Origin of the sequence: Dapis brunnea BLCC-M229 (assembly GCF_050015995.1) — a bacterium.
Classification (GTDB): domain Bacteria; phylum Cyanobacteriota; class Cyanobacteriia; order Cyanobacteriales; family Microcoleaceae; genus Trichodesmium.
This window is the reverse complement of the sequence record NZ_JBNHEP010000094.1, coordinates 1-57,671: the sequence shown is the minus strand read 5'-3', so window position 1 is coordinate 57,671 and position 57,671 is coordinate 1. Positions and strand designations below refer to the sequence as shown.

Genomic DNA, 57,671 nt, shown 5'->3' with positions numbered 1-57,671 from the left:
ATTTCAAACAATAGATATGTAACAAATAGTTTCATATTTAAACTTAAATACTATAACTTGTGCAAAATCTCTACAGGAGTTTGGGATAATACTTATATAATTTCTGAAGATGTCTATTTAGAAAAATTGCATTTGATTAACTTATGAAAATTTTAATTCTGGGTAGTGATGAAGATATTCATGCTGCTCACCTCAAACAATGTCTGACCGCAAAAGGAATAACAGTTGATTATTTAGATACTCGTTTATTTCCGACTAAATTAAAAATCTCTTGGCAACCTATTACTCATACAGGATGTTTAACATTTCCAGATGGCAGAAAATGGGATTTAGCAGATATAAATAAAATTTTTTGGCGGACTTTTTCTGGAGTAAATGTTCCTCAATTAAATGATTCATATCAGCAGACAATAGCAGTTAATGATGCAACTGGTTTGTTACGCTCTTTTATGCAGTCTCAACCAGAGAAATGGGTGAATGGTTGGGAAGCTTATGAATTTCATAAGGAGAAACCATTACAATTAAGTTTAGCGAAAAAAATAGGTGTAACTATTCCAGCTACATTAGTTACTAATGATGCTCAGGAAATTATCAATTTCTCTCAATCTTATCTGGATGTAATTTTTAAACCTGTTTATGGTGGTTCTCATACTCAGCTTTTAACGAAAGAACATCTAGAAATCAATCGAATGAATTTAGCTTTAAGTGTTTCTCCTGTAACTATCCAAGAATATATTCCCGGTACTAATATTCGTAGTTATGTTATTGGAGAAAAAGTTTATTCTGCTGAAATTCGGAGTAGTTCCTTAGATTTTAGGGAAGATAAACGAGCAAAATTAATCTATTTAGAAACACCAGAGGATATAAAAAGACAATGTTTAGCTATTACCAAAGCATTTGGTTTGAAATGGACTGGTATTGATTGGAGATTTAAACCTAATGGAGAATATATTTTTCTTGAGGCAAATTTTAGTCCGATGTTTCTTCATTTTGAAAGGGAAACAGCTTGTCCGATAACTGAGGACTTGATAGAGTTATTAACAAGTTAAAGTTAAGTCAGAATATTAGACATCTGGTGATAATAAAAAATCAAATCAATTATCATCAATTCTTTCCCCCTACTCCCTACTCCCTACTCCCTCTTTTCCGGAGAGGTCTATTTATTGTAAATATAACTGTTATATAGCAATCATATTTCAGGTGTAAGATTTTAGTGGTAATTAGGAGTCAGGAGTCGTAGGGGCGATTCGCGAATCGCCCTTACAGGAGTCAGAATATAAAAGGATTTTGATTTATCTTAGTCGTTCTTAAATTCTATCAAAATCATTCCTAATTGCTATATATAAACAAATTAATGTAACTATTTTCAAGGAGTTGGTAATGTCTGTACAATTATTGCGACGACTATTTACTGTAGACCAGTATTATTTACTGTAGACCAGTATTATAAAATGCTGGAAACAGGAGTATTAACAGAAAATGAACGAGTAGAACTAATCCGAGGAGAAATTGTCAAAATGTCCCCTATTGGTCTTCATCACGCAGCTTGTGTAGACCGTATTAACGAACTATTCTTTTGCGTTTAGCAAAAACTGTTACTGTGAGAATTCAAAATCCTGTGAGATTGAATGATAATTCTGAACCAGAACCAGACATCAGTTTGCTGCAACGACGGCAAGATTTTTATCAGACTCAACATCCTCAACCAGAAGATATATTTCTCCTCATAGAAGTGTCAGATATAGCGTTTCCCAAGCTAATGAGGTACAGTTGTTTTTCTTCTTTATTTATTCCTACGGAACCAGAATTACTACTCCCTACTTCCTATTCCCAGTTAAGTTTTCCCAGTTAAGTGTTCCCTAAAACCAGGGAATTTTGTATCTCACGCTTTTTGGGAATTGCTATACAACAGTTAAATATGACCAAGAAATAAAAATTCCCTTATATGCTGAGAATAATATTGTTGAAGTTTGGTTGGTGAATCTTCCTCAAAAATGTCTGGAAGTTTATCGACAACCTGCTGCGAATGGTTATGAGACTGTGCAGAGTCTTCAGCGCGGTGAAACTTTGACAATTCAAGCTTTGCCTAATGTAACTTTTACTGTTGATGAAATATTGGGAGATTAATACAAATTTTCAACATTAATTAACCAAATCCTTCTATTACAGAAGAGGTCATTATTAATTGTTAATTGTTAATTATTAATTTTTGTAATTGTAAGTATAATGGTAAGAATCAGATTTCTCAACTTCTGAAAAAGATGAAATTTTTACCAATAATCTTTGGTCTAATATTCCTAGCACTAACTCTGACAAATTGTTCTAGAGAATTATCATCAGAAAAAATTGCTTCTCGACTAGAACCGAGTATTGTCAAACTATCCTCTATAAATCAATCTGAAGATATAACTGTTTTTTTTGTATCTGGAGAAACTGATGTTTGTACTGTGCTAACCGCAGCTCATTTTCTCAAAAAAGACGACGAAAAAGTGTTACAAACTAACTTTGTTTGTATTACTTATCGGTAGTTTAATGCTACTTAATGTTATTGCTTCTGTATTTGTATTATTAATCTTATCAGTCATTTTGCATGATGCGAATAATCTGACGTTAGGTAATACTAAATCCGGTTTACACGAGAGCCTTATAATGAGGGTAAGGCAGAAGGCAGAAGGCAGAAGGGTTAGAGAGGAATTTCAAAAAGATACTTTTTATAACCGGATTTGGTATAATATCATGCTTTATCTATTAATATTCTCTGTAATTGTGAGTGTAATAATAATTTTTATAGAGATAAAACTCAGTCTCAAAGCAAATAAATTATATCGACAAGGGAATAAACTATTCAAACAAGAAACAGAGACATCGAAAATACAAACAATAGAAATTTTTGAACAAGCACTACGACTTTATCAAAAAACAAACTACCAAATATGGGCAGCCATAACTCTCAATAATATCGGTCTTGTCTACAATGCTTTAGAAGAAAAACAAACTGCACTAGATTACTTCAACCAATCCCTAGACTTGTTCAAAAAAATGCAAAGTGTTCCAGGGGAAGCTATGACTCTGAATAATATTGGTCTTGTCTACAATGCTTTAGAAAAAAAACAAACCGCACTAGATTACTTCAACCAATCTCTAGACTTATCCCAAAAAATTAAAGACCGACAGAGTGTTGCCAATACTCTTTATAATTTAGCAGTTCTAAAATACTACCAAGGTAAATTAAACGAAGCATTAACAAAAATCGAATCAGCTATCAAAATTATCGAAGAACTTAATACACAAATGATCGCTACGAACCTCCCTCCATCCTATTTCACTACAGTTCAAAAATACTATCAATTTTACATAGACTTATTAATTAAATTTCACAAACGAAACCCAAATCAAGACTATGATATTAAAGCTAATGAAGTAATCGAAAAGCTCAAAAATACACAGAGAAATTTAACCATAATTTATCCATAAGTAGATAGGTTTAAATAAACCTTAAGTAGAGCGTGATAAATTTTGTGCGTTATGTATCAAATTGTCAATTAGCTCAAAATTGAGGTATATCAGTATTTTGAGGCATTTTTTAGCTCAATATGTAACCTCTTTTTTTTAGCTTGCTCTACTTACTATTTAATCAAATGTTGATATAGTCAAAACCCTTGAAATTGCTTCCCTCCACTCCGTTCCAGTCACAATGACGTAGTTGTAAATTTTCTCACTTACCTACTTATCTCTAAGCTAATTTATTTCTGATTTTACAACTAAAAAAGCAAAGAAACCGGGTTTATTAAATACCCCACCATACTAACATTTACTTTCCATACACTCGGTTTCTCATAACGCTCCAAAGGAAGCAGATTTGATATCTAATATCTAGAGCTACACATTAAGGTTAAGACATTTCTAAATCCTGAAACCCCTTTTAAAGTATGCTTTTCCCTGTTCCCTATTCCCTAGCGCTATAACTTTAAAAATCCACCGTTAAAGGCGCCCTTGGAAAAGGAATCACATCTCGAATATTCCCCATTCCTGTCATAAACTGCACCACTCTTTCAAATCCCAAACCAAACCCGGCATGAGGCACAGTACCATACCTGCGTAAATCCAAATACCACCATAACTCCTCCTTATTCATCTCCTGTTCATCTATCCTTCTTTCCAAAATATCTAAACGTTCTTCCCTCTGGGCACCACCAATAATTTCTCCTACTTTCGGCACCAAAACATCCATTGCCCTAACCGTCTTACCATCATCATTCAACCGCATATAAAAAGCCTTAATTTTTGCTGGATAATCAGTTACAATGACAGGCTTTTTAAATAACTCCTCACATAAATAACGTTCATGTTCCGACTGTAAATCTAAACCCCACTCTACCGGATATTCAAACTTTTTATCCGTCTTTTCTAACAAAGAAACAGCCTCAGTGTAACTAATCCTTTCAAAATTATTATTAATAATCGTATCCGCTGTTTCCAAAACAGTTTTATCGATCCGTTTATTGAAAAATTCCATATCCTCTGGGCAACTTTCTAAAACAGATTTAAAAATATGTTTCAAAAATTCCTCCGCCAAATCCATATCCCCTTCCAAATCACAAAAAGCCATCTCCGGTTCAATCATCCAAAACTCAGCTAAATGTCGAGAAGTATTAGAATTTTCTGCTCGAAAAGTCGGACCAAACGTATACACATTACTAAAAGCAGTTGCCATAATTTCGGCTTCTAACTGCCCACTAACTGTTAGAAAAGCCGACTTTCCAAAAAAGTCTTGACTAAAATCAATATCTTGTTTTTCTGTGAGAGGAATTTTGTTTAAATCTAAGCTAGTAACAGTAAACATTTCCCCTGCACCTTCGCAGTCACTAGCAGTAATAATAGGAGTATGAATCCACAAAAAACCTCTTTCTTGAAAAAATTGATGTATGGCGGTCGCGCAAGCATTTCTGACTCGGAAAACAGCCCCATAAGTATTAGTGCGCGATCGCAAATGTGCAATAGTGCGAAGAAACTCAAAAGAGTGACGTTTTTTTTGCAAAGGATAAGTTTCAGGGTCAGCATCACCGTAAACAAGCATACTTTCCCCCCGCAGTTCAATTCTTTGCCCCTTTGCTGGCGACTCTACCAAAATACCAGTCACTTCTACTGAGGCACCTGTATTCATCTGCTGCAAACTTTCCTGATAATTTGGTAGATCGGGATTTAATACTACTTGCAAATTAGCTAAACATGAACCATCATTAACTTCAACAAAAGCAAATTCTTTTAATTCTCGCTTAGTGCGTACCCATCCTTGAATTGTCACTTTTTCATCAGGTTGACCGCTTCTTAATATTTCGGCAATTCGTTGCTTTGTCATTGATTTAATCCTGTCTATCAGACTTGCTATTTTGATTGATTTTTGGTATTATATCATGTCCGGTTGAATACTTATAAATAAACTACGGAGGAGTCAGGAGTCAGGAGTCAGGAGGGAAGAAAGAAGGAAGAAGGAATAAGGAATAAGAGAAAATTTTTTTATCACTAATTTACCGGACATGATATTATATAAAATTTAGCATAAACTATCAATCAAATAAAGTTTTTCTTTGTCAAGAAAAGCTCTAGAAATCGGCATTTTTTGCCATCCCTAGAGCTTCAGCCATATTCAAAAAAAACTAAAATTTTAAGTCGCCCAACTATCACTCTGTTTGAGTCTTAACAGCAGATTTGCTGGAGGTGGCAAGGTAAACACCTAACAAAATTACTGCAAAAGCGATCCAGTTCAACCAGCCTAGTTGTTCAGAGAAGATAATCCAAGCTAGAATAGCGGTTAAGACCGGATCTATGAGCAAGACCAGGGCGACCAAACTAGAGGGTAACTGCTTGAGACTATAAACTATAAGTACCTGAGAAGCAGTGGTGGCGGCTAGGAGAATCAGGAAAAACCAACCCATCCAAGAATAGGGAAAAATGCCATCGCCACCAATGAATATCAAAGGTAAAGTTAATACAATGCTAACTGCGTAGCGCCAAAGTAATATTATTATTGCCGTCAACTGAGTTCGCAGTTTTTCTGCAAGCATCAAGTAAACAGCATAAAAAACTGCCCCTAGCAAGGCAATGGCATCGCCTTGTAGGTAAAGCGCGTTGTATGAGAAATCCTTGGCTCCCAAGGCACAACTTCCGACTATCGCGATCGCCATCCCGATGCCAAATTTTAGATCGAAGCGCCTACCCCAAACTAGCCATTCTAAAAAACAAGTGAATAAAGGAGTCATACTAAAGGCAAGGGCTGAATTGGCAATTGAAGTTTGAGTTAAAGACCACGCCCAAAGTAGCATGGCAGTACCACCCATAATTCCCATTGCTAGCAACAGCCACAGCACTTGAGTTGTATATGCTGAATTTGCTTCAACTTCCTTGTCAGATTGTGGATATCCTGCTATTTGAAGTCCATTCCACAGCCCCACTATAGCAAGAGTAATCCAGAAGCGATGAAAGATTGCGGCATTTGGACTGACTTCGCTTTCGCTCAATCTAATTAGAATTGGGTTTAAGGCTTGGATAATTAAAGCTGCAAATAATGAAGCCATGGCAATCGCCACAGGTGTTCCCAAGGATTGCTGTTGCCAATATTTCAGTTGATTAGTCATATCATGTCCGCCTGAATACTTATACTTTGGTGAAAGGAAGGCTTTGAAAGGGGGGAGGCAGAAGAGTTTTTTTCAATTGTAAGAATTAGGCAAGAGGAGAAAAAGGCTGAAAAATATCCCATATACCTCCAATACTCGATTCCCCTCCTGGGAGGGGTTAGGGGTGGGTCTCTTCCTCCCTTACTCCCCTACTCCCCTACTCCCGATCATAGAACCCATTTGGGATCTATAAATATCTGTCTGTCAGAATTTCCAAAGCGCGGTCTGAACATCCCATTAACCATAAGTCTGACATCCCGGTTTTGTCTCCCAATAAAATTCGTCGTCGGCAGCGGAAGCTTTCCTCTTCTAAATAAGCTCCTAAAACAATTCGTTTGAGAGCAGGATTCCAAATTCCCGTTCTTCCGTGAAGAACTCGCCAGTTGTCAACCACCAATATCTCTCCTGGAGTCAGCAAAAATTCGGCATTATATTCAGGAGCTTGCAAAAGTTCTGAAAATCGGCGATAGGCTGCCAATAGGTCGTGAATCTTATCGTCAGAAACCACCAAAGGTACTCGCGTATTGTGATTGTACTTAATCTGATACACTTCTCCATTTTCATCCAAATTAATTACATGGTTGTGCCGATAAGCATCCCATTCGTACTTTCTAGCACTGGAATCATTCTCTGATAATTTCTCCTCAACTGAAAGCCGCCTACGACCTGCTGGTATATATTCCGTAGTTAGCAACTCGAAAAACCAGGGATTTTCTGTTTTGATTACCTCTGCCAGTTTAAAACCATCAACTACCGTAGAATATGCTTGGCGATCGCCATCTGGGTTCTCATAGAGGATACATTCCAGAAATTGCAGCCCAGTGGGAATGTCATAAGCAGTAACATCAGTATGATTTCTTAACCTTCCCACTTGATAGGAATGTTGGATACCCTGGGCTTTTATGTCGCCCCTATCCATCGTAAACACATTGCTGGGATGGTATCGTTGTCGCAGAGGTCCTACTCGTTCTACGATTGCCCGAAAGCTCTCTTCATCCTTGGGAGCATTGTCAATAATTGCCACCCCTAGTTCGACTATCTTATTCAGGAACAGCAATAACACCCCATCATCTTTCATCGCTTCATGGTAGTCAAAATGAGGCACTGACACTGACGAATCCCACAGTAGAGCTTGGCGTCGTTGTTTGAGTGCTGGTTCATTTTGACAGTGAACCCGTAGCCATGAAGCATCAAAAACGCTTTGATGCCCTGTTTGCTCCCCGCCCCAAACAATATCTAAATTACCTTCGCGATCGAGCTTAACCTCTTGGGGTGTTGGGTTTAAAGGAATTTTGAGCAAATCGTGCCCGCTGGTGATGCTCAAAGTATCTCGGTCAAAGAATTTAGGAGACCGACAGCTATCTAAAAGCCAAAGGTTATGGTAAAAACTTTCGTGGCCATCTTTCCAAGTAATGTTTACACCATTGTCAGTTGTTGCTACGGATTCAATCCGAAAAGCAGGTTTAAGTTGTTGCAATACTGTTGTCATCCTACTACCTCAATATTCTTAAAAGATATTCAACTAAAAATTAAACAATACGAATGACTAAATTAAGCCATAATCTATTTTTTTCAAGGATTCATGCGGTCTGCCAGAATTTCTAAAGCGCGGTCCGAACATCCCATTAACCACATATCTGGCATCCCACTTTTTTTCCCAAGCAAAATTCTCCGTCTGCTGCGGAATGTTTCTGGCTTCATATACGCCCCTAGTAAAATTCTTCGTAGCCCAGGATTATGAATAGCTGTCCGCCCGTGGAGCAATCGCCAGTTATCATTAACTAATACCTGTCCTGGTGCAATCAAAAATTCCGCACTATATTCCGGAGATTCAGCTAAGGCTGTAAATGCTTGGTAAGCGGCATATAAGTCTTGAATTTTATCATGGGAAATATTTAGTGGTACTCGATCGTTTTCATGGTAACGAATCTGATATACTACACCATTTTCATCCAAGTTAATGACGTGCTGCCTATGATACGTTTCCCATTGGTACTTCTTAGTATTCTTTTCACCAGGGGATACTTTTTCTTCTACACCAGCTACCCGCCTGCGACCGGTTGGCACATACTCTTGAGTCAGTAACTCGAAAAATTTTGGCTGCTGCGTCCTGAGAACTTCTGCTATTTTGAAGCCATCTACTAGGGTAGAATAAGCCTGTTTGTCATTGTCAGGGTTATCGTATTCAATACACCCCAGAAATTGCAGTCGGGGAGGAACGTTATAGGAAATATGATCTGTATGATTGTGCAAACGTTCCATATACTGATAAGCATGGTGAATATTTCCTGCCAGTTTGTTTGATGTATCTAGGGTAAATATGTGAGTAGGATGATATCGCTCTTGGATCGGCCCAACACGCTCTACTAGGAGCTGAAAACTTGCTTTATTTTTGGGAAAGTTGTCAATTATTGCTACTCCCAATTCTACCATTTTTTCCAACCAATCCAATAGTACCCACTCATCTTTCATCACCTCATGGTAATCGAAATGAGGGATTTCTAGTGATGAATCCCACAGCAAGGGTTTTCGTCCCTGTTTCAGGGCAGGGTCTTTTTGACAGTGAACTCGCAACCAGGATGGATTGTATACGCTGTGATGTCCTGCTTCTTCACCTCCCCAAATAATATCCAAATTTCCTTCGCCGTCAATTTTGACTGTTTGAGGGATTGGGTTTAGTGGCATTTTCAGAGGGTCGTGTCCTTCCCCTTCTCCACTATTAAGGCTCAATGTATCCGGCTGAAAACATTTTGGAGAGTGGCAAGTATCCCGCAGCCAGAGGTTGTGATAAAAGCTTTCGTGACCGTCTTTCCAAGTGACCTGCACCCCGTTATCGACGGTTGCAACTGATTCGATCCGAAAAGCACTTTTGAGTTGCTGAACTAGAGTTTTCATCTTAATTTATTGATTAATAGAGTTAGTTAAACTGCTTCAGGTTGACGTAGGGGAATTTTTAACCAAGTGTTGTGTTCTTTCAACAAAAGACAATCTATTGTAGCATAGATACTGCCTTGCTTTCGCTGATAAACTACTTCTTTTTCTGAAAGTGATAGAGGAGCTGTGTGCCATACTCCAGCGTGCATTGATATACCACAGCTACCATCTGAATAAAGAGCTACAAAATCTTCTGGCTTGACGTCTTCTTTAGGAGGAGCTACAAGAAATATACTCGGTTCACCATTTTTAGGCATCAAAGCTTCTCCTGCATCCAGATGCGCACTTAGCCAATTTAACAGAACATACTTGGACTGACTTTTTGGGTCAGACACTATCTTACCTGTTGCACCACCGCGAGCATTCTGATGACCAGCAGAAAAGACTGTCGAACCCCGCCAATAGACTTTGAACTCTTCTTCAAGAACAGCACCGTAACCTCCTACAGAAATAAGAGGTCGTTTACCTTGAGTCGGCCATCTGCACAAATCTATCTCCACATCTTCAAATGTGGTGAAGCAAACTCCCATTCCTTGAGCATTTTCTGAATTCAGTCTTTTTAAGGGAACCTGATAGTAGTTTGCCATTTTTGTTTTGTTTATTATTCCTCATTATTGACTATACTATAGAAATTGTCGCCTCAAAACTCTTGAGAGCGATTGGCTATTTTATTATATATAGCAATAGCCAGGGCGATTAGGACATAAACTGATGATGAATCTTAGACTAGGAAACACTGTTCCCAGTTAAGTGTTCCCTGTTCCCTGCTATAGCACTATGCAAATAGGCTAGGACACTTATAATACCAAATCCGATTATTAAAACCAAGTTATATTACCAGTCTGTAAAGACCTTGCATGCAAGGTCTCTACAGGGTTTTTGCCGTTTACTGAAAACTGTTTTTTTAAAACAGGATTTAGTATAAATGCTCAAACTCACTCAGAGATTATTTTTGACTGTCTTGAGTGTGTCTTACATTCTGTTGGCGAAGCCTTTCCGCAGGAAGTGGAGACCTCAGAATTACACACTCGATGCATGACTTTTGAGTTTTAACTTGCGTGTAGCGCTATATTTGTCTTGCTTTTAAAATTAGGCGATCGATAGCTCAATTCTCATTTAATCTTTCAAACCGTACGAACTAAACTGTAGAAAATCGTGACAGCTTAATATCTTGATATTGGATTAACCAATACTGGCTGTACGGCACAGCTCACTATTCCCTCGGCAGTAAATGCCTCTGGGAATTTCTTTAATAATTAGCCAAGTTGTACAAGTTTTTTGATTTAAAGGCTAACTCATCACACACCCGCCAAAAGTTATGTGTTCGGTTAATAATATGTCTGTCAACAAGTCGCATTCACCCACTATAATTAATTAGAGTTATTAGCTGTTTAATATTACAACACTTTTCTACAAATAGCAACTACTTTATACAATTTTCATTCAACAGTTAATCACCCTTACCATAACTGGAGAATTTGTCAGTTGTTTGCCGTTAGCCGTTTCATAGCCATTGTACTCTAACGTTCCGCCATTGGGAGTAAGAGTTTGGTAGAAAACTTCCTTAACTTGGTTATTTTTGTCAGCAAGCAACACTCGCGCTTGATGTCCCTCACGCATAACTTCAGCGCGATCGCAATGTTTGTTTGCCCAAATAATTAACACATCTCCAACTTCACACAATAGGGCACCACCCCCATTAGGACAAATTTCTCCTTTTCCTGCCTTTCCTGGCAATACATAAGTATTCCAGCGATTCCCATTCTCTATGTTAACAATTTCTACTTCTTCTAAAGGTAGAATTCCCACTTTTTCCAGAAGTTCTTGGTCAATGGTAATACTACCTACATAGTGGCGGTTGGCTTCTGTGACACGGACTTGATGTAGCTTGGCGTGCATCAGCTTTATGGTCCCCATTTTATTTTTTTTCTCCTCAATAATGTTAATAGAATCAATCGAAAACTATTCTTTTTGGAAGACTAAAACATACATAGGTTCAGTCTCAAAGATTGTCAATTCTTCTCGGTTGATTAATTGCCATGATAGTTCTTTGAGTACCTCATGGAAAGCTTTATTATCCTGATAATAGTCTACACGCACAGTCAGGACGAAATAGCCTCCTGATTTTAACAAAGAGTCTAAATTATGTAAAGCTTTTGGATCGGTATGACCAAAAGTAAAAACACCGACTGAGATAACAGCATCAAAGCTAAAAGGAGGAAAACAATTGAGTGGGACTTCTAAATTTTCTTGATATAAAGTCTTGTAAACTTGCTTTTTCCGAGCGATTTCTAGCATCTGCTCCGAGAAGTCAATGGCAGTCAGATTCCTATATCCCAGTTCTGCTAAAGCTTCTCCCACCATTCCTGTTCCCGCTCCCGCATCTAGAATACTTGCCTCTTGATTCGGCAGTATTTTGGCTAAGGTATGAGCTGACTTAATTGGACTGACACGATAAGGTCGATCTAATTCAGCATCATAGATACTTGACCAAGCATCGTATTTATCCTACAATTTCTGGGAGTCCTGAGTTTCGTATATCTAGGATAAGCGATCGCTAACTTTTTCACATAAGTAATAACCCCAACCTAATTGATCGGTTTGAATTGCCTCGCACATTTGATCGTAAGCTGCGCTCAGTTCTGGATATTGAGGTAAAGCCAACTGGGAAAGTAACCCATAACTCTTGTGCAAATGCTCCTTCAAATCTTTAGTTGCCAAAACCATAAACCCTAACTGGGCGAGGAAATCTTTATAGGAGTCCAAGCTAAATATTGGTTCAAATAGCAATCGATCGTAGACATATTTGCGGGCTATTTTGTTGATTTTCTGTGTAGGTGACACCAGGTCATCAAATATGAACGTACCTTTTTCCTCAAGTACACGATAAATTTCCCGTAAAGCTTGATGGCGATCGTGAACATGATACAATCAGGACTTACGCAAGGACACTATATATAGTGTCTACTAATTTAGGCGATCGCTTGGAAAATTATAGCGATCGCTTGAATCAAAAAATCATCATAACTTATATTAAAGAGGACACTAATATAGTTAATTTTCACGGGTTAAAAATGTTGCTAACTGTAAATAAAATTTGCCAAAATACTCTAATTATGAGAAAATAATATTAGTTAATTTGAGCTAGCTATATGAATTTTAACTATATTGATCCCATACCAATATTTACTCAATTCTCATACAAATTATACTATCACGCTCTTTAGCAAATCACCTAGAAAATATTAGCCATGACAGGATAAATCGTTATTTAAAAATTGAAAATTTTGATGACCAGGACTTATGGAGAAATGTTAAAGAAGAAATTGTAACTAATACAGAAGCTTATTTAATCTTTGATGATACAGTTCTCAACAAAGAACATAGTAATAAAATTGAGTTAGTTAGGAGACAGTACAGTGGTAATGAGCATAAAGTAGTTCGTGGTATAGGGATAGTAAATTGTATATATTTCAATCCCCAAATCGAACAATTTTGGCTAATAGATTATCGAATTTATGACCCAGATACCGATAAAAAGACCAAAATAGATCATGTAGAAGAAATGATTTTATGTCTGGTAAACCGGAAAAAAATACCATTTAAAACTGTGTTAATGGATAGTTGGTACGCAACTCAAAGGTTAATGGGATTGATAGATAATATGGGAAAAATATATTACTGTCCCTTAAAAAGAAATCGTCTAGTAGATGATACTGGAGGTGTAGAAAAATATAAAAAAATAGGAGAATTATGTTGGAATGAATCAGAAAAAATATCAGGTAAAATAATTAAAGTTAAAGGTTTTCCAAGGGATAAGAAAGTCAAGCTATTCTGGGCAACTATTTCTACCAATAGAACAGAATATATTGTAACTAATGACTTAAGTCAATCTTCGCATTTATGCTGTAGAGTTTGAGTCTCAGACTAGATGGAAAATAGAAGAGTTTCACAGAGAAATCAAGCAATTAACAGGCATAGAATTTTGTCAATGTCGTATTAGTCAAATTCAAAAAAATCATATAGCTTGTGCCATGTTAGTCTGGAATTTTTTATGCATATTAGCAGTTAAAATAGGAAAAACTATCTATCAAGTCAAACATGAATTACTCTCAGATTATCTTCTCCAAGAACTGAAAAATCCCACAATAAAGTTCAGGGGTATTTTGATTTTATAGGTATTTTTTACTATTGTTTGAAAAATGGCAAAAATCTTGAGGCGATCGCTCGAAAAATTATAGCGATCGCCTAAATTAGTAGACACCATATATAGTGTCCTTGCGTAAGTCCTGACAATGTTGCTTGACTCCAAACATGGGTAAAGCTCCCCTCCTCATAGGGTAGGTTTGTTGCCGATGCTTTCTCAAATTCCAGTCTTAATGAAGGATACTCCTGTGCTTTAGCTTTAGCATTCTCAATGCGCACACCACTAAGATCGACTCCCACTACTTCACAGTCTGTCTGTTGGGATAACCATACAGCAGTGTTGCCATTACCACAGCCAAGGTCTAATACGCGAGAATCTTTAGTTATGCCACTCTGGGAGAGCATATATTCGTTCCAGTATTGACAAGCAGTAATAAAGTCTTCTACTTTGGCATCTGTTAAGTTCTCAAAATAGCCCCAATGTAAACTGCCTTCTGAGTCCCAAAAACTTCGATAAAGGCTATCTTCACTATCATAAAATAGCTCTGTATTGGTCTCAGAAAATTTGCTTTGTCTCATGCTTTTTTTTATTTCATTTCTCTGTCTATCTGGTTTATTATCCCACTTTTGTGACTTTAGGGTGATAAAAAATCGCTAAAACAATGACAGAGAAATTATTTTAAATATTTTGGGAGATATAGCTAAGAAAGAATTGGTTAGGACATGGACTGATGATGAATTTTAGACTAGGAAATACTTTTCCAACTGTTCCCAGTTAAGTGTTCCCTGTTCCCTGCTATAGTTGCTAGTATTAATATCCCTGGCAATAACAGATAAAACAATGTCAGGGCTATTTCATTCTCTGAAAAAGTTTTACTCCAGAAATAAGCAAAAGCTACTCTAATCTTTATATTTTCGTGACTAACCTTAGAGAACGAAATAGCCCTAAAACAATGGGGGAATATTTGGAATTTTTACAACCGTACTTTATAATAAGCGCCGGAGGTAATAAAATAGATAGGGACTTCAATGGCCTATTGGTTCGATCTCGATTAGGAGAACTAAATCAATATACTGGGGTGGACTGTACCCGAATTTACGCTTGTGAACTGGCAAGATCTGACTCTCCAGGTTAAAGCAATAAACAAACATCACCCACCCCTCTAGCTCCCCTCCTGGGAGGGGATGGGGGTGGGTCAGGTTTTACCTAGTTTTGCCAATTGTCTAAGTTTTGTACAGCAGACCAATAGCAACAAGCTTTACAGGGCAGAATTTTTACAATTTTTTATATTATCACGGGACAAGTCTAATAATCTCTGACTAAAAATCTCTGGCTGGAATACAGATGTTAATAAATATAGGACAAAAGCTGAAGAGACATCTCCAGAAAAGAGGGAACAGGGAACAGAGGGGAGTAATTGATAATTTATGGATAAGAATTGATTTGATTTTTCATTTTTGGAGAAGTCTAATAGTTTGACATTATCCAGCACAAGATTTTAAGAGCCAACCAATAACAATTCCTAAACCTCCGAATCTCAAAGCTTGCCAAAATGGTTCTTTTATGCTATTCCAACCAAATAAACTGCTTTCTAGGTTTAATTCTATTGTTTCTAATTCTGTCTGTATCTGTTGTAACTCTTCTCGCAATTTATGAGTTTTTTGGCGACGTACTTCGGGTCGTACTTCTTCTAAACGATGCTGGAGTTCTACTTTGCGTTTCTGGTAATACTGAACTTGAGAATAACGTTCTTTTACAGCAGCAAGATTATGTTCTACCTCGGCCAATGCTTGTGCCAGTTCCATGTCTGAAACTTCTGAGTCCTGATTAACTGGGGCATAATTTGAACACTCATCATTTAATTTTTTTGGAGAATGTTCTGGAAAAGGATTCATCCTGGCATACTTAAGTATAGTAAGTTCACTGGAAAACATTATTTAAGTAGATATGCTTAACTCTAACTCAAACCTTACAACTATGACTAACAAAGTAGATACTTCTAATCATAGAGATTTACAAGAATATAGCACACTAGAACTAGCCCAAGCTTTAGCCGAAAGACTAGCTATACCAGAAAGAGACTGGCATCGACTGAAATCTAATCGCCAAGTTCGTGCATTAGAGCTAACTATAGCTGGCTTAGTTTTTCTGATTAAGGGTCAACCCACTGAAGCGATCGCACGCCTAAACCAAGCTACTAACTGGTTAGATCGCTCAATTTCAGCTCCTCCATGTCCAGGTCATGGTTCTCAGAAAAATTAATCTGTTTTACTTCAGTTAATTATTCATCGTACCAAGGGCAATCTAGAGTTATTCCTTACCTTTTTGCATAGCATTAACTCTGTGCCCTTGGAATTCCATTCAATATAATCGAAAACTTGGTAGATAATGTATATTCCTCGACCACATTCTTTTTCATCGTCACAATCTGTGTAGTTTTCCGGATCATCATCTGCTGCAATTTTTTGGTTGTTTTGGTTGGGTCTACAAGGTGGTTTAAAACCAGGACCTTGATCTGATATCACCCACCAGTAGTGGTCTTTGACAATTGAAAAACGGACTAAAACTGTTTTAGTGGGGTCTAAATTATTCCCATGCTTTGTCGCATTTACTAACGCCTCTTGTAATCCTAATCGCAGTTCTGGATGCCAGTGTTTAGGAACATCTGCCAGTAGCAGATCGAGGATCGGACACAAATAGAGGGTAGAAGCGAAGCTAATTGTCACCCAATTTTGATCTATTTGACGTGGACGTGATGATATAGCAATCACTTAAAAAACTCCCTAGCCTTTGTATGGGGTATATTCAACAACTACTCTTTTCAAGAGTTGTCAATCTCCTCTACAGTTCAAAAAGCTTTTATTTGAGCATCGCTGCCCTCATATTTTCTATAGTATCAAAACTCTTGGAAAAAATAAAGTACCTAAGCAGAATTAGTGTAAATTCTCGGAGATGTTCTACAAAATAATCTAATATCTACTCTTAATACTTGAGTAAAAAACACTATAAAGATAGCATTAAAGGATTACATCGTAAAGGTTTAATCTCTAAATTAGCCTGTTTATTTATCTATCTAGATTCGAGACATTTTAAGGCTATTGAGCTATTTTCCCATACCCTGTAGAGCTTTCACCTATTTTCACCCTCAAAATATCAAAGTCTGCTAGGTTATTGTTTTTTGTGCCCAGGCGTTTTGTGAATAGCTTTCTCCTGAAGAATATGCTGGGCAAACGACTAGGAACTTTGGAGAACTAAATCGGTAGTTAAAAAACAGGTAGATTATAGATATATAAGTCATTGGGTATCAAGGCCCGCGATTAAATTTTTTAGCAGGATTCAGGAGGCAGGGAGAGCAAATATCAGAAAAAGGTTGAAAAATACTTCCAATCCCCCGATCCCCCGATCCCCCGATCCCCCGATCCCCCAATCTCCCTATCTCCTCATATCTTTTTAAATAGATCCCAAATGGGTTCTATAGGGTATTGAGATAACTCCTAACTGGAGGTTATAGGCGGTCAAATCTCCCCACAGTCACTGGCCGTGTCTGCAATTAGTTGGGTTTGAATCCAAAGGCAAAGATTGATTTTAACTCCTGTATCCTAATTCCTTATATTTTTATTGGGATCATTGATGATCGACATTCTGGGAATTAAGATAATTCGATCCCATTTAATTTTTGATATAGTATTTAATGTAATTTAATAAATCTTTATAGTCTTTAATAATATATGTTAAGTAAATCGGTGTTTACCACAGCTACAGTTCCTGGTAGTTATTGGCAATGGCGAGATCAGCCAATCTACTACTTATGTGCAGGTAAGCCTGAACAACCACACCCACCCTTACTATTAATACATGGCTTTGGAGGATCCACAGACCATTGGCGGAAAAATGTTGCAGGTCTCAGCCAGTTTTTTCAAGTTTGGGCTATTGACTTACTGGGATTTGGACGTTCAGGCAAACCAAACTGGCAATATAGTGGTCAGCTATGGCAAGAACAGATCAATGACTTTATTACCGAAGTCATTGGTAGATCGGTAGTCTTAGCAGGAAATTCTCTTGGAGGCTATACAGGATTATCTGTAGCAGCTCAATATCCAACTTCTGCAGTAGGTTTAATACTCATTAACAGTGCCGGATCATTTACTGAATCTCAGACCATTTCTAAACCTCCCTTATGGAGAAAAGTTATTTCTCAAAGCACAAAGTGGTTACTGTTGCAAGACTTACCTAGTTTTTTATTATTTCAATGGACGCGACGACGTAGCACTATTAGAAAAACACTACAGAAAGTTTATTTAGATCAAAGTGCTATTACAGATCAATTAATAGAAGATATATATCGACCTTCTTGCGACCCTGGTGCAGCCAAAGTCTTTGCCTCTATGTTTAAGACACCATCTGGCCAAAAAGTGGATTTATTGTTAGGTCAGTTAAACTGTCCCCTACTGATGCTTTGGGGAGAAGCTGACCCTTGGATTAAAACCCAAACCAGAAGTGCCCAATTTCGCAAATATTATCCTCAGTTAACAGAATACTTCTTAAAAGCAGGTCATTGTCCCCATGACGAAGTTCCTGAGCAAGTTAATAAATTAATTCAGGAATGGGTTTTCGCGGCGGTTAAAAGGCTTTAGGATATGGAGTACAGGTTTCTATTATTTGTCGATCAGTAAAAACGAGGATGGATTCTAGGATTGAGCATATCATCTACAGGTTTATTGCCCTTGAGATGTTGTAAAACTATTAATGGGACATTATCAGGTTGGACTCGATAATACCAAATTTCATCCGGGATAACTCGTACTGTAGGGCCAGTACTACATTGGCCGAGACAACCACTGGCCTCAACATTCACATCAACCAAATTTTCTGTCTCAGCTTTAAAGGTCTTGAGGACTTCTTGAGAGTTGTGGCGCAGACAAGACTGATTCTGGCAAACAAATACATAACGATCGCCAGAGTTAGTTTCCTGTTTTTGGCCTTCAGATGTTGACATTAATCATAAATTCTTAATATAGCTTTATTCTGTATTGTAAGCTTTGATTTAATCATGGTGTGATGGTACAGCACGTCGCACTTTCTTTTATGATTACCATTGAAGCAACAAAGTAAAAAGGAAAATTTGTATTTTTATTTTTATTTTATAGCTATCATCATTACTCTAACTAGAAAAAAAAGCTAAAGGTAAGTATGACCAAGACTGTATCAGACGTTATGAGCCATAATCCAATCACTGCCAAACCAGAAATGCCTTTGAAAGAAGCAATTAAAATTTTGGCAGAACAACGTATTAGTGGTCTTCCCGTAGTTAATGACAAGGGAAAATTAGTTGGGATAGTATCAGAAACAGATTTGATGTGGCAAGAAAGTGGAGTCACACCTCCACCTTACATTATGCTCCTAGATAGTGTTATTTTCCTAGAAAATCCAGCTCGCTATGAAAAAGAAATTCACAAAGCTTTAGGAGAAACTGTTGGGGAAGTAATGACTAAAAATCCTCTAACTACTACACCTGAAAAACCTCTCCCAGCAGCAGCTAGACTTATGCACGAGCGTAATATTCATCGGTTGCCAGTGCTAAATAATAATGGCGAAGTGATTGGTATACTAACTCGTGGAGACATTATTAGAGCTATGGCAACTGAGTAACTTTGATCTTATTCAACACAATTTATGGTAGGGGAGCAAAAATCAACAAAAACAAATGTAATAATTAATTATAGATAATGATAATTCACATTGCGATAAGATTAAGCCTCATACTGAGCAGTTGCTCAAGATAGAGCATTGATTAAAACTGCTAATGAAGGTATGATGCTAGGTAAAAAAGAAATATTTATAATCGCGATATTTAAGGGTAGAGAGCTTAGAAAAATTAAAACATATAGAACTTATGGAAATGAGTGTTACCCCAGATTCAATTCAGCAACTACTAATATCTGAAGAGTTAGGCGATCGCTTACGTGGAGTTAATCAATTGCGTCAAATAGAACCAGAGAAGGCTTTTGAATTAATTCAAACTTCGATCAAAGACCAAGATACTCGTGTTCGGTACGCTGCGGTGAGTCAAATGTCAAGCTTGGGAAAACAAAATTTAACAATATCCCAAGAAATATTGCGTGACTGTCTGCTCAACGATCCTGAACCAGATGTCCAAGCAGCAGCAGCAGATGCTCTAGGAGGATTAAAAATCACCGAAGCTTTTGATGACCTACAACAGGTATACCAGAATACTCCAGAATGGTTAGTGAAAGTTAGTATAGTTGCAGCAATAGGAGAAATGGGGGAACCAAAAGCATTATCTTTACTAGAAGATGCTCTGAAATCAGACAATGAACTAATACAGACTATGGCCATTAGTGCCCTAGGCGAACTAGGAAATTTAGCAGCTATTCCTTTACTAAAACCTTTTGCTGTCCATAGTGACTGGCAAATCCGGTATAGACTTGTACAAGCTTTGCATAGGTTAGGAAGTCCAGAAGCAAAACAAATAATAGCACAGTTGGCTAGCGATCGAGTTGACCAGGTTGCTCAGGAGGCCAAGCTATCTCAAAGTAGCTAGTACAGTAAAAGGCAGAAGGCTACAGGTCATTTCAGTTATCAGTTAGCCTCCTGCTGAGGAGCTTCGCTAACAGTTAACAATACCGACCGATGAAGCTAGATCCTTGAAATATTGAAGTTTATTATTTTCATACCCTTAAAAGGGGAAGCTATTGACCTTATTTTTTGGTCAGAATAAAGAAAGTTAATTATTGGTATATCCTCGTTTTAGGTATTGCATAAGTCCCCTAACCTGTGTGGGTTTACTAAATAATCAATAGAAATTTCCAATAATAAAAAATAAAATCAATTATCGTACATAAATCATCAATTATTTCCCCCTACTCCCTACTCCCTCTTTATCTAGATAGAGATGTCTAATAATTAATAATTACAAGATTTACGCAAAGATACTATATGTAGTGTCAACAAAATTAGGTGCTCATTAGTTTAATTTTAAGGATATCAATACCTTAGCTAGAGGGTTGAGAAGCCTTACTCCATAATCTGTGAGAAGCGCGTGAGATGAATCGAGAGTAAACTAAAAAGTACAGGCCTGTCCGACGGGATACTGGGACTGTGAATCAAGAAGCTCGCACTATACTGGAAGGTTAGTGTGGAAGTATGTAATAATACGACTGAATAATTTCATCTTAAGGTTGTTTGAAGACCCGCGCTCTCCATCCCCCCTTTGAAAGCTATCCTTTATAAACATCTTTCTTAACAGAAATTTTGACAAAATAGACAAGTTATGTATAGGTCTTGGAGTGGCTTTTTTATGAGAAAAGTGTATTGAATTAGACATTTTTTTGAGAATTGTAGACAAGATTTTTGCCCCCCATACGGAACACACGGACCACACAGACCACAGGGTTTTTAGGAGTTCCTTATAAGGAATAGCTTTGAAAGGGGGGTTAGGGGGGATGGATGAAAAACAATCAATCTTGTGGTATAATATGTGTTGGTTACTGACCTACCTGGACGTATATGAATAGACAGGTTAACTGACAAAGATTACCAATTTTGGGTAATACTGCAGAAAGATCGGTAGATTCTCCTTCGGAGACACTCCGCGAATGGGGAAGAGGAATGGTCACTGGGAACACTCCATACTTGAACTCAACATATACAACAAAAAGTTTTTTGTTTAAATATTTTAGGCTGCTGGGCTAGCAGTGTCAGCGCCAGTCGCTCAAGGGAAAGATCCCCAAGGCAGTGCTGGCAAGTCTTTAGGATCGCGCCTTTAGACCTGAAGAGAGTAAATCTAAGAGGCCGGGTGCGCGAAAAGCAGAAAGCACTAATTAGTAATGGTTAGGAATCCCGCGTTGTCGCTCAAGCGCAACCTTGGGAGGATGTCAATTGATTAGAAATATAGTATTAGTAGTATTAGCGAGAGGAAAAACTCCATGTTCTTAGATGAACTGACCCCAATTGTAAAAGAATTGCTCGAACAGCCAGTTGCCTTCTTCGGTGGTTTTTTCTCTGGTATGCTTCGACTAAATCTTAATGATGACCCTGTTAAAACTTGGCTTGAGCAGCAGACAGGTTATACTTCCACTAATGGTTCTAGCACAGAAGCAAATAATGGCAAAAGTGAAGGTCCTCAATCAATTACTATAGAATAGACTTGTCGCTTTATAACTAAAAAAAACTGGCAAACCCTTGTCATGTAATAATTTTAGCTATTCCCAATTTAAAACGTCTGGAATTACTGCTGTGTCTTAATTTGAGCAATTTTTTCCATCTATTTAGCGACAAGTCTAATAACATTTAATATTTACCGAAAATAATGTAGAGACATTCTATACAAATGTCCCTAAAACGGTACTAATTGGTATAGATTAAACCTGTCGCTGTACAGATAATAAAGTAATATCATCAAACTGGGTGGCACTACCAGTATGATTCAAAACACTGGTAGATACCTCTTCCAGCAAATCTTCTGCTGAAGTAAATTTTTTCTCTAAAAGTAAGCGTAATTTTTCATTAGTGAAAAATTCAGCTTGACTATTACGAGCTTCGGGAACGCCGTCCGTGTAACCTAACAATATTTCTCCAGGTTCTAAGACAGTTTCTTCAATTTTAAAATTCATATCGGGTAACATTCCTACTGCTGGACCTGTAGAATTTAACTCCTGCTTGATTCCTCCCGCAGCATCAAGAATAAATAGTGGTTCATGCCCACCATTAATATAAGTAAGTTTGCCATTATTTATATCTAAAACTCCAAAGAAAAGCGTAGCAAACATTCCTACATCACCATGATTTTTAGCAATATAATTATTAGTACATTCCACGGCTTTTAAAGGATGATTGTTATCTTTATTGACCAAAAAACTCTTCATTTCTTCAACTGAATTTTGACCAGAAAAAATTCTAATCAAGCTGCGGAATAAACTCATAAATAATGCAGCTCCTACTCCTTTGTCACAAACATCAGCAATTACCAACCCAACTGTATTATTAGAAAGCTCAAAGACATCATAAAAATCACCAGCAACTTGTTTAGCAGGTTGAAAAAAAGCTGCTATTTCCCAACCATTTTGTTGCAAAATTTCAGCAGGTAAAAAGTTCTTCTGCATCTGATGACCTTTCTCTAATTCGCTATTCATAGCTTGAGAATAAGCCTCAACTTTTTCTAGACTTTCTTGTAATGCAGCTTCGGCTTTTTTTCGCTCACTAATTGCCTCAGAAATTTTCATAAACATTAGCTCGAAGGCATTAATTACTTCTCCCAATTCATCTTTTCTGTGGAGAGAAACTGAGTTAAATGTAGGAGGTTCTCGATCGTTGTATATTGCTTCTCCTGCTTTATTCAAATCACACCTTAATAGTAAAATTGGATTAATTACAATTGGTTCTAAACATAGCCAAACTGTAATTGTTAAAAATAGAGATATGATAATGACTAAACCAATAATTCGGTAAATATAAGCAAGTAATTCTGGTCCGACATTAGAAGCATCATGGCGAATAACAATAGTGTAGTTTGTTTGCATATCTTGCCCAGACCAGATTATGTCATCATAGCAAAGATCCTTAATAGAAGATTTCCGAGAATTACTGAGGTCAGAAAGTTGTAATTTGGGAGATTCACCAAATGTACCTATTTTTTGCCCATCAGCAGTATAAACATCTCCTCCTAAAATTGGCATATTAGGTTGTATAAGTTCTGATAAATGATTGACAAGTTCTTTCCCTGAAGCGTTGGGATAAGTTATCAAAATCCAAGCTACTTTTCCAGAAGAAACTTCCTTAATTTGAGAAAGAAGTTCTTGTTCTCGTCTTCTGACAGAAGGAATTAAAAGAATACCTTCAATTACAATAATGCTAGTAAAAACACATAGCACTACACGACGAGATAATTTTGATTTTAGTCGCTCGCTAATCGAATCAGCTAACTTTTGAATAGCAGATTTTTGGCTATTCTGCTGATGTTTATTTATCTCAATTTCTGCTTGATGAGTTGAATTAGTTGATAACATAGACTTTAGCCTTTATTTTTATATTAAACTATGTTTTGAGATGCTATCTAAAAGGAGTTGCACTTCGGGATTATGAAATTATATGAGCAATTCCTCAATTCGGTAAATATAAGCAAGCAATTCTGGTCCGACATTAGAAGCATCATGGCAAATAAGAATAGTGTAGTTTGTTTGCATATCTTGCCCAGACCAGATTATGTCATCATAGCGAAGATCCTTGGCAGAAGATTTCGGAAAATTACTGAGGTTAGAAAGTTGTAATTTGGGAGATTCACCAAATATACCTATTTTTTCTCCATCAGCAGTATAAACATCCCCTCCTAATTGTCTAACAACATTTCTATTAATCCCTGAACCTCAGATACATTAGCTTTACTGCAATGACTCAAAAATGGAAATCTAAGAGTATCAACTCCTAAAAGATATATATACCTAAGAGCTTCATCGGTACTTTTTCCTCTCCTATTTAGTGAGATTTATTACTTTATTTTTAGGAACATTTATTCCATAATGTATAAAAAAACCGCCAACCTTAAAATCAGAATTTTAGAATTTAATTGTAGGATGCCATAAATGGAAAATCAGAACAACATTTCTATAGCGGGTGTTGATTTTTGGTTTTTACTAGATACTCTAACAATTATATAACAATCGCTCAAGCATATTGGCTTTGATTCAAATAAGTTATTAATTATTCTCAATTTAGAAACAGCTTATATTCTATTTAGGAAATTCTCATAATTAACTTATCTGCTTCTCATGATTAACTGCAACGAGTAGAACAGTAGCTTTATTAAGCAATAATCGACTTTTCTGCTTCCTCAGAAGGTAAAGGTTTAGAGAATAAATAATCTTGTCCAAATTCACAATTGAGAGATTTGAGTTATGTGAGATGAAAATCTATTTCGATACCTTCAGGAATTATATCCATGCTTAAAGTATGTGTTAGTGTTATAATTCCCTGAACAATTTCTAAATTTCTGTTCCGATCGCCAATTCTTCTGATGAAAGACTGATCAACTTTCAAAGTATTAATTGGAAAACGATGCAGATAACTCAATGAATAATAACCTGTACCAAAATCATCAAGACTAATTTTAATATTCCTCTCTCTAATTTGTCTGATTTTTTCTGTGACCTGTGTTTCATTTTCCATTAACATACTTTCTGTAATTTCTAATTTCATATTTTGTGGTTGTATACCTGTTTCTTTTATTGTTCGGTCAATAATTTTTACGAAATTTTTCTGCTGTAATTGTTTCCCAGATAGGTTAACACTAATTTTGAAATTCTCTGCCTGGGAAAACTTTTTTTGCCAAGCTTTCATTTGGCGACAAGATTCCCATAAAATATATTCACCAAAAGGAACAATTAAACCTGTTTATTCAGCAACAGGAATAAATTATGCTGGGGAAACTAAACCTTCTTTGGCACGATGTCGTGTTTCAAAATAATTATTACCTTTAGCAATTATCTGTTGTGTATGTTGAGCAACTATTTATGGTGTTTCTTCTACTAATACACATTTGTAATAATTCTTCCCGCGTGTAATCAGTCATTTGACAGTAAGCATTATTAACTGCCAGAATACATGCCGATTTATCTTGAGCATCTACAATCCATAAACCCTCTAAAGTATTATTTAAAATTGTCTGATAAAGCTGTTTTGCTTCTCTCAAGTTTTCTTCTATTTGTTTGGGCTCCATAATATCTATAAGTAGTCATGCTTTTAGGAATTTCCTAGTAAAGAAAGGGAACACTTAACTGGGAAGACTTAACAGGAAAATAGGATGTGTAATTAATTTTGCATAGGAACTTAGCTAATCCTTCAATAATAATTTCATCATCTTCTAATTGTCTACTAATGGAGCGATCATAAAACCAATGCCAATTTCTTTGAGCATCTTGAATGCGGTATTCAATCTCAAAATTTTCCCCTACAGCAAACTCTTGACTCCTAGCTACCAAAGAAAAGATATGTAGCAAAAATGCGTGATATTTGGTATTACTCGTCATATCTAGCAAAAACTTGAGCTAATTCTGCTCCGGTCAAAGTAGACAAAAAACCCAAATTATAGGGTTCCTCACTAATAGCTAAAGCATAAGAAGAACGCAAATAATTCAAATAATTAGAATCATTCCTCACATACATCTGAAAAAATGCTAAACCCAAAGCATTAATATAAGACTTAATCACAGGGGAACTTGCACTAACTAACTGATTTAAAGAGTCATCATCTACAGATTCTACATCCTGAATAGCAGCCACATTAAAATCCAGATGTTTTGCGCCTTTTGTCAACATAAAATACTTTTCTTTTACTGGCAACCAAGTAAAAGGATAAACCTGTTCTATTACCACTGGAGTTAATTGATCTTCACTACCAGCAACCCACAAAATCGGTATATTAATATCACTAAAACCTGACTGACCAAATATACTCCGATTCACCGGGTCCATAACTAATACTGACTTAATTCTTTCATCGCGCAAATTATAATTTTTTTGAGGCAATTCCAAGGCACGACATTGTAAAAATAAGGAAGGATTTAAAGATTTAATTTGTGGCAAACAATCTTGTTTTAGTTGTTCAAAATTAATTTTTGCTCCAGCCACAGCTAATGCTGTATAAGCACCAAAAGATTGACCTGCTATTCCCACATTTTTTAGGTTGAGCTTTCCTTGGAATTGAGATTTGTTTCGCAGTTCTAACTCGTCTAATAAATAACTAATATCTAGAGGTCTGTTAATAAATTCTCGGAGTTGAAATACATCTTTTTCTTTGCCATCTAGAAAAGCTTGAAAATGATTAAAATCACTCCCTGGATGTTGTACTTTTGCCACAGCAAAACCATGAGAAGCTAAATGTTTTGCTAAATGTTGCCATTGACCAAGTTTTGCTGCTAAACCAGGGGAGAGAATAACTACTGGTATGGTTTGAGTTTTTAGTAGATTAGAAGGCAAATAAAGATTAACAAGGAATTGGCGTTGACGACTTTTATCGTATATTTTAAGAGTCTCTTGATAGAAATAAAAATTCCCTGGTTGACGTAAATCTGGTAATCTGGAAAAATTTACTTTTGGTTCAGTATTGGCAGCAGTTAATGTCAGTTGCTTAACTTCTAGCAGTAGTTTTTCTGTATCTTGAATCAAGCTAACAAATTCTCTCTTATTTGCCAGGATTTTAATTATGTCAAACTGAATTTGACCAGAAAAATTATGTAATAAATTTATCGGCGTAAAATCTTGAGATTCAGCAGTTGTGATTAAAGCTTCTCGAATAGCAACAGCACCATTTTTACCATCTACTTGAATCATTGCTCCCAAATAATTAAGTAAATTTTCTCCCATTTGAGAATATAAACCTTGACCAAGTTGTATGGGATTAATCTTGAGTTGAAAATTGAGGATATTTCTCAGTTTTTCTTGATTTTCTGCATTAACAAATAGGAGATAAAATTTTAATTCTTCATCAACTTTACCTGTTTCAGCATAATTTTCTAAAGCAGTAATAGAGACTCCTATTCTCAAAATACCGTAATTCAAATAAATTTGTTCTGCTGCTTTTGCTGAGAAAGTTGTCAACAAAAGGGGAATAGTTCCTAATGCTAGGGAACTTAACCACAAAAGCATCCTTTTTTTTGTTTGACCACGACGTTTTCTGAAAATATCTAGATTAATTTTGCTATTCATTATACGAGTTTGATAAATGTTTGCTAGAAATAGGAAATTTTAATTATAACTGTTTTCTTGTTGTCTAAACTTATTAAGTAGATTTAACGATAAAATCTAGAATTTTTCTACTTCTTTTTCTTTGACTTTCTTTCTATGTCTTGTTCCCTATTTCCATTTATTTATATAGCATTTCTCAAGTTACTAAGGTACAGTGATTTTTCTTCTTTTCTCTCTTGGTGTGCTACCAGGTGCGTCTGTCGCACCCCGCGTGGTCGCACCGCTATTTCCTGTCTCTCGAATTACTAATCTCTACTCCCTAATACCATTTCTCAAAAACTTTTCTACACTTTCTTGAGTAGGGGAGTAGGGTCGGAGGTAGGGAGGTTGTATGCAACGTCCGTAGGTCGTAGTAAAAACATAAATAATTAACGCGCTCCTAGCTAATAATTATCAAAAAAGTTATTCAGTCTGTGTTAATTACTTAACAATTGAAGTGTCAACTAAGTATAGCATTATTTTTGGTAATTGGTAGAACAAAAACGAATTTTATATTTCACCAGTATGAGAATTCCTATAAGTAATTATTCCAATTTGATATAATAAATTTTTTTGTTTGGGTAAACTACAAAATTTAGGCTTTTAGTAAACATAAAATCTGGGAAAATAGAATAATCATAGAGGTATTTCTACCCTACTGTCAATTATGAAATTTTCTATCGGCAAACCCTAATTATCTCCTCCATATAATAAACTATAGCAATCCTCAATTGGTTGTGAAAATTTTTATAACAGCTAATTTTAACTGAAAACCTTTGAAATTATGACTCCTTTCATTAATTGATAATGGATAATTACCTCTGGTTAAAACCGCTAGGGAATTGAATATAAGGAAATATTATTTCTTGTCTTGGTCGATTGGATATGGCGCACTTCGGAGTGGCTCTGCACTCTTCGGGAAACCTCGCCATCCCATCCTGACGGAATGCTCCGCAAACGACCGCTTTTTCCCCTTTATTGGGGAGGCTAATAACGCTGAATTATTTAATTAATAATTATTAATTATTCGGTAAGTTGACAATTCGACGCCTCCCCTACCTGAATTCTGACTCCTAACTACCACTAAAATATTAGAACTGAAATAGGATTGCTATAATAGAAGTTTGATAAATATTTACTAAAAATAGGGGATTTTAATAATAACTGCTTCTGTTTTTTTGTAAGCATTCAGCTTGAGTGCAATAAAAATGAACGATGTAGCTCCATAGACTTTTAACGGTACTTTGATATTTTTCAGAGTGAAAATGCCTTCAAAGCTAGTAGGCGTAAGGAAAATACGTTGCTCAGGCTAAAAATGGCTCAAACCTAGATATATCAGGAAAAAGGTTGATTAAATGTAAAACCTAGACTATATAAGGGTTTGATGTTGTTCTTAACATATTTTTTGCCAAAGTACCGTTAAGGTTAACTGATAGACTTTTACAGTAACTTTTAATTCTTTGAAATCTCGCTTATTGCTTTTTCCTCTTTTAAAGGTAATGAAGCTGATAGCTGAGAGCTGAACGCTGAATGCTTACATTTTTTTTGTATAAAGTTCTTTATCTAATTGAACGATAAAATTTACCATTCTCCTGCTTTTTTTTCTTGGCATTGCCAAAATTTTACCTTTCCTATCTTCCTTATTCTTTTTTTATTGCCTATACTATATGGCAAGCATTCAGTCATTACTTATTCTTTTTTAAGGAAGAATCCAAATTGAAATATTGAGGGAAAATTAAAAGTTACTCTCCAAGTATTCTTTGCTAATCTTTCTGATTAATTACTTGGTACAGAATTATTACCAAAGAAAAGCTGAATAAAAGTCGATTTCCCAGAAAAGGCGAGCTACCTGAATACTTATACTATAGGTTTATTTACTTTTGTTGATTCACACAAAAATCCAGACCCTCTAACTGATAAGGAAATAAATCTTTAAACCATTTTTTATCAATAGGTAGAGAGTGCTCACCGTCAATAAAAGAATTAATTTTAGTTTGCCATTCAGAGTCATTATTAGGAATAATCATCCCATAAAAATCACAAGTTAAAGGTTTTTCTGGCACTAACTTATAATTATTAATATCCAGATTTTGTCTGACCAATTCCCCAACAGATAAAATCCCATCATTAGCCAAAGTCTGAATTTCTCCTTTAACCAGAGATTTTAGAGCTTCATTAATACCTCTACTACCTTTAAAATAGACTGCTTCCGATTGAGGATATTCTGTTTGAATAAATTTTTCTGTAGTAGTATTTCTCAACACACCTGTTTTAACTCCTGCTAAATTACCATCAGGATTTATTTGTGTTTCTTTTTTCACTAAAAAATGAGTTCCTGTGACAAAGAAAGGATTAGAAAAAGCTACACCTTTAACATCATTCCTAATCGTATTTGGACCGCATTCTAAATGTACAATCCCATTTTGAACTAATTGAAATCTGTTTTCTAGAGTAGAGACAATTTCTATGACTTTAACTCCAGTGGAAATTTTTAATTCCTGAGCAATATTTTCAGCAAAAGCATCGATAATATCTTCACAATAGCCAGCCCATTCTCCTGTATTATTTACATAACCAAAAGGAGTAGCATCTCGTCTCATTGCTACTTTCATTACTCCAGTTCTTTGTATTTCTTCCAATATAGTTTCTTGCCGTTGAGGAATCTTGGCAGTAATAGGTGAAGGGATGATTGGTTTTGGTGGAGAGCTGCCATAAGCAGTTATTAATTGTTGTGGCGTTAAAGATTGAATTAAATTCAAATTTAGGGAATCTTTATTCATCACTTTGCCATAGGAGGCAGTTAAATATGGTTCGTATTCCGATTGATTATCTAGATACTTTTTAAAGAAAGCCACACTTAAATTTTTTAAATAATACTGTCCGACTTCCGGCGTCGGACCCTGTAATACCTCTGGCAAACCAGGTATTAAAGTGCTAGTAGAAAAATGAGTTCCTGGAACCAAAAAAGCCAAATATTTATCTGAATTATTATTCATCCAAATAAAAGGATGAACATCCTCTTCTATCCCTGGAGTCAGAATATCGTGACTACCTCCCATAATTAGAGTCGGAATAGAAATATTCCTCATTTGTTCAGGTCCGAAAACTACACTTGTTAAAGGAAAATAAGCGAAAACTGCTTTAACACGAGGGTCTCTTAACTCATAGTTTGAAGGTGGTAAGTAACTAGCACGACATTGCAACAATACCGATACATTTAAGCTCAATTTTTTCGGGTCACATTCTTGATTTAGTCTAGGCAAATTAATATTAGCACCCCCTAAAGATAAGACTGTAGTAGCACCAAAAGAATTTCCTAATGCACCGACTTTTTCTAAGTCTATTTTAGATTGCCAATAGGAGTCATTTTTGACTAAATTTTCCAGTTCATCTAATAAAAATGTGAGGTCTGATGGGCGGCTAAGATATTCAATAGGACTGATATCTATATCTACTTCTCCTTTGAGAAAAGATTGGCGATATGCTAAGTCACTACCTAGATGTTCAACTCCTGCTAATGCAATACCATAAGATGCTAAATGTTCTGCTAAAAGAATGCTTTTTTTCTCTGCTCCAAAACCATGACTATAAATTACTAAAGGTACTGGTTTAGAAATTCCTTCAGGTAAGTAAATATCAGCTTCCAGAGTATAATAACCTGTTAAACCTGTGTAAGTTTGGCGCAGACTATTTATTTCAAAACTAATAGATTTTTTAGTTACTTTATAAGGACCTAATTTACTCAAATCTGCCAGTTGATAATAATCTCTTTGTGGGTCTGTAGAAACTTGCTTTTCTGCCTGTTCAATAATTGCTGTAATAGAAGTATCTCGATATTCTTGGAAAGTTGTTAACTCATTAGAAAACTCAGATAAAAAATCTGTACTTATTCTGATTGTTCTTGCGGGAAATTTTTTGATGATATTGATAATAGTAAATCCCTCTTCTGGATCTGATGCAGCTTCAATTAAAGCAGTTCTCATTGCATCATAACCATTAATATCAGGATCTATTTGTACTAACCGACCCAAATATTTGAGGAAATCTTGCCCCATAGCCATATTAGTAATGCGAGAAATTAATTCAGGCGGTATATCAAAACGTTTTTGCAATACTTTCCGCAAATTTGCTAAATCTTCTTTTGTCATAAAAGCAGCATAGAAGCCAAAATCATTAGTAATTCTGCCTTCTTTAGCAAATACTTCTAGAGAATCTACAGACATATATAAATCTGTGAGATTAGGAACTTTAAATACTATACTTTCAGCATTCATAGCAGGTTTTGGCTTCAACATATTTTGCAAAATACCAATGCTAATTATTCCTACTATTACTAAAATCTTTGTTAATAATTTTGTCGATATGCTAGATTTTTTACTCATTTTTTATCTCTCATATTAATCTCAAAAATGTATTTATAAATACCTGTATTAAGTACCTGTGTAAAATGAATTTAACATTTGACAGGAAATAAGAAATAGGGAAAAAAAATACTTGTATACCGGAGCAGTAGATATAAAAATAATGCCTACCTACTTAACCTAACCATTAAATATACAATTAATTTTGCTTGACTACCTAAGAGCAAAAAGTCATAGATAATTGTAATTGATAATTGTGTTAAATTTATTAGTATTATTAAATTTTTATATTTTGGTCAATTAGGCAAAAAAAATCGTAAGCATTTCCTGCGGAATGCTGCGCAAACAACCAGCCTCCTGGGGAGGAACTGCCTCTTTCAGAGGAGCTGCCTCTTTCAGAGGAGCTACGCTAACGCTTTTCATGTCGCGCAGCGAAACGTTAACAGCTATTAGCTCTCAGCCATTAACTTATTCTTTTTGAGGAAAAAATCAGAGTTGAAAGATTGAGGGAAAATTAAAAGTTACTCTCAAAGCATTATTTACTAATCTTTCTTATATAGAATCCGGGTAATTAGTTATCGTATCGCGCTAGGAGTCAGGAGTCAGGAGTCAGGAGTCAGGAGTCAGGAGCCAGGAGAAAGAAAAGATTGGAACTTGGAAATTGTATAATTCGTATTCAATAGAACATCTGTATTCAGAGAAAGTAATTTTGCAATTACTGTATAACCGGATTTTATATTATTCATTACTTAGTGCAGAATTATTACCAAGAAAAAACTGAATGCAAGTGCATTCCGCAGGAAAGGCTAATCCTTGAATGCTTACAAATAATTTAGGGAATTTCCATGGAAATTCCCCACAAGAGTTTCAGAATAAGATTTATGTAATTTTGATCAAAAATAATGTTACAAATCGTGGAGGTAAGAAAGAAGGAAGAATTGAAGTGGGAATAAAGTGAGGAAGAAGGAAGAAAAATGGTAAACTTTATCGCTCAATCATATTAATAAATTCATACAAAAAACAAGCATTTATAATTAATATCCACTATTTTTAGAAAAAATTTATAACGCTTGGTATCAGATATTTTTTCAGGAAATGTAGTAAACATTTTGAGAATTAGTATAATACCTACCACCTACAGCGCTTTTCAGTTGAGTAGACCACTAAACTCATTGTTAGGAGTCAGGAGTCAGGAGTCAGGAGTTAGGAGTTAGGAGTTAGGAGTTAGAAGTTAGGAGTTAGTATCATTGTGGCTTATTCATATGAAAACCGCTGTAATATTCTTGTAAAAAAAAAGAATGTTACAAATAACTAATATCATGTCTATTTGAATAACCACAATAAAAAATTTAGGGAGTAGGGAGTAGGGAACAAGAGAATATTCTCTTGAGATAGAAGAAAATTTTTATTATGGCTAATTAGGGCTAGTTGAATAAATATAGAATCCTGATAATACATCAGTTTAAGTGGTGCTAAACCAGGAAAAAAGTGCCAAAAAATTACTAAATTAATCTTAACTGCTGGGGATTAGACCTCACCTGAGTGGGAAAAATGCCGAAAAATTAATACCTGCAACTATTGCAACATTGCCTATTCCCTTCCCTTACTAACAGACTTTTTCAGCAAACCCTAATTAATGAGACTTGATATAATAGGATGCTTGGAAACTTAGTTTCCAATGCTGGCAAAATGAATATTTGTTTACTACCTAATACCTAAAATTTATTTGTAGCAAAAATTCATAAAACTGCTATAAAACCTACCACCTCTTACTCTTTAATCGCACCCGCTCACCATAATTTAACAACATTTCCAAAGCAGCTAAACGATTTTGCCAAGTTTGAACTTGATAAGGATTTTCCCTAGCATGAACACTCATAGAAGTTCTAAACTTTAACTGAAATTTCCTGAGATTTCTTTGAGCATTATTCAAATTACTATTATCAGGATTATCAGCCAATTTTTCCAAAGCTAATGCCAAATCTTCTGCCCCACTTCGCCAACTCTCTAGTTCAGATTCCTCCAGAGAAAGTAGCTCATTTCCTAACAAAAAACTCCATTCTTTTTTCAAAGCTTGAAAACGATCTGCTGCTGCTGCAAATGGTTGACGATAAGGAATTATACCCTCCACAATATGAGAAGGTTTAGTAAAAGCATTCAAAGAAGCTCTTCTATTATTATCCATTTCTGGCGCACCTTGAGTGCGAGTCAAAAATCCATGCAACCCACCAGTAATTCTTTCCGCAGCAAAAATAATATAACCCCCAGTAGGTAAATCTCGTGCTGCCTGAATCTGGTCAACTGCTACAATCTCAGGAAGATTCAAAAGCTTAACCGCTGGCGTGATCAAAGTGCTACCCAATACTCGTGTATTTGTCAGCGGTTGGGTAATTTGCTGAAAACGATTCGTATCCAAAGCGTAAGTCATAGGAGTAAGTAGATCAATATCCCCCTTCAGAACCCAACTTTCCCAATCTTGCTGAATTTTATCGAACCGTTCATGTCGGGGAAAAGGAAATACTGCCGCCGAAAGAATCAGCTTTGGATATTTCCGTTTGAGAAATTTAGAAGTATTAGCAACAAAACTATTAACTTGATTAATCTTAAACTCACTCCACTTCCACAAATTCTGGCGATCGCGTGCTGAAATTTTCATCGGATCTATCCCATACAACTGCCGAAACTGATTCCGTGCTGTCGTACTATAACCATAAGAAAAATTCCGACTAGGATTTTGAAACGGATAGCGAATATAGTCAAGGTGAATCCCATCAACCTGATACCGACTAGCAATTTCATCTATTATATTGAGCAAATATTGCCGAACGTAAGGATTCGCTGGGTCCATATAAACCTTCCCATCAGCAGGATGTCTTTTACGACCCTTATTATCAGTCATCACCCAACTAGGATGAGCCGAAATTACCGGACCCAAATAACTATCTGCTTGACCAAGAGCGCGGTTGTGCGCTCGGTTTCCTACTGCGAACGTCCAAATCCAAGCGTGTATCTCCATATTCCTTTCGCGGGCTAACTTTACCGCAGCCGCAAGAGGGTCCCAAGAAATTGTTAAAGGATTTTGTCTCGGAGCAACATTACTAGGGTAAATCGGATAACCAGCATTAATAGTTTCAAAGAAAACAGTATTAATACCCGCAGCAGCGAGTCGGTCAAACACTCCCGCTAAACCTCGTTCAGACCTCGCCCTAACAATTGTTCCTCGGTCTAACCAAACAGCTCGAATCTCAGACCCCGCTCTTTCTCCATCAGTGGGGTAATTTTTCCACAACATTTGCCTTGTTTGCAGCCATTGATTTCTGGCAGTAGCATATTGTTTGGCTGCCACCTGTTGGGGAAAATTTTGAATTACCTGACGCGCTCTAGTTATTACTTGTTGAGCATCTCTGATTTTTCGATTTCTTTGAGCAATAAATGTAGTATTGTCAGTATTGGCAGCTACCAAGCTACTGCCATCTGCTGCCAAATTTACTTCTACATTTGCTGACTGAGCTGCTACTAAAGCACTTTCAAACCTACCGAGGAGATTATTTAATTCCTTTAACATTGCATAAGCTTCAGCTCTACTGATTGGATGGTTTCCCCGTCTAATATTTAAACTTGGAGGTGCTGATTCTGATGAAGGGTCTGTTTGGGAGTTTGGTACTTGCACTCCTGGTAGGGGTAGAGGTCTAAGTAAGGCAGTTAAGGGGTTACGGCGAGAGGATGATGTAGTTGTTGTTGTTTCTTGTCGGGATCTGTTCCAAATACTCCCTCTGTTATTTGTAGTCTGTGGAGTATGATTATCCGGGGAATTAATAGGGATGTCGTTTTTACCAACGGTGTCAGTTTTTTGGTTTTGTTCGTTTCTTTGTTGTGGGAATCTGTTCCCAAGACTTCCTCCTCTATTATTAGTCGTCTCTAGAGTCGGATTAGTAGTGGAATTAACAGGGGTATTTTGTTCTCTAAGAGTTTCAGGTTTCTGATTTTGCTGGTCTGTCTGTTCTCGAAATCTTTGCCAAACATTGTTACTCTGGGGAGTTGTTGTTGCGTCCGAAACTGAATTATTATTTTGACTTAAGTTTGTTTCTGTTGGTTGAGTATAATTTTCAGGTTGTTGTTGAGTATTTATCCTTTGCTGCTGAGTTCTGAGCCAAATATTATCTTTATCTGGAGTTGAGTTTTGAGCTTTGGTCGCAGGTTGATTTGTGGTTGAATTTTCAGCAGTATTTACAGATGTAGTTTGAGGTTGAACCCTAACTATATTAAGATTTTCGTTATTTGGTCTTGGTGAAGGAGAAGTACGAGGTCTAATTTTAAGAGGATTGGAGTTATTCGTGGTGGGTAAGGTCTGTCTATTATTCCCTGTTGTTAAGGGATTATTATTTCTGGCAGTAAATTGCGGCTCGCTTTGATAGCGATTCAAAGTAGCTTGTAACCAAACACTGTCTAAAGTAGCAGATGTACTATTTCCCCAGTGCCAACCTAAATAAGTAGCTTGGGGAGTAATCACTACCGCTGAAGAACCAGAACTTCCCTTCCAAGTAGCAGCCGTTGTACTATTTAATCCTGCCGGAATTAATATTCCACCTGTAACTGTACCTTGGTTATTGGTTTTTGGTGCCCAACTTGTAGATTCTTTACACGCAATATCTAAACAACGATATTTAGGTTCTGGTGTAGTAGGTTGACTTAAAGGAAAAGCCCAATAAGAACCAAGGAGCGATCGCAATTGTTGCCTTACTCCTGGCTGAGACCTCTTACCTACTTGGCCACTAGCTATTAATTTTCCTCCCTGCTTCGCCCACTCTTCAAGAATTTGTACTTGACTTTGAGTTAAAGTCTCAATATTCGGTAAAAAGATAACTTTAACTCCAGATAGGTCAGCTAATGTATTTATTTGTCTTAAATCAATAGGTTCATAACTAATACCTAAAGCGCGGATTCGTGTAATAATTTCATTCCATTCATCTGTATTTTCTGGGTCTCGAATTATGCCTAATAAAACATTAGCTCTACCAGGGTTGGGTAACAGTACCATTAAACTTAGTAATGTACCTGCCAATCTTGGTAAAATCTGTGTATATAAATCCTTTTTTTTACTCATTACTCCTCACTTTCTGATTAAATTAAATCAACAACTAATTGTTGTAAATAAATTGATTTATAATCGCTTTAATTGATAGTTATGTAGTTTCACCGAGTTTTTATCCGATAAAATTATATTGGTGAATAATGAATTATACATCCACATTTGCCTATAATTAATTCATTGCAATTATCTATTTTAACTTAAATTCGTGCATTTTCAGCCTAATTCATTATACTTATGGATATAATCTAAAACACTAATTTCTTTGCTCTATTTAAGGAAGATACTATAATTTTTCTGAGTCCTGTATGGATAAAAATATATAGAGTGCAAATCATTAGAATAGTTTTATTAACATATTACATGTTTTATGTCAAGCAACCATATTTTTACCATGAGGAATCGATATTAATTACTATGTCATTTCAGTTATAAGTTATCAATTATCAGTTATTAGTTATCAGTACCTCCTACGGGGACTTACACAAAAAATTAGCAAAAAATAGGCTCAAATATAGACAGCTAGAGGTTTTTACGTCGAAAAGGTATAATTCCTTTATTACCAAGGGTTTTAGCCATTTTTAGAGCTTTGACGTAATTCCCTTGTCTAGACTGACTTTCAAGCATTTTTCTGCCCATAAATTGTGTAAGTCCCACTACTTCAGTCGGAGGCTTGAAATGCTGAATTTTCTTTTTTTCATCCCCTTGAAAGGGGAAGCTTGAGACTTTATTTTCTGGTCAAGATTCGGGCATAATTTTTTTGAATTAAGCTACATAAGAGACTGTTTGTAAAATAAGTATTAAGAGAGCAAATAGTGACTAAAATATCAAAGCAGTAGTACTTCAAGAGATTGAAATTTGGTAGATGCCAGAGGTGGAAAAGTACATATATTCCTAGATTTTTAACTGACAAATAGTTGTCTTGATTTCTTCCTCCCTATTCCCAGTTAAGTGTTCCCTATCTCCTTTTTATCTTTCCTTTACAAACAGTCTCTAATAGAATTAAATTAAGTAGTGTTTATTTATTTATTCTTTACTAATAAATTAAGCAAAGATTCAGGAATAAATACAAATTAAATCTCAGGGAGTTTCTTTCAATATTTTTCGAGAATTTATTACTGATTTACAATGCAGAAAAATTTACTATCAGTAATAGATGATAGATGGACACTAATCTTTAGTTAATCCCAATACACATAGATTTTATTTATTCTTAATGGGGAAATATACAGTCTGAGACCAAGCAAACTCCTATATAGTTAAAACTACTGTTGATAATTAATAGATAATTATTATGACGATTTTTGGTATCTATAGGTACAAAAAAAAATTAGGAAAATCCAAACAGCTTGACGAATATAAGTTTGAGCTAATTTGTAAAATAAAAATTAAAGATTATTGCTAAAAAAAATGTTAAAAAATACTCCTAATGGTACGGGACGAGGATGCTCCCACTACTTCCCACCATCTCTCACTCTCTTTTTAAATAGATCTCATAGACTGTTTGTAAAGGAAAGATAAAAAGGAGATAGGGAACACTTAACTGGGAACAGGGAATAGGTATGGAGGGAATAGGGAATAGAGAGGAAGTAATTAAGATAACTATTTGTCAGTTAAAAATCTGGGAATATATATACCTTTCCACCTCTGGTATCTACCAAATTTCAATTTATTGAAGTACTACCGCTTTTAGATTTTAGTGACTACGCATCTCTCATTCGACTTATCAGGGCTTACGCAAAGACACTATATATAGCGCATGATATAGCCCATGGAAAATAGAGCGATTGCTGAGTCTAATAAAACTAGAGGGTCGAAACGATATGAAAAAGCCAGACTGAGAGTAGCTAAATTTCATGCCAAATTAAAAGATACCAGAACAGATTTTCTACATAAATTATCCACTGAAATAATTCGTGAAAACCAAACAATTGTTTTAGAAGTATGACAATGTATCTGGTATAGTAAAAAAGCGGTGCGACCCCGCGACGACGTTAGCGTTTCGGCTGTCGCCGACATGAAAAGCGTTAGCGAAGCTCCTCTGCGCATAGGCAGCTCCTCTGCGCATAGGCAAGTCGCAAGCGGTCAGACCCCGCGTCGCCGACAGGCGCAAGGGAATGCTGACCAAGAGAGGGAATGCGCACCAAGAGAACGCAAATTATCCAGAGCTATTTCAGATTTAGGGTGGAGACAATTCCGAACCCTGTTAGAAGGAAAAGCAGAGAAACACGGTCGTGATTTTAGAGTAATTAGTCGTTGGGAGCCTACTTCTCAACAATGATCATGCTGTGGTTTCAAAGGTGGAAAATTAGATTTATCAATTCGCGAGTGGGAATGTCTCAATTGTGGTGCAAAACACGACAGAGACAAGAATGCAGCAATAAATATATTAGTCGCGGGCGGGCAGTCCAAGACAAAAAAGCGCACCGAACCCGCGCCGCCGAAAGGCGCAAGGGAACGCGGAGCAAGAAACGGACGTGGAGGCAAGCGTAACCCACCCCCATCCCCTCCCGGGAGGGGAGCAAGAGGGGTGGGTGCAGCAGCCTGTGAGACGTCAACTCGCCGAGGAGCTACGGCTCGCTAGGAATCCCCGTGCCTAAAACCGGCGAGGATGTCAACGAATAATTATTGACATAGATACTCAACGTAATGTATTGTTGGAGTGGATCGACTATAATAAGCCTGAAGTCATAGTTGTAGAGCGATCGACAGTATTAAAATAATTGGACAAAGTTCAACACAATTAGACATTTGTAGTTAAGTTACGCTCTCGTACGGATACAATTACAATGGAAAGTATAATGACAGAAGCAGTAAAAATTGCCCAACAATATTACGATAGTACCGAAACCGACAAATTGTACGCTGCCATCTGGGGAGGGGAACATATTCACTATGGCATCTACACCCAACCAGACGAAGCAATTCACGACGCTTCCCTGCGTACTGTCGAAACCATTGCCCAAACTCTGGCAAAAATAGACCAAAATTCACGAGTTATTGACCTGGGAGCTGGATATGGAGGGGCAGCTCGGTATTTGGCGAAAACCTACGGCTGTTCCGTCTGCTGCCTCAATTTAAGTGAGTTGCAAAATCAACGTAATAGCCAACTTAACCAAGAACAAAACTTAGACCGCTTGGTAAAAGTGACTCAAGGAAGCTTTGAGAATATTCCCTATCCAGACAACTCCTTTGATATTGTTTGGTCTCAGGATGCTATTTTGCATAGTGGCGATCGCCGTCTAGTTTTCCAAGAAATTAAAAGAGTCTTAAAACCAGGGGGCGAATTGATTTTCACCGACCCCATGCAAAGCGAAATTTGTCCCCCAGGAGCATTGCAACCTGCTTTTGACCGTCTGGGAATTAGTGATATGGGGTCTTACCTTTTTTACAGTCAAACAGCAAAAGAGTTAGGTTTTGAGGAATTACATTTTATGGATTTTTCCCAAAATGTGCCGATCCATTATCGACGTTTTGGGGAAGAAGTACAGAAAAGGTACAATGAAGTAGTAAAATTGACTTCAACGGAATTTGTCGATAAAACTTTAAATAGCATTCAACCTTGGATCGAACGTTACGAACAGGGATATATGCAATGGGGGATTTTACACTTCCGTTTGAACAGTTTGTCATTGCGACGATAGGAAGCAATCTCCTCAATCCTTGAGATTGCTTCCTTCCATAGAGTGTAAGTCGCTGCGGACTTAGGTATAGTAATTATCCGGATTTGATATGATAACCGATAACTGAAATGACTATTTACTTTTTTGATGAAACAGAACAGCCTTATGGTTGTTTCTCTAACTTTTCCCCCCACACTTTTGAACTTGATGGACTCTGGTGGCCAACTTCAGAGCATTATTTCCAAGCCCAAAAATTTGTGGGGACTCAGCATCTGGAAGAAATTAGATTGGCCAAAACTCCCGCAGATGCTGCTCAAATGGGACGAGAGCGTAGTCGTCCCCTCCGCAAAGACTGGGAGGAAATTAAAGAAGATGTGATGGAACGAGGTTTAGTTTGTAAATTTCAAACTCATAGGGATATTGGCGAAATTTTGCTGAGTACGGGGGAAGATTTAATAGTAGAAAATGCTCCTCAAGATTATTATTGGGGATGTGGTAAAGATGGGAGTGGGAAAAATCGTTTGGGAGAAATATTGATGAAAGTACGGAATAGGTTACAGAATAATTAATTATTCATAGAGGTACTGCTGATAACTGATAACTAATAACTGAAATAACTGAAATGACTGATTTAATGAATGCGGTTATTCTCACGGGATTTGGTGGACCAGAAAAACTGGTCTATACCCAAGTTCCTAAACCAGTCCCGAAAGAGGGAGAAGTATTGATAAAAGTGGGAGCTTGTTCAGTCAATAATACAGATATTAATACTCGAACTGGTTGGTATGCTGCGGAGGATAATTTTCAAGCTATTCTCCAAGATAACAAAGAAAATGACCCCAATCATTCGGCTTGCTGGACACAACATAGTACCCAGTTTCCCAGAATACAAGGTGCTGATCTTGTTGGTGAAGTAGTTGAAATTGGAGGAAATGTAGATTCAAAACTTCTCCAGAAAAGGGTTATAGTTGATAGTTGGATTCGTAGTGAAAACCCCAATGATTATCAATATATTGGGAGTGAATTAGATGGGGGCTTTGCTCAATATACAGTAGTTCCTGCTACTAATATTTATCCAATTAATTCGCCACTTTCTGATATTGAACTAGCTACATTTCCCTGTGCTTATTCTACAGCAGAAAATATGCTGACTAAAGGCAGAATTGGAGCTACAGATACTGTTGTAATTATGGGAGCTTCCGGTGGTGTAGGTAGTGCTTTAATTCAATTAAGTAAAATTCGTGGTGCTAAGGTTATTGCAATTGCTGGAGCAAATAAAGAAGCTTTTACTAAAGATTTAGGTGCTGATTATGTCTATCGACGAGATAATTCATTAGAGTCTAATTTAGCTCAACATAAAATTACTGTTGCTTTGGATGTAGTAGGAGGAGATTATTTTAATTTGATGATTAAATCTCTGGAACCAAGAGGAAGATATGTTTCCTGTGGAGCAATTGGTAATCCAATGGTTTCTCTAGATTTACGAGATTTGATTTATAAAGATTTAGAGATGATTGGAGCAACGCGCCTAGAATCTGAGGTATTTCAAAGATTAGTTGAATATTTGGAAAAAGGTCTATTAAAACCTTTAGTTGCTAAGGTATTTCCCTTGTCTGAAATTAAGGATGCTCAACAATTTTTTCAAACAAAAAGTTTTTTTGGTAAAGTTATTATTAGTCTTTCCGTCTAATATAATTCAAAAGGCAAAATATGAAAAAAATCTTAGCTTTATGGGCACATCCCCGTTCTACATCAACTGCATTCGAGTGCATGATGAAGGAAAGAGGAGACTTTTTTGTTTTACACGAGCCATTTGGGCTGGCCTATTACAACAGCGAAGATCGTATAAGTGACCGCTCCGCTCATATAAGACCGCAGCCTGAACACAATTGTGAAGCTATCTGGCAAAGGCTACAGCAACAAGTAAGTCATCAAGCTGTCTTTATCAAAGATATGGCTACTCATATAAATCCTTTGCTTGATGAGGCATTTTTGTCATGCTTTGAAAGCACTTTTATCATTCGACACCCAGCCAAAGCACTCCCTTCACTTTTTGATGTGTGGTCTGATTTTACCCTTGAAGAAGCAGGCTATACCGAACTCTATAAGTTGTTTGAACGGGTGATGGAAATCAATGACAAAGTTCCGGTGGTTATTAACTCGGATGACTTGATAAGGAATCCTGAAGCAACTGTCAAAGCTTATTGTAACGCTGTTGGTATCCCTTTTATTCCTCAAGCTTTATACTGGAAACCCAGTGAAAGACCTGAAGTAAGTTGGTTTGAAAATGGTAGGTGTCACACTTACCTGAAGTCAAGTTCTGGATTCAAAGAGCAAGAAAACAAGAAATACTTAGATATAAAAGATAATGAATATTTAAAACAGGCTTATGAAATTAATTTCCCCTACTACCAAAAACTTAATGAATATTGTATTAAACCTGCTAAATTGGGCGTTGCTGAATCAAGGTATGAAAATAAAAATTGAACAATCTGAAATAGTTATTATTCAATAGTTTAGCAATTACCAAAAAATACAAATCATACTCAAAATCAGCAACGCCCTAAATTGTACTAGATAAAAATACAATCTTACTTTACTTTAACAATATGAAGGACTGGAATTCTATTCTAAAAAGAGTCTGAATGTAATCATCTGAGTTTAAAATAGCCAATGAAAAGAAAACAAGAGCAATTTTTAACAGTTGACGGTAAGCGATTTCACTTTACTTGGTTGAGAGATAATTGCTTATGCTCCCAATGTCGCGATCCAATTTCTGGTGGGAGAATTTACGATATTAGCGATTGTACCTTACCTCCAAAACCTTTATTCATAGAGAAAAAAGATGAAGAATTGAAAATTATTTGGAATGAAAACCCTCCTCACCAAAGCATCTTTCCAATCTCCTGGTTGATAAATAATAGTCAAGTTCCAAAATCCATGCTTGAATCGAACAACGATGTTGTTCTATGGGATAAAGTTTGTCTAGAGGCAAATCCACCAGAATTATTTGATGCTACTTCATGTACTTCTGAGTCATGGATGGAACAGCTTTTAAGCTTAGGATTTGTTGTTTTAAAAAACATAACTTTTGAAAAATTAGAACCTTTTCTTTCTAACCTTGGAGCAATCCACGAAACCGTATGGGGACGATTCTCTTCAGTTAAAGTGAAGCCAGGTTCTAAAGATATAGCTTACTCTAGCGGTGATACTTTGACGCCCCACACTGATTTTTCTTATATGAATCTGGGACAGCTCTTGCAGGTTCTCTATTGCGTGCAACAGGATACTAAAGGTGGTGAGTCAATTGTTGTAGATGGTTTTCGTATAGCTACAGACTTTCGCCAAAATCATCCCGACTATTTTGAAATTCTAGTCCAAACTCCAGTCCAGTTTAGGCTTATTGACCTTGAGGAGCAAAATTATTTCTCTCGAACAACGCCAATTTTGAAACTCGATCCCCAGGGTGAAGTTTCCGAAATCTGCTTCAGCCATAAAAACTGTGTCCGCAATGTACCTTGCGATCTAGTAGAGTCTTTTTATCAAGCTTACTCAACCTTCTTCGGTTACTTAAAAAATCCAACTTACCAATATCACCATTATCTAAAACCAGGAGAGGCTATACTATTACAAAATTCCAGGATACTGCACGGAAGAACAGCTTTCGAGCCTGCTTCAAGTTCTAGACATCTTGAAACGGCATATATAGATTGGGATTTGTTGATTAGACAAGCTAAATTTCATCAGTTTAAACACATATTGTTTGCTTAAGATGATACATTGTCAGGACTTACGCAGAACCACCATCTCTTGGTGCGCGTTCCCTCTCTTGGTCAGCATTCCCTTGCGTCTGACGCCGACGCGGGATCTGACCGCTTGCGTCTTACGCCGACGCGGGGTCGCACCGCTATCTAGTAGGGGTTAACGGCGGTTAACCCCTACATATTGTGTATAATTCTATCTTTTGCGTAAGTCCTGTTAATTAAAATTGGATAAATCAGCTCTAAAACTTTTGATATAATTGGTATAAAATACTTTCATATATCACCATGCCCTCACCTTTCCCTGGAATGAATCCCTATTTAGAAGATTCAGCCTATTGGTCAAGTGTACATCATTGGCTAATTACGGAAATTGCTCGCTTATTAAACCAACAGTTAGCCCCTAAATACGTTGTTGCGGTAGAAGTGCGAATTTATGAAACCAGTGGGGAAAAGTCTACACTTATTGGTATTCCCGATAATATCATTGCTAAAAGTGCTGAAACTTCCATCAAATCTCCTGAGTCTAATGTCGCTGTTGCAGTACCTTCTACTCAACCTTTAACCATAGAACTTGCTCTGACACAAACAATTAAACAAGGATATCTAGAAGTTAGGAGAGTTGGCACGGGAGAAGTTGTTACGGCAATTGAAATTCTTTCCCCTATCAATAAAAATTCAGGAGAAGGTCGGATAAAATACGAAAAAAAACGTCAGCTTATTTTAAGTAGCTACACAAATTTTGTAGAAATAGATTTGCTACGTCAAGGGAATTCAATGATTACTTTAAATCAAAATATAGAACGTGACTATTGCATTTTAGTGAGTCCTAGTAATCAACGTCCTCAAGCACATCTCTATGCTTTTAACATTCCAGATATGATTCCTGTTTTTACTTTACCTCTACGTCCAGAAGATTCAGATATTATTCTAGATTTACAAAGTATTTTACATCAAGTTTATGACCAAGGACGGTATGATTTAATCATTGACTACCAACAAAAAATTATTCCTGCTTTATCAAAAACTGATGAAATTTGGGCAGAAAATATCTTGAAAAAACGAGGATTAAGATGAATATGACAACAACTCTAGCGACTCCCGATCCTGCCTTAGCAACTATTCAAACTGCTTTACCTATTGACCCACAACCTTATGTTGTTGGCGATCGCCCCACCGGATTAGTTGTAGTAGATGTACTTAATGGTTTTTGTACAGTTGGCTTTGGCCCATTGGCTCCCCAAGAACCGGACGAACAAATTGCCACAATGGTCTTAGAAAGCGATCACCTAGCTCGGACTTTTGTCGAAAGAGGTTGGCCTGTACTAGCCTTTTTAGATACCCATGAACCAGGAAAACCCGAACCCCCTTATCCTCCACATTGTGAAAAGGGTACGGGAGAAGAAGAACTTGTTCCTGAACTTAAATGGTTACACGATAACCCCCTAGCAACATTGGTTCCCAAGGATTGTATTAATGGATTTATAGGTTCTATTGACGTTGATACCCAACGTAATGTATTGTTAAACTGGATAAATGAATACAAACTTGAAGCCTTAGTTGTAGTAGGAATTTGTACTGATATCTGTGTGATGGACTTCGTTGTTACTATTCTGTCGGTTCGTAATCATGGTTTAGCAGCAACTTTAAAAAATGTGGCTGTATATGATAAAGGTTGTGCTACCTTCGATCTGACACCAGAAATGGCAGCAGAACAAGGTTTACCCAAAACTGCTATTCATCCACAGAAAGTATCTCACCATGTAGGGTTATATACAATGGCCGAACGTGGTGCATTCATTGCTTCTACTATTCAGCTTTAGAAGCTGATTCACTTACTTAAAAATGAAGGTAGGATTTGGTATTTAAGATAAAACTTGAATTTTTAGACCTAGAGGTTGAATCCTACTTTTATCAAGTAAATTGGAAATAGCAAAAGTGATATTGAGCAAATTACTATAGTCCCACTTTAGGATACTAATATACATTAAAAATAAAAAATATAGAGGAAACAAATTTATGAATACTCGATTAGCAATTGTCACGGGTGCAGGTGGCGCTGTTGGAGGTTGCTACCTCAAACATTTTTTAAAAGAAGAAAATACAAAATGTGTGGCTCTTTCCCGGAGCAATTTAGAAACCACCGAAGTTATACAATTTAAAGTCGATCTGCTAGATGAAAAAAGAACTAGGGAAGCGATCGAACAATTAGACCTTAGTGAAGTTTCCGATCTAATCTTGGTGCATGGTGTAGGTAAATTCAAATATGAAGACCTAGAGTCTCTCCCTCATCTCAACCAAGATCCCCACAAAATAGATGATGAAGTATTCTCATCAAACTACCATACTTTTCTGAATGTAGTCAACCCCCTAGTAGAAAAACTTAATAAAGAACATCAGGGCGGGCGGAAAATAACTCTCGCCCTTTGTGGTTTTGGTTCCATTAGCGATCGATACAAAATCCCGTTTTGGCGCTCTTATACCTATGCTAAGGATACTTTACGCCAATATATTAAAGACTTAGCTAAATCAGAAGAGTGGAAAGGATTAATTAGGGGACGTTTTATTAATGTTAGTACCACAGATACGGGTAATGAAAATAAGTTGCGCCCTAATGTAAGTCTTGAAGAAAAACAATATTGGTTAAAACCAGAAAAAATTGTTGTTCAATCTATGCCAGTCATTGAAAGTTTACAACCTCTATGGCAAGAAATAGATGTTTATGAAATTTTGCCAGGATTTAATCCAGAAGAATATTACAACGACTATCACACAATCAAAGAAAAATGGAAGCGTCAGATGGGGTTGATAAATGCTTGATCTAGACTTTTACTCATTGAAAATCAGCAATTAATTAGGAAAAAGTGTTAGTATTTGTGGGTGAAGTATTACCGGATTCCCATAAATTGATTTTAATAGTAAACTCCAAATATTCAACATCAACAATCAAAAAAAAGATGTTGAATTTAACATCTCTTCTCTGTAATTACCAAATCTGGTAGTATCACTGTGATCGAACGGCACAGAAAGCGGATTTGCATTATTTTTGGTAATTGCTCTAATTCAAGATTATTAGTAGTGCTGTACAAGTAGTGATTTTTTCAGTTAGGCTCCTAACAGTGAAAAGGGCTTTTCACTGTTGGCTAAAATCTGGTTTTATCTATAAAAATCTTGGATTATCTGTTTATACTACTTGGATTCAAAACTTAACTGCGTAGGTGTGGAACTGTTAAAGAGTCTCTGTATTTGTCACAGAGAGTGTTCCAGTGCGAACACTGCCATTTCAGTTGTGATTGCTCCGCAACGCTAGCGCGAACGATATTTGAATGCTAGTTTAAATCTAGCGATTAGGCGGTCAGTAAGAGCTACGCTCCGCTGACGCGAACGACCGCGACAGCCTGTGGACTGGATAACGCCGACGTTGCCAGAGTCAAGCAGGAATAGAACAGATTATTTATATAAAATCATAGATTTACATAGATAATCATAGGTTTCTAAGAACGGTTTAGTGATAAATATAACTACATCTACATAATTACCAGATTATGAATCAGATTAAGTCGGTTGAAGTGCAATATGGAAAAAGCCTATCCACTCTATAATTTCCCTTTTTTCCTGTCTCCCTACTCCCCGCTAAATTATCGATCACTAAGTAGAACGGTGCAAAAAAACAGAAGTATGTAACGAAAAGTAAATTTGTTCAAAACTCTCTTCCATTCTGCCTTCTGCCCTCTGCCTCCTGCCTTTTCATAACGATAATTTTCAACACTGACCTACTTATTCAACCGGATTCTATATAATATTGTGTCCAGATAATTAGTGATCAAAAAACTTGATCATCTTAATATCTTCAAACTTCCTCTTCTTCTCTCCTGACTCCTGACTCCTGACTCCTCCCTTGTTATTTATAACTATTGAACCGGATATAATATACATTTTGCTTGAAGTATGGCCATAAGCAGCTTGGGTTGAATTAGTTGAATTAAATTAGTAATGGCAATTTATTTTTACTTTTACTAAAGTATGATAAGGCATATAACTTAAATTTATCGAGACGATTATTTCATAAAAGAAAAAAAGTATAAAATAAAGTAGCTGAAGAAGAAGAAATCAATTATAATATCTCTAATATTTAACTGTTGGGAGCAACATTTTTTTTATACCCCATCCTGAATTTGGATATGGGGGATATTGTCGTAATTATAGCGATAAATATAGCTATAGCAATTAAAATTCATCTATATAGTAGTCAATTTTCTTGTTTTCCCTATCTTGTCTTGCTTTCAAGGTGGGGTAATGCACTTAACTTTGACACAAACTGCTATATCTGCTTGAATCATCTCCGGCAGAGAGATTGCTCATAAAAATTGTACACCAAGTTATTCTATATCAAAACATACTTTTACGAATGCCAAGATTAAAATCTCCAAGTATTTCTCCCCACTTTGACGTTATAGTAGTAGGCTCTGGTGCAGCAGGACTTTATGCTGCCCTTTGTTTACCTACTTACCTCCGAGTCGCCTTAGTTACTAAAAATACCATAAACATGGGTTCAAGTAACTATGCTCAGGGAGGTATTGCTGCTGCTGTTGACCCATCGGATAATCCATTTTTACACCTAGAAGATACCCTTAAAGCTGGTGTGGGTTTGTGTGACCAAGAAGCAGTAAAATTTATGGTGGAGAATGCTCCAGAGGCGATCGCCCATTTAGTAGAAATGGGAGTTGCCTTCGACCACAAAGGAGAAAAACTGGCAATGACTTTAGAAGCTGCTCACTCTCGTCCCCGCGTACTTCATTCCGCAGATACCACAGGTCGAGCTATTATTGATACACTCATAGCTAAAGTTCTAGAACGTCCAAACATTCAGGTTATTTCTCAAGCATTAGCATTGAGTTTATGGCTAAGTCCACAAAAAAACCGGGCTCAAGGAATTAGTCTTCTCCTTCAAAGTAAAATTCAGTGGTTAAAATCTTCTGTAGTTGTTCTCGCCACAGGTGGAGGGGGTCAAATATTTGCTCAAACTACTAACCCGGCAGTCAGTACGGGGGATGGAACTGCCATAGCGTGGCGTGCAGGAGCGGTTTTAAGAGACTTGGAATTTTTCCAATTTCATCCCACTGCCTTAACTAAACCAAGAGCGCCTCATTTTTTGATTAGCGAAGCAGTGCGAGGGGAGGGAGCGCATCTCGTTGATGAAAAAGGCTACCGTTTTGCCTTTGACTATCATCCTGCTGGAGAGTTAGCTCCCAGGGATGTTGTCAGTCGAGCTATTTTTCATCACTTGCGCAAAACCTCTAGCGACCCCACTCGTGATAATGTATATTTAGATTTGCGACCAATTGACCGAGACCGTATTCGCTATCGTTTTCCCAATATTATCAATGTCTGTCAACAATGGGGTATTGATGTTTTTCAAGAACCTATTCCAGTTTCTCCTGCTGCTCATTATTGGATGGGTGGAATTGCTTGCGATCTAATGAGTCAGACTTCGATTCGCGGACTCTATGCAATTGGAGAAACAGCAAGTACAGGGGTTCATGGAGCAAATCGTTTAGCTAGTAATTCTTTGTTAGAATGTTTAGTATTTGCTTCTCAACTATCTCAAATTGAAATTGAGCCAAATTTAGTTGCACCAGATTCTGATATTTATCAGGTAAACTATGACTGGAATAAGGAGATGGAAGAGATAGAGGCGATCCGGCAAATGTTACCAAATTTGATGTGGGAAAGTGCAGGAATTTCTCGTCAAGGAGAGTTATTAAATCAGGCACTATATCAAGTTAATCGCTGGCGAGATAGTTTGGCAAGTTTAGATATAGTTAAATTTTTAACTAATCTCTTGCCTAACCAGACGATCGAATTAAATTCTACTAATGCTGAACAGCAATTGCGAACGGTTGCAGAAACACTAAATCTTTTAGACCTGGGTTATTTAATTCTCAAAAGTGCTTTATCCCGCGCTGAAAGTAGAGGCGGACATTATCGTAGTGATTATCCAAAAACTTCTAATGATTGGAATTTACATACTTTGATGCAGGGCGATCGCTTGTGGAAGTCACCAACCAAGATGAAACCTGAACGCTTGAAAATCAAAAGTATAAGTAGTTGAAGTTTCAACAATTAATAATTAGGCGTTGGTGAATGATTGTATGATTTTTAGTACGGGCGATTCGCGAATCGCCCGTACAGTAGTCAGTAGTTAAAAGAGCTTTTTTTCTTACTATCAATCTTACTTCGATACGAATTTCATACCTTATTTCACCAATACCAATAATTAATAATTACCTCTTCTTATAAACAAGAGGATTGGGCTAAAAGGAATTTTTTTCTTCTCTTGGTCGATTGGATATGGCGTTAGCCGAAACGACCACTTTTTATCCATGAATGGAGAGGCTTTATACCTTGAATTTTTCGGTAAATATTTGATCAGCTTGCCTAAATTTGGGTAGTGGTTAAGAGCAGCAATACTTTGATACTTTCAAATGTTCATGGATCGCATTGATTGCAGTTGGGCTATCGTCCACTGTCTGCGCGATCTTTGTTTGCTTTGAATGCTGCAAGTGAAAGAAGCAAATTTGTAAGCATGGAGCAATTTATTTTAGTGTTTCTTGTGCATTATGCGAACTGAAAAGCTGACTACCAATTGCCTAACCACTACTTTTGATTACTGATATAGAAATCAGTAATTAATCTTAGTTATAGAATTGTACCTTACTCATACTTCTTAATAAAAATTAACATCCTACTTATTGATAAAACTTCTTTTTTATGTTGAAATAAATTTATTGATAATAAAACTCAAATAGTAGTTCTATTTTGGCTGTATCCTAAAACAAAAAAACAGGTTAAGGTAAAAGGAATCTGATTTTAATTCTTGATTATGTTATTAGGATGTTTTTTTAATAATTTAGGACTACTATTGAGCCTTCTTAAGCTGATATCCGTCAGATTGAGGATAGAATTTCTATGCAAACATTAAATGAAGACAGCAGGACTGTTGAAACACCTGAATCTACAAGTAACAGCAGAGGAATTTTCTGGATACCTGCATGGCGATCGCTAGGCTGGTCTTTTGAGGCCACTGAAGAGGAAGGCGCACCCCTGCTAGGAGGCAATATCCGGTTCAAAGACCTGTCTGGGCAATTACTGGGTGCCCATGTAGCCCATGCTGGCTTGATTATGCTATGGGCAGGTGCAATGACTCTGTTCGAGTTATCCTACTTTGACCCCAGCTTACCAATGTACGAGCAGAAGCTAATTTTACTACCCCATCTGGCAACATTAGGTATTGGTATCGAAGCAGGTGGGCAGGCGATCGACACCTATCCCTACTATGTTATCGGTATGCTGCATCTAATTAGCTCTGCTGTTTTGGGGGCAGGAGGTATCTATCATGCGGTTTTAGGGCCAAAACAGCTTGACCCAAAAGGCTTTGGCTACGATTGGAAAGACGGCAATAAGATGACAACAATTCTGGGTATTCATCTAGTGCTATTAGGACTGGGAGCAGCATTACTGGTGATTAAAGCAACAGCTTTAGGCGGTATTTATGACCCACTAATAGAAAAGGTGCGACTGGTACAACCAAACCTAGATCCTGTAACAATTTTTGGCTATTTGTTTGGCTTTAGCCCTAATGGTTGGACGATCGCTGGCATGGCTAGCGTTGATAATCTGGAAGATGTTATCGGTGGTCATGTCTGGGTGAGCATACTTTGTATCTTTGGCGGTCTGTTTCACATTGTTTCCAAGCCTACGGGTTGGGCAAAAAAGATACTGATTTGGTCTGGAGAAGCTTACCTGTCTTACAGTTTGGGGGCACTAGCGATCGCCGGCTTCAGCGTGAGTGTCTTCGTCTCCACCAACGAAATTGTTTATCCCAGTCTATTTTATGGCCCTATTGGGAGTGACTATGTGCGGGTTAGTCTTGCCAGCGTTCATGCAGCGTTAGGTTTTCTCGCCTTACTAGGACACTTATGGCACGCCAACCGAGCGCGTGCTGCTACTCGTGGCATATCTTATGGAACCTTCTCTAACTTTATGGCTAAGAATGTTAAACCTATAAGAACTGCTTGATCAAAAAGTAAAGCGCGATGGGAAGTTAAAAGTCAAAATTATAGCGCTATGCGCTAGGGAATAGGGAATAGTAAACTGTCAAAGGGTTTCAAGATAAATAAATCAGGACTTACGCAAAGGCTCTATATATAGTGCTTTGGTGCGTTACGCTGGCGCTAACACACCCTACTGGACTGTTTCACCTAAAATAGTGCGTTAGATTTGTCATTGCCAACGGCAGTGTTTGCGGAGCATTCCGTCAGGAAAGCAATCTCAGGCCAACTTCCTATTGCATCATTTAAGATGAAATACTTCACTACCAATAGGGTTCATGCGTAAGTCCTATAAATGTCAAATACCTTAATGCGTAGCGCTATAAAAAGTTATAGCAGCCACCAGGCAGTTAAGACATTCACCTGTCAAATTTAGTTCGTGCTGCGAATGTATGGGAGAATGGCTATTCACCCCCTACTGACGATATCAAATCCGCTTACTTTGGAGTTGGGAGATTCATTCAAGAGGCAAAAACTCGAAATTTGGTAAGGGTTTGGTAACCAAACCCCTACAATATTTTTCTGATACCAATACTACTGGATTTGATATGACTTTTGACTTCTGATGTAGTTAAACCTATAAGTAAGTTTGATCGTATTTAACAAGGAGAATAATTGCGATGGCTGTCGCGACTGATGATAATCTACAAATCCCTTGGCGAGCTGGTAATGCTCGTCTTGTTGACCTATCAGGGAAGCTATTGGGCGCTCATGTGGCCCATGCTGGCTTAATTGTACTTTGGGCAGGTGCTATTACTTTGTTTGAAGTGTCAAATTTTGAAACCTCTTTACCAATGTACGAGCAAGGATTAATTCTGCTACCAAATTTAGCTCGTTTAGGAATTGGAGTTGGTGAAGGGGGTGCGGTTGTAGATACCTATCCCTATTTTGTGATTGGGGTACTGCACTTGATTAGTTCGGCGTTTTTAGGAGCTGGTGGTATATTCCATGCTCTCAGAGGTCCAGACAAGCTAGAAGAAAAATTTTCCTTCTTTGGCTACGATTGGAATAATCCAAGCAAAATGACGACTATCCTGGGTATCCATCTAGTATTGTTGGGAATTGGTGCTTTCTTACTTGTAGCAAAAGCGATGGCATTTGGTGGATTATACGATCCAGCGATTCAAAATGTACGGGTAATTGAGAATCCTACTCTGAATCCAATAACCATTTTCGGCTACCTGTTTGGTACAGAAGGGCGTTTCTGGCTAGCTGGTGTCAACTCTTTAGAAGATGTAGTAGGCGGTCATATTTGGATTGGTGCTATCTGCATTTTGGGAGGTTTCTGGCATATCAGCTCTGTACCTTTTGGTTGGGCTAAAAACATATTTGTATGGTCTGGAGAAGCCTATCTATCTTACAGCATTGGCGCGGTAAGCTTAATGGCATTTGTAGCCACACTGTTTGTGTCTGTTAACTCTCTAGTATTTCCCACAGAATTTTTCGGACCAACTTTGATTCTGGAGTTCGATCGCTTTCCTGTATTTGTAAGTTCTGATGGAGCCTTAACTGCAAGAGTATGGTTAGCCAATGCTCACTTCTGGTTAGGCTTTTTCTTCCTACAAGGACACATATTCCACGCCTTACGGGCAGCAGGCTATAGCTTCACCGAAGGCCGAGTAATTACATATACAAGAGGTGAAGTAAGCTAGTTATGACTGTAACTAAATCAAATCCATTAAGGTTTTTAGGCTTTTCCACAGATAATAATGTTGATGTTACCAACTATGTTGCTAATTCCCAAGAACCCTATTCCTGGTGGGCAGGTAATTTTCGCTTTGTTAATCTATCTGGAAAGTTATTAGGAGCACACATTGCTCATGCCGGATTGATTGTACTGTGGGCAGGTGCTATGACTCTATTTGAGTTATCTAGATTCGACCCTAGCTTACCTATGTACGATCAAGGGCTGATTTTACTGCCTCACATGGCTGCTCTGGGTATAGGAGTTGGAGCAAACGGGGAAATTATCGATACCTATCCTTACCTCGCAATTGGTATTGTTCATCTAGTTAGTTCAGCAATTTTAGGAGCGGGTGGAATTTACCATTCCGTACTCGGACCAGAAAAACTGGACGAAAAAGGATTTGGCTATCAGTGGAATGATGGGAAAAAAATGACTACTATTCTTGGTATTCATCTAGTGCTATTAGGGATAGGAGCATTGATGCTGGTAGTTAAGGCTGTCTATGCTGGTGGTTTGTACGATCCGGCGATCGCCAATATGCGACTAATTACTGAACCCACTCTGAATCCACAAACTATCTTCGGCTATCTGGTAGGCATCACTCCTGATGGCTGGACATTGAAGGGTATGGCTGCTGTTAACTCTCTAGAAGATGTGGTGGGCGGTCATATATGGATTGGAGCTATCTGTGTTTTGGGCGGTCTCTGGCATATTAATACTGCTCCTACCAAATGGGCTAAAGGGTTGTTTGTTTGGTCGGGAGAGGCATATCTTGCCTATAGTCAGGCAGCTTTAGCTTACATGGGCTTTTTCGCAGCCTACTTTGTCTGGGTAAATGATACAGTTTATCCCTCAGCATTTTATGGTCCTGTGGGCGTGACTAACGTTGATGGAACAATCACTCCTCGCACCTGGTTGATGTTGTTCCAACTCATTTTTGCCTGTTTGCTGCTGGCGGGTCACTTTTGGCATGGTCTCAGAGCAAGAGCGATCGCTAGTGGATTTGTCTTCAGTAATATGAAGTTCAATCCCGGCGCTCTCTATGGAGATACTCAATTCAATAACGAATCTCTAGTCACGGGTATTGTACAGCCGTTCCAAAACAAGCCCCAGTTGGGCAACCTGTCAACTCCAATTAACTCCAGTCAGCTTACTATAACTTGGGTGAGAAACTTACCAATTTATCGCAAAGGTTTAGCTCCCATTGCACGAGGGCTAGAAATTGGCATGGCTCATGGATACCTGTTATTAGGGCCGTTCCTTAAACTGGGACCATTGCGCGACACCGACCAAGCTCTTTTAGCTGGAGCTGGCAGTGCATCTGGGTTAGTAGTAATTTTAAGTATCTGTCTATTCGTTTATGGAATAGCAGTGTTTCAAAGTTCAGGTAAGCCAGTGGGTGTTTTGCCAGAAAACCTGCAAACTTATAGGGATTGGAGTCTGTTTACTTCTGGTTTCCTGATTGGTGGAATAGGCGGTGTAATTTTTGCTTGCTTTATTCTGCTAGAAATTGGGCGAGCAGGAATTGTTTGAAGATATTCGTAGGGGTTTGGTGACTAAACCCCCAGGAAGTATCAATTGTACCGACTTGTAAATTTTTCGACTTACTTACCAGCATTTGATATTAGAAGTCATATGAAATTTGTTGATTTCGGAGTAGTATAGAACCCATTTGGAGTCTCCAGAAAAGAGGGAGTAGATAGTAAGGGGAAAGAATAAAGAATAAATGATTTCTGCGTATGGGATTGATTTAATTTTTTATTGTTGGAGATATTAAATGGCTGGTGTCAAAAAATTCTAACTATTGTCCAACAGATGAATAAAACTTCAATCTCTAGAAACAGAGCGATATAGCTGCCGCACTTGCTCCACCAACGCTCTCGCGGAACAGATGTTCTATCCCTACTTTGTCAAAAAATAAATTCCCACTACTGTCTACTCCCTCCATACTTCCTTTCTAGAGATATTAAATGGCTTATATAACTCCTTTGCTGGTCATACAATGGGTAGAATACCTATTCACCCCTACAATATCGACTCTATTCTTTAATAAACCTCGCCAATAATAAAAAAGAAAATTTAGTGTTTCAAGCCTCCTACTTTAGTAGAAGGTACTAATAACTGACAACTGACAACTGATAACTGATAACTGAAATGACAATTCCTTTACTTTACTATCCACTATCTAGCCAAAATCATCGAGTTCAAGAATTTAATGTGCCAGGAGATGAATATCCCATACAGTACACTTTGGATAACCTACCCACTGGTACAGAGATGGATGAGATTATATGGGCAGCTTATCGGCAAATTTTCAACGAGCAACAAATTATTACAGCTCATCGACAGGTTTATCTAGAGTCTCAACTTCGCAATGGTCAGCTCGCGATTAAGGATTTTATTCGCGGTTTACTGCTTTCAGACTCATTCCGGCGACTGATTTATGATACTAACAGTAACTATCGTTGTGTCGAGCTTTGTATTCAAAGGGTTTTAGGACGCCCAGTCTATAATGATCGAGAGAAACTTGCCTGGTCTATAATATTGGCTACAAAAGGACTCCAGGGTTTTGTTGATGCCCTGTTAAAAAGCGAAGAATATGACAACAACTTTGGCTATAATTGTGTTCCCTACCAGCGTCACCGGATTTTGCCCCAGCGCACCCAAGGAGAGTTACCCTTTGCTCGGATGGCTCGTTACGACAGTAATTACCTGAAACAGTTATATCGATCGGGGCAACTGCGGAAGTTTAGTGGAGTGCTTGATGACAGTGCTAATGTTTATCGCAAATCCCTGGTCTTTTTGTCAATCTTCTCTTTAGCTGTGTTATCCATTACTCTAATTTTGGTGTTTTCACCTAAGTAATATCATGTCCGGTTAAATAGCGATAATTAAAGCTCGTAGTAGGGCTTTAGCCCTAATGGTACTTAGACATTTTCTAGGAGAAAAAATGCCTGAAAGTCAGTCTAGACAAGGGAATTACGTCGATGACCTAAAAATGGCTAAAACCCTTGATAATTAAGGATTTATACCTTTTTGACGTACAAACCTTTGCCTGCCTATATTTGAGCCTATTTTAGGCTGCTGTTTTGTGTAAGTCTCACTAAGATAGATGGGGCTAAAACCCTACTACAAACAAAAACTTTTTTATCACTTAATTATCCGGACATCATATCATATGAAATGAGCTGGCTTTGGAGTGTTATAAGAAACATAGACATCTAGGAAAAAACTGAGTTTTTCGGTTCGCTTGCGTAAGTCCTGCTAGTATAAATCTCGAAAACTCGATAGCTCTCTTCTGTCACTTTCACAGAGAGCTATTTTTTGCTATCTAGCTATCAAGTGTTGATTATAAACTACTCCAATGCTTTATATCAAATCCGATTAAACAACCTCACAATCAATAGGCTTAAATTCTAATTACAACGTAATTGGATCTATGTGGAATTAGGCAGATTTGATATTACCGAAAAATTAAGGTTTAAAGCCTCTCCTTTCAAGGAGAAAAAGCGGTCGTTTGCGGAGCAGTCCGTTAGGATGGGATGGC

At 37.1% G+C, this 57,671-nt stretch carries 46 protein-coding genes and 3 pseudogenes; 28 read left to right on the top strand and 21 right to left on the bottom strand.

All coding sequences use genetic code 11. From position 1 onward, the window contains the following. The first annotated feature begins 143 nt into the window (after positions 1–143). From ACP6PM_RS10860 to ACP6PM_RS10835, 6 genes are all read left to right on the top strand, one after another. On the top strand, positions 144–1,049 hold the full coding sequence (locus ACP6PM_RS10860; RefSeq protein ID WP_426584477.1) for an ATP-grasp domain-containing protein: 906 nt from the start codon (positions 144–146) through the stop codon (positions 1,047–1,049). Positions 1,050–1,451: 402 nt separating this feature from the next. Continuing rightward, positions 1,452–1,586 (top strand): hypothetical protein, encoded by a 135-nt coding sequence (locus ACP6PM_RS10855; protein WP_426584475.1) that lies wholly within the window; start codon positions 1,452–1,454, stop codon positions 1,584–1,586. Further along, a complete protein-coding gene (locus tag ACP6PM_RS10850) occupies positions 1,577–1,852 on the top strand; it encodes a hypothetical protein (RefSeq protein ID WP_426584473.1) in 276 nt (91 codons plus the stop codon). The genes ACP6PM_RS10855 and ACP6PM_RS10850 overlap by 10 nt, the downstream gene beginning before the upstream one ends. A gap of 23 nt (positions 1,853–1,875) precedes the next feature. After that, complete coding sequence (locus ACP6PM_RS10845; protein WP_426584471.1) at positions 1,876–2,127, top strand: Uma2 family endonuclease; 252 nt, start codon at positions 1,876–1,878, stop codon at positions 2,125–2,127. Between the two features lie 134 nt (positions 2,128–2,261). Further along, positions 2,262–2,528 carry a hypothetical protein gene (locus tag ACP6PM_RS10840; RefSeq protein WP_426584469.1) on the top strand — a complete coding sequence of 89 codons (267 nt, stop codon included), beginning with the start codon at positions 2,262–2,264 and terminating at the stop codon, positions 2,526–2,528. A gap of 4 nt (positions 2,529–2,532) precedes the next feature. Continuing rightward, a complete protein-coding gene (locus tag ACP6PM_RS10835) occupies positions 2,533–3,474 on the top strand; it encodes a tetratricopeptide repeat protein (RefSeq protein ID WP_426584468.1) in 942 nt (313 codons plus the stop codon). Positions 3,475–3,967: 493 nt separating this feature from the next. On the opposite strand, the gene asnS is transcribed toward ACP6PM_RS10835, so the two are convergent. The 9 genes and pseudogenes from asnS to ACP6PM_RS10790 form a co-directional block, all read right to left on the bottom strand. Then, positions 3,968–5,359, bottom strand: a complete 1,392-nt coding sequence (gene asnS, locus ACP6PM_RS10830) for an asparagine--tRNA ligase (protein WP_426584466.1) — start codon at positions 5,357–5,359, stop codon at positions 3,968–3,970. Positions 5,360–5,681: 322 nt separating this feature from the next. Next, complete coding sequence (locus tag ACP6PM_RS10825) at positions 5,682–6,635, bottom strand: DMT family transporter (RefSeq protein WP_426584464.1); 954 nt, start codon at positions 6,633–6,635, stop codon at positions 5,682–5,684. Between the two features lie 226 nt (positions 6,636–6,861). After that, positions 6,862–8,163, bottom strand: a complete 1,302-nt coding sequence (locus tag ACP6PM_RS10820; RefSeq protein ID WP_426584462.1) for a TauD/TfdA family dioxygenase — start codon at positions 8,161–8,163, stop codon at positions 6,862–6,864. 83 nt (positions 8,164–8,246) lie between these two features. Continuing rightward, complete coding sequence (locus ACP6PM_RS10815; RefSeq protein WP_426584461.1) at positions 8,247–9,569, bottom strand: TauD/TfdA family dioxygenase; 1,323 nt, start codon at positions 9,567–9,569, stop codon at positions 8,247–8,249. 26 nt (positions 9,570–9,595) lie between these two features. Further along, the gene (locus ACP6PM_RS10810; protein WP_426584459.1) at positions 9,596–10,195 is read right to left on the bottom strand and encodes an ureidoglycolate lyase; all 600 of its coding nucleotides are present in this window, start codon (positions 10,193–10,195) and stop codon (positions 9,596–9,598) included. A 665-nt stretch (positions 10,196–10,860) separates the two neighbouring features. Continuing rightward, positions 10,861–10,965, bottom strand: a pseudogene (locus tag ACP6PM_RS10805) (transposase); the annotation flags it as partial. 86 nt (positions 10,966–11,051) lie between these two features. Next, positions 11,052–11,525, bottom strand: coding sequence for an aspartate 1-decarboxylase (panD, locus tag ACP6PM_RS10800; protein ID WP_426584457.1), 474 nt, complete (start codon positions 11,523–11,525; stop codon positions 11,052–11,054). A 45-nt stretch (positions 11,526–11,570) separates the two neighbouring features. Further along, positions 11,571–12,050 (bottom strand): class I SAM-dependent DNA methyltransferase, encoded by a 480-nt coding sequence (locus ACP6PM_RS10795; protein ID WP_426584558.1) that lies wholly within the window; start codon positions 12,048–12,050, stop codon positions 11,571–11,573. Between the two features lie 99 nt (positions 12,051–12,149). Then, positions 12,150–12,539 (bottom strand): class I SAM-dependent methyltransferase, encoded by a 390-nt coding sequence (locus ACP6PM_RS10790; RefSeq protein WP_426584455.1) that lies wholly within the window; start codon positions 12,537–12,539, stop codon positions 12,150–12,152. A gap of 29 nt (positions 12,540–12,568) precedes the next feature. Here ACP6PM_RS10790 and ACP6PM_RS10785 point away from each other — a divergent pair, with 29 nt between their 5' ends. Both ACP6PM_RS10785 and ACP6PM_RS10780 read left to right on the top strand, forming a co-directional pair. Next, positions 12,569–12,736 (top strand): hypothetical protein, encoded by a 168-nt coding sequence (locus ACP6PM_RS10785; protein WP_426584453.1) that lies wholly within the window; start codon positions 12,569–12,571, stop codon positions 12,734–12,736. 28 nt (positions 12,737–12,764) lie between these two features. Then, positions 12,765–13,786: pseudogene (locus ACP6PM_RS10780) on the top strand (IS701 family transposase). Here the strand turns inward: ACP6PM_RS10780 and ACP6PM_RS10775 are convergent. The 3 genes from ACP6PM_RS10775 to ACP6PM_RS10765 all read right to left on the bottom strand — a co-directional run bounded on the left by ACP6PM_RS10775 (position 13,726) and on the right by ACP6PM_RS10765 (position 15,650). Then, positions 13,726–13,875 carry a hypothetical protein gene (locus ACP6PM_RS10775; RefSeq protein WP_293087140.1) on the bottom strand — a complete coding sequence of 50 codons (150 nt, stop codon included), beginning with the start codon at positions 13,873–13,875 and terminating at the stop codon, positions 13,726–13,728. The pseudogene ACP6PM_RS10780 and the gene ACP6PM_RS10775 overlap by 61 nt on opposite strands. After that, entirely contained in the window at positions 13,857–14,333 is a 477-nt protein-coding gene (locus tag ACP6PM_RS10770) for an SAM-dependent methyltransferase (protein WP_426584451.1), read from the bottom strand. The genes ACP6PM_RS10775 and ACP6PM_RS10770 overlap by 19 nt, the downstream gene beginning before the upstream one ends. Before the next feature lie 903 nt (positions 14,334–15,236). After that, positions 15,237–15,650, bottom strand: coding sequence for a sll0565 family protein (locus ACP6PM_RS10765; RefSeq protein ID WP_426584449.1), 414 nt, complete (start codon positions 15,648–15,650; stop codon positions 15,237–15,239). 82 nt (positions 15,651–15,732) lie between these two features. Between ACP6PM_RS10765 and ACP6PM_RS10760 the strand changes: the two genes are divergently transcribed. Beyond that, positions 15,733–16,017: a DUF6439 family protein gene (locus tag ACP6PM_RS10760; protein ID WP_426584447.1), complete on the top strand. Its 285-nt coding sequence runs from the start codon at positions 15,733–15,735 to the stop codon at positions 16,015–16,017. A gap of 23 nt (positions 16,018–16,040) precedes the next feature. On the opposite strand, the gene ACP6PM_RS10755 is transcribed toward ACP6PM_RS10760, so the two are convergent. Next, on the bottom strand, positions 16,041–16,526 hold the full coding sequence (locus tag ACP6PM_RS10755; protein ID WP_426584446.1) for an ATP-binding protein: 486 nt from the start codon (positions 16,524–16,526) through the stop codon (positions 16,041–16,043). A gap of 957 nt (positions 16,527–17,483) precedes the next feature. On the opposite strand from ACP6PM_RS10755, the gene ACP6PM_RS10750 reads away from it, so the two are divergent. Next, positions 17,484–18,389 carry an alpha/beta fold hydrolase gene (locus tag ACP6PM_RS10750; RefSeq protein WP_426584444.1) on the top strand — a complete coding sequence of 302 codons (906 nt, stop codon included), beginning with the start codon at positions 17,484–17,486 and terminating at the stop codon, positions 18,387–18,389. A 32-nt stretch (positions 18,390–18,421) separates the two neighbouring features. Here the strand turns inward: ACP6PM_RS10750 and ACP6PM_RS10745 are convergent, their stop codons facing one another. Then, a complete protein-coding gene (locus ACP6PM_RS10745) occupies positions 18,422–18,751 on the bottom strand; it encodes a (2Fe-2S) ferredoxin domain-containing protein (protein WP_293109140.1) in 330 nt (109 codons plus the stop codon). A gap of 194 nt (positions 18,752–18,945) precedes the next feature. Here ACP6PM_RS10745 and ACP6PM_RS10740 point away from each other — a divergent pair, with 194 nt between their 5' ends. From ACP6PM_RS10740 to ACP6PM_RS10730, 3 genes are all read left to right on the top strand, one after another. Then, positions 18,946–19,404 carry a CBS domain-containing protein gene (locus ACP6PM_RS10740; RefSeq protein ID WP_426584442.1) on the top strand — a complete coding sequence of 153 codons (459 nt, stop codon included), beginning with the start codon at positions 18,946–18,948 and terminating at the stop codon, positions 19,402–19,404. A 250-nt stretch (positions 19,405–19,654) separates the two neighbouring features. Further along, positions 19,655–20,317 carry a phycobilisome degradation protein NblB gene (gene nblB / locus ACP6PM_RS10735; protein WP_426584556.1) on the top strand — a complete coding sequence of 221 codons (663 nt, stop codon included), beginning with the start codon at positions 19,655–19,657 and terminating at the stop codon, positions 20,315–20,317. 1,384 nt (positions 20,318–21,701) lie between these two features. After that, positions 21,702–21,920, top strand: a complete 219-nt coding sequence (locus tag ACP6PM_RS10730; RefSeq protein WP_426584440.1) for a ssl0294 family protein — start codon at positions 21,702–21,704, stop codon at positions 21,918–21,920. A gap of 216 nt (positions 21,921–22,136) precedes the next feature. Here ACP6PM_RS10730 and ACP6PM_RS10725 read toward each other — a convergent pair whose 3' ends face one another. The 7 genes from ACP6PM_RS10725 to ACP6PM_RS10695 all read right to left on the bottom strand — a co-directional run bounded on the left by ACP6PM_RS10725 (position 22,137) and on the right by ACP6PM_RS10695 (position 36,957). Continuing rightward, a complete protein-coding gene (locus ACP6PM_RS10725; RefSeq protein ID WP_426584438.1) occupies positions 22,137–23,780 on the bottom strand; it encodes a PP2C family protein-serine/threonine phosphatase in 1,644 nt (547 codons plus the stop codon). Positions 23,781–24,663: 883 nt separating this feature from the next. Next, a complete protein-coding gene (locus ACP6PM_RS10720) occupies positions 24,664–25,152 on the bottom strand; it encodes an EAL domain-containing protein (RefSeq protein ID WP_426584554.1) in 489 nt (162 codons plus the stop codon). A gap of 91 nt (positions 25,153–25,243) precedes the next feature. Then, entirely contained in the window at positions 25,244–25,486 is a 243-nt protein-coding gene (locus ACP6PM_RS10715; protein WP_426584436.1) for a PAS domain-containing protein, read from the bottom strand. Between the two features lie 34 nt (positions 25,487–25,520). Then, positions 25,521–25,796, bottom strand: coding sequence for a hypothetical protein (locus ACP6PM_RS10710; protein WP_426584434.1), 276 nt, complete (start codon positions 25,794–25,796; stop codon positions 25,521–25,523). Then, positions 25,786–27,474 carry an alpha/beta hydrolase gene (locus ACP6PM_RS10705; RefSeq protein ID WP_426584433.1) on the bottom strand — a complete coding sequence of 563 codons (1,689 nt, stop codon included), beginning with the start codon at positions 27,472–27,474 and terminating at the stop codon, positions 25,786–25,788. Before ACP6PM_RS10705 ends, ACP6PM_RS10710 begins: the two co-directional genes overlap by 11 nt. A gap of 1,892 nt (positions 27,475–29,366) precedes the next feature. Beyond that, on the bottom strand, positions 29,367–31,874 hold the full coding sequence (locus ACP6PM_RS10700; protein ID WP_426584431.1) for an alpha/beta hydrolase: 2,508 nt from the start codon (positions 31,872–31,874) through the stop codon (positions 29,367–29,369). 1,738 nt (positions 31,875–33,612) lie between these two features. Beyond that, positions 33,613–36,957: a family 10 glycosylhydrolase gene (locus tag ACP6PM_RS10695; protein WP_426584429.1), complete on the bottom strand. Its 3,345-nt coding sequence runs from the start codon at positions 36,955–36,957 to the stop codon at positions 33,613–33,615. Between the two features lie 1,756 nt (positions 36,958–38,713). Here ACP6PM_RS10695 and ACP6PM_RS10690 point away from each other — a divergent pair. From ACP6PM_RS10690 to ACP6PM_RS10620, 15 genes and pseudogenes are all read left to right on the top strand, one after another. Beyond that, positions 38,714–38,890: a transposase gene (locus tag ACP6PM_RS10690; protein ID WP_426584427.1), complete on the top strand. Its 177-nt coding sequence runs from the start codon at positions 38,714–38,716 to the stop codon at positions 38,888–38,890. Between the two features lie 198 nt (positions 38,891–39,088). Then, positions 39,089–39,526 (top strand): annotated as a pseudogene (locus ACP6PM_RS10685) (zinc ribbon domain-containing protein); the annotation flags it as partial. A gap of 205 nt (positions 39,527–39,731) precedes the next feature. Then, positions 39,732–40,586: an SAM-dependent methyltransferase gene (locus ACP6PM_RS10680; RefSeq protein WP_426584425.1), complete on the top strand. Its 855-nt coding sequence runs from the start codon at positions 39,732–39,734 to the stop codon at positions 40,584–40,586. 107 nt (positions 40,587–40,693) lie between these two features. After that, positions 40,694–41,134 carry an NADAR family protein gene (locus tag ACP6PM_RS10675; RefSeq protein WP_426584424.1) on the top strand — a complete coding sequence of 147 codons (441 nt, stop codon included), beginning with the start codon at positions 40,694–40,696 and terminating at the stop codon, positions 41,132–41,134. 53 nt (positions 41,135–41,187) lie between these two features. Continuing rightward, on the top strand, positions 41,188–42,255 hold the full coding sequence (locus ACP6PM_RS10670; RefSeq protein ID WP_426584422.1) for an alcohol dehydrogenase family protein: 1,068 nt from the start codon (positions 41,188–41,190) through the stop codon (positions 42,253–42,255). A gap of 20 nt (positions 42,256–42,275) precedes the next feature. Then, positions 42,276–43,052 (top strand): sulfotransferase-like domain-containing protein, encoded by a 777-nt coding sequence (locus tag ACP6PM_RS10665; RefSeq protein WP_426584420.1) that lies wholly within the window; start codon positions 42,276–42,278, stop codon positions 43,050–43,052. A 186-nt stretch (positions 43,053–43,238) separates the two neighbouring features. After that, on the top strand, positions 43,239–44,336 hold the full coding sequence (locus tag ACP6PM_RS10660) for a TauD/TfdA family dioxygenase (RefSeq protein ID WP_426584418.1): 1,098 nt from the start codon (positions 43,239–43,241) through the stop codon (positions 44,334–44,336). 278 nt (positions 44,337–44,614) lie between these two features. After that, positions 44,615–45,403, top strand: coding sequence for a DUF4058 family protein (locus tag ACP6PM_RS10655; protein ID WP_426584417.1), 789 nt, complete (start codon positions 44,615–44,617; stop codon positions 45,401–45,403). A 2-nt stretch (positions 45,404–45,405) separates the two neighbouring features. Then, on the top strand, positions 45,406–46,149 hold the full coding sequence (locus ACP6PM_RS10650; protein ID WP_426584415.1) for an isochorismatase family protein: 744 nt from the start codon (positions 45,406–45,408) through the stop codon (positions 46,147–46,149). Positions 46,150–46,345: 196 nt separating this feature from the next. Then, a complete protein-coding gene (locus ACP6PM_RS10645) occupies positions 46,346–47,146 on the top strand; it encodes an SDR family NAD(P)-dependent oxidoreductase (protein ID WP_426584413.1) in 801 nt (266 codons plus the stop codon). A 1,588-nt stretch (positions 47,147–48,734) separates the two neighbouring features. Continuing rightward, complete coding sequence (nadB, locus tag ACP6PM_RS10640) at positions 48,735–50,438, top strand: L-aspartate oxidase (protein WP_426584411.1); 1,704 nt, start codon at positions 48,735–48,737, stop codon at positions 50,436–50,438. Positions 50,439–51,295: 857 nt separating this feature from the next. Further along, positions 51,296–52,405, top strand: a complete 1,110-nt coding sequence (locus ACP6PM_RS10635) for a chlorophyll a/b binding light-harvesting protein (RefSeq protein ID WP_426584409.1) — start codon at positions 51,296–51,298, stop codon at positions 52,403–52,405. Between the two features lie 652 nt (positions 52,406–53,057). Beyond that, complete coding sequence (locus ACP6PM_RS10630) at positions 53,058–54,089, top strand: chlorophyll a/b binding light-harvesting protein (protein WP_426584407.1); 1,032 nt, start codon at positions 53,058–53,060, stop codon at positions 54,087–54,089. A gap of 2 nt (positions 54,090–54,091) precedes the next feature. Further along, positions 54,092–55,657: a chlorophyll a/b binding light-harvesting protein gene (locus ACP6PM_RS10625; RefSeq protein WP_426584405.1), complete on the top strand. Its 1,566-nt coding sequence runs from the start codon at positions 54,092–54,094 to the stop codon at positions 55,655–55,657. 621 nt (positions 55,658–56,278) lie between these two features. Continuing rightward, positions 56,279–56,989: a phycobilisome rod-core linker polypeptide gene (locus ACP6PM_RS10620; protein WP_426584404.1), complete on the top strand. Its 711-nt coding sequence runs from the start codon at positions 56,279–56,281 to the stop codon at positions 56,987–56,989. Positions 56,990–57,671 lie beyond the last annotated feature (682 nt).

Coding starts and splice junctions, on each gene's coding strand:
- ACP6PM_RS10710 (WP_426584434.1), bottom strand. CDS start 25,796: ATGACGAGTAATACCAAATATCACGCATTTTTGCTACATATCTTTTCT.
- ACP6PM_RS10725 (WP_426584438.1), bottom strand. CDS start 23,780: ATGTTATCAACTAATTCAACTCATCAAGCAGAAATTGAGATAAATAAA.
- ACP6PM_RS10815 (WP_426584461.1), bottom strand. CDS start 9,569: ATGAAAACTCTAGTTCAGCAACTCAAAAGTGCTTTTCGGATCGAATCA.
- ACP6PM_RS10695 (WP_426584429.1), bottom strand. CDS start 36,957: ATGAGTAAAAAAAAGGATTTATATACACAGATTTTACCAAGATTGGCA.
- ACP6PM_RS10620 (WP_426584404.1), top strand. CDS start 56,279: ATGACAATTCCTTTACTTTACTATCCACTATCTAGCCAAAATCATCGA.
- nblB (WP_426584556.1), top strand. CDS start 19,655: ATGAGTGTTACCCCAGATTCAATTCAGCAACTACTAATATCTGAAGAG.
- ACP6PM_RS10630 (WP_426584407.1), top strand. CDS start 53,058: ATGGCTGTCGCGACTGATGATAATCTACAAATCCCTTGGCGAGCTGGT.
- ACP6PM_RS10635 (WP_426584409.1), top strand. CDS start 51,296: ATGCAAACATTAAATGAAGACAGCAGGACTGTTGAAACACCTGAATCT.
- ACP6PM_RS10645 (WP_426584413.1), top strand. CDS start 46,346: ATGAATACTCGATTAGCAATTGTCACGGGTGCAGGTGGCGCTGTTGGA.
- asnS (WP_426584466.1), bottom strand. CDS start 5,359: ATGACAAAGCAACGAATTGCCGAAATATTAAGAAGCGGTCAACCTGAT.
- ACP6PM_RS10740 (WP_426584442.1), top strand. CDS start 18,946: ATGACCAAGACTGTATCAGACGTTATGAGCCATAATCCAATCACTGCC.
- ACP6PM_RS10625 (WP_426584405.1), top strand. CDS start 54,092: ATGACTGTAACTAAATCAAATCCATTAAGGTTTTTAGGCTTTTCCACA.
- ACP6PM_RS10840 (WP_426584469.1), top strand. CDS start 2,262: ATGAAATTTTTACCAATAATCTTTGGTCTAATATTCCTAGCACTAACT.
- ACP6PM_RS10700 (WP_426584431.1), bottom strand. CDS start 31,874: ATGAGTAAAAAATCTAGCATATCGACAAAATTATTAACAAAGATTTTA.
- ACP6PM_RS10665 (WP_426584420.1), top strand. CDS start 42,276: ATGAAAAAAATCTTAGCTTTATGGGCACATCCCCGTTCTACATCAACT.
- ACP6PM_RS10760 (WP_426584447.1), top strand. CDS start 15,733: ATGACTAACAAAGTAGATACTTCTAATCATAGAGATTTACAAGAATAT.
- ACP6PM_RS10860 (WP_426584477.1), top strand. CDS start 144: ATGAAAATTTTAATTCTGGGTAGTGATGAAGATATTCATGCTGCTCAC.
- ACP6PM_RS10660 (WP_426584418.1), top strand. CDS start 43,239: ATGAAAAGAAAACAAGAGCAATTTTTAACAGTTGACGGTAAGCGATTT.
- ACP6PM_RS10675 (WP_426584424.1), top strand. CDS start 40,694: ATGACTATTTACTTTTTTGATGAAACAGAACAGCCTTATGGTTGTTTC.
- ACP6PM_RS10680 (WP_426584425.1), top strand. CDS start 39,732: ATGGAAAGTATAATGACAGAAGCAGTAAAAATTGCCCAACAATATTAC.
- nadB (WP_426584411.1), top strand. CDS start 48,735: ATGCCAAGATTAAAATCTCCAAGTATTTCTCCCCACTTTGACGTTATA.
- ACP6PM_RS10855 (WP_426584475.1), top strand. CDS start 1,452: ATGCTGGAAACAGGAGTATTAACAGAAAATGAACGAGTAGAACTAATC.
- panD (WP_426584457.1), bottom strand. CDS start 11,525: ATGGGGACCATAAAGCTGATGCACGCCAAGCTACATCAAGTCCGTGTC.
- ACP6PM_RS10690 (WP_426584427.1), top strand. CDS start 38,714: ATGGAAAATAGAGCGATTGCTGAGTCTAATAAAACTAGAGGGTCGAAA.
- ACP6PM_RS10825 (WP_426584464.1), bottom strand. CDS start 6,635: ATGACTAATCAACTGAAATATTGGCAACAGCAATCCTTGGGAACACCT.
- ACP6PM_RS10810 (WP_426584459.1), bottom strand. CDS start 10,195: ATGGCAAACTACTATCAGGTTCCCTTAAAAAGACTGAATTCAGAAAAT.
- ACP6PM_RS10775 (WP_293087140.1), bottom strand. CDS start 13,875: ATGGTGTCTACTAATTTAGGCGATCGCTATAATTTTTCGAGCGATCGC.
- ACP6PM_RS10650 (WP_426584415.1), top strand. CDS start 45,406: ATGACAACAACTCTAGCGACTCCCGATCCTGCCTTAGCAACTATTCAA.
- ACP6PM_RS10750 (WP_426584444.1), top strand. CDS start 17,484: ATGTTAAGTAAATCGGTGTTTACCACAGCTACAGTTCCTGGTAGTTAT.
- ACP6PM_RS10705 (WP_426584433.1), bottom strand. CDS start 27,474: ATGAATAGCAAAATTAATCTAGATATTTTCAGAAAACGTCGTGGTCAA.
- ACP6PM_RS10770 (WP_426584451.1), bottom strand. CDS start 14,333: ATGAGACAAAGCAAATTTTCTGAGACCAATACAGAGCTATTTTATGAT.
- ACP6PM_RS10765 (WP_426584449.1), bottom strand. CDS start 15,650: ATGAATCCTTTTCCAGAACATTCTCCAAAAAAATTAAATGATGAGTGT.
- ACP6PM_RS10655 (WP_426584417.1), top strand. CDS start 44,615: ATGCCCTCACCTTTCCCTGGAATGAATCCCTATTTAGAAGATTCAGCC.
- ACP6PM_RS10820 (WP_426584462.1), bottom strand. CDS start 8,163: ATGACAACAGTATTGCAACAACTTAAACCTGCTTTTCGGATTGAATCC.
- ACP6PM_RS10730 (WP_426584440.1), top strand. CDS start 21,702: ATGTTCTTAGATGAACTGACCCCAATTGTAAAAGAATTGCTCGAACAG.
- ACP6PM_RS10715 (WP_426584436.1), bottom strand. CDS start 25,486: ATGGAGCCCAAACAAATAGAAGAAAACTTGAGAGAAGCAAAACAGCTT.
- ACP6PM_RS10745 (WP_293109140.1), bottom strand. CDS start 18,751: ATGTCAACATCTGAAGGCCAAAAACAGGAAACTAACTCTGGCGATCGT.
- ACP6PM_RS10835 (WP_426584468.1), top strand. CDS start 2,533: ATGCTACTTAATGTTATTGCTTCTGTATTTGTATTATTAATCTTATCA.
- ACP6PM_RS10670 (WP_426584422.1), top strand. CDS start 41,188: ATGACTGATTTAATGAATGCGGTTATTCTCACGGGATTTGGTGGACCA.